Source organism: Methylobacterium radiodurans, assembly GCF_003173735.1.
Lineage (GTDB): Bacteria > Pseudomonadota > Alphaproteobacteria > Rhizobiales > Beijerinckiaceae > Methylobacterium > Methylobacterium radiodurans.
The window spans coordinates 2,515,057-2,571,666 of record NZ_CP029551.1 but is presented as its reverse complement, the minus strand read 5'-3'; the positions used below and the strand labels follow the sequence as shown (position 1 = coordinate 2,571,666).

46 protein-coding genes and 2 tRNA genes (2 of these 48 cut by a window edge) are annotated in these 56,610 nt (G+C 70.8%); 16 read left to right on the top strand and 32 right to left on the bottom strand.

Going from position 1 to position 56,610, the window contains the following annotated elements; genetic code table 11:
* Positions 1–631, top strand: partial view of a cation-translocating P-type ATPase gene (locus DK427_RS11870; protein WP_425452584.1) — the end only. The gene continues 2,219 nt to the left of window position 1, outside the view; the window shows 631 of its 2,850 coding nt (coding positions 2,220–2,850); its start codon lies off the left edge, out of view; it ends in the stop codon at positions 629–631.
* A 205-nt stretch (positions 632–836) separates the two neighbouring features.
* Here the strand turns inward: DK427_RS11870 and DK427_RS11865 are convergent.
* The 9 genes from DK427_RS11865 to DK427_RS11825 form a co-directional block, all read right to left on the bottom strand.
* Positions 837–910: transfer RNA gene (locus DK427_RS11865), tRNA-Gly, on the bottom strand.
* A 76-nt stretch (positions 911–986) separates the two neighbouring features.
* A tRNA-Tyr gene (locus tag DK427_RS11860) sits at positions 987–1,070 on the bottom strand.
* An 81-nt stretch (positions 1,071–1,151) separates the two neighbouring features.
* Positions 1,152–2,846, bottom strand: a complete 1,695-nt coding sequence (recJ, locus tag DK427_RS11855; protein ID WP_245931009.1) for a single-stranded-DNA-specific exonuclease RecJ — start codon at positions 2,844–2,846, stop codon at positions 1,152–1,154.
* A 353-nt stretch (positions 2,847–3,199) separates the two neighbouring features.
* On the bottom strand, positions 3,200–4,600 hold the full coding sequence (locus DK427_RS11850; RefSeq protein ID WP_109951435.1) for an NAD(P)(+) transhydrogenase (Re/Si-specific) subunit beta: 1,401 nt from the start codon (positions 4,598–4,600) through the stop codon (positions 3,200–3,202).
* 4 nt (positions 4,601–4,604) lie between these two features.
* A complete protein-coding gene (locus DK427_RS11845; protein ID WP_109951434.1) occupies positions 4,605–5,054 on the bottom strand; it encodes a proton-translocating transhydrogenase family protein in 450 nt (149 codons plus the stop codon).
* Positions 5,055–5,072: 18 nt separating this feature from the next.
* Entirely contained in the window at positions 5,073–6,215 is a 1,143-nt protein-coding gene (locus DK427_RS11840) for a Re/Si-specific NAD(P)(+) transhydrogenase subunit alpha (protein ID WP_109951433.1), read from the bottom strand.
* A 133-nt stretch (positions 6,216–6,348) separates the two neighbouring features.
* Positions 6,349–6,642 (bottom strand): aa3-type cytochrome c oxidase subunit IV, encoded by a 294-nt coding sequence (locus DK427_RS11835; protein ID WP_109951432.1) that lies wholly within the window; start codon positions 6,640–6,642, stop codon positions 6,349–6,351.
* Positions 6,643–6,781: 139 nt separating this feature from the next.
* Positions 6,782–8,143, bottom strand: a complete 1,362-nt coding sequence (locus tag DK427_RS11830) for an ABC1 kinase family protein (protein ID WP_109951431.1) — start codon at positions 8,141–8,143, stop codon at positions 6,782–6,784.
* Positions 8,144–8,267: 124 nt separating this feature from the next.
* The gene (locus DK427_RS11825; RefSeq protein WP_109951430.1) at positions 8,268–10,142 is read right to left on the bottom strand and encodes a M3 family oligoendopeptidase; all 1,875 of its coding nucleotides are present in this window, start codon (positions 10,140–10,142) and stop codon (positions 8,268–8,270) included.
* Positions 10,143–10,431: 289 nt separating this feature from the next.
* Here DK427_RS11825 and DK427_RS11820 point away from each other — a divergent pair, with 289 nt between their 5' ends.
* The 3 genes from DK427_RS11820 (at position 10,432) to DK427_RS11810 (ending at position 15,718) form a co-directional block, all read left to right on the top strand.
* On the top strand, positions 10,432–11,919 hold the full coding sequence (locus DK427_RS11820; protein WP_109951429.1) for a sigma-54-dependent transcriptional regulator: 1,488 nt from the start codon (positions 10,432–10,434) through the stop codon (positions 11,917–11,919).
* Positions 11,920–12,046: 127 nt separating this feature from the next.
* A complete protein-coding gene (locus DK427_RS11815; RefSeq protein ID WP_109954123.1) occupies positions 12,047–14,029 on the top strand; it encodes a L,D-transpeptidase family protein in 1,983 nt (660 codons plus the stop codon).
* 168 nt (positions 14,030–14,197) lie between these two features.
* Positions 14,198–15,718, top strand: coding sequence for a peptidoglycan L,D-endopeptidase MepK (locus DK427_RS11810; RefSeq protein ID WP_109951428.1), 1,521 nt, complete (start codon positions 14,198–14,200; stop codon positions 15,716–15,718).
* 101 nt (positions 15,719–15,819) lie between these two features.
* On the opposite strand, the gene DK427_RS11805 is transcribed toward DK427_RS11810, so the two are convergent.
* Together DK427_RS11805 and ppdK are read right to left on the bottom strand one after the other, a co-directional pair.
* A complete protein-coding gene (locus DK427_RS11805) occupies positions 15,820–16,068 on the bottom strand; it encodes a hypothetical protein (protein ID WP_162559774.1) in 249 nt (82 codons plus the stop codon).
* Positions 16,069–16,247: 179 nt separating this feature from the next.
* Positions 16,248–18,941: a pyruvate, phosphate dikinase gene (ppdK, locus tag DK427_RS11800; protein ID WP_109951426.1), complete on the bottom strand. Its 2,694-nt coding sequence runs from the start codon at positions 18,939–18,941 to the stop codon at positions 16,248–16,250.
* Between the two features lie 407 nt (positions 18,942–19,348).
* Between ppdK and DK427_RS11795 the strand changes: the two genes are divergently transcribed.
* The gene (locus DK427_RS11795) at positions 19,349–19,558 is read left to right on the top strand and encodes a hypothetical protein (protein ID WP_109951425.1); all 210 of its coding nucleotides are present in this window, start codon (positions 19,349–19,351) and stop codon (positions 19,556–19,558) included.
* 14 nt (positions 19,559–19,572) lie between these two features.
* On the opposite strand, the gene DK427_RS11790 is transcribed toward DK427_RS11795, so the two are convergent.
* A complete protein-coding gene (locus DK427_RS11790) occupies positions 19,573–20,340 on the bottom strand; it encodes an MOSC domain-containing protein (RefSeq protein ID WP_109951424.1) in 768 nt (255 codons plus the stop codon).
* A gap of 198 nt (positions 20,341–20,538) precedes the next feature.
* Here DK427_RS11790 and clpB point away from each other — a divergent pair, with 198 nt between their 5' ends.
* From clpB to DK427_RS11775, 3 genes are all read left to right on the top strand, one after another.
* Positions 20,539–23,169: an ATP-dependent chaperone ClpB gene (clpB, locus tag DK427_RS11785; RefSeq protein ID WP_109951423.1), complete on the top strand. Its 2,631-nt coding sequence runs from the start codon at positions 20,539–20,541 to the stop codon at positions 23,167–23,169.
* A gap of 112 nt (positions 23,170–23,281) precedes the next feature.
* Positions 23,282–24,292, top strand: a complete 1,011-nt coding sequence (locus DK427_RS11780) for an NAD(P)H-quinone oxidoreductase (protein WP_109951422.1) — start codon at positions 23,282–23,284, stop codon at positions 24,290–24,292.
* Positions 24,293–24,401: 109 nt separating this feature from the next.
* Complete coding sequence (locus DK427_RS11775) at positions 24,402–24,707, top strand: hypothetical protein (RefSeq protein WP_109951421.1); 306 nt, start codon at positions 24,402–24,404, stop codon at positions 24,705–24,707.
* A gap of 105 nt (positions 24,708–24,812) precedes the next feature.
* Here DK427_RS11775 and DK427_RS11770 read toward each other — a convergent pair whose 3' ends face one another.
* The 8 genes from DK427_RS11770 to DK427_RS11735 form a co-directional block, all read right to left on the bottom strand.
* Positions 24,813–25,694, bottom strand: a complete 882-nt coding sequence (locus tag DK427_RS11770; RefSeq protein WP_109951420.1) for a 3-hydroxybutyryl-CoA dehydrogenase — start codon at positions 25,692–25,694, stop codon at positions 24,813–24,815.
* A gap of 229 nt (positions 25,695–25,923) precedes the next feature.
* Entirely contained in the window at positions 25,924–26,874 is a 951-nt protein-coding gene (locus DK427_RS11765; protein WP_109951419.1) for an electron transfer flavoprotein subunit alpha/FixB family protein, read from the bottom strand.
* A gap of 116 nt (positions 26,875–26,990) precedes the next feature.
* Entirely contained in the window at positions 26,991–27,740 is a 750-nt protein-coding gene (locus tag DK427_RS11760) for an electron transfer flavoprotein subunit beta/FixA family protein (RefSeq protein WP_109951418.1), read from the bottom strand.
* A gap of 223 nt (positions 27,741–27,963) precedes the next feature.
* Positions 27,964–28,536 (bottom strand): cob(I)yrinic acid a,c-diamide adenosyltransferase, encoded by a 573-nt coding sequence (locus DK427_RS11755; RefSeq protein WP_109951417.1) that lies wholly within the window; start codon positions 28,534–28,536, stop codon positions 27,964–27,966.
* A 31-nt stretch (positions 28,537–28,567) separates the two neighbouring features.
* Positions 28,568–29,200, bottom strand: a complete 633-nt coding sequence (locus DK427_RS11750; RefSeq protein WP_109951416.1) for an acyloxyacyl hydrolase — start codon at positions 29,198–29,200, stop codon at positions 28,568–28,570.
* A 144-nt stretch (positions 29,201–29,344) separates the two neighbouring features.
* Complete coding sequence (locus tag DK427_RS11745) at positions 29,345–29,530, bottom strand: twin transmembrane helix small protein (protein WP_109951415.1); 186 nt, start codon at positions 29,528–29,530, stop codon at positions 29,345–29,347.
* Positions 29,531–29,586: 56 nt separating this feature from the next.
* Positions 29,587–32,184 (bottom strand): TIGR02302 family protein, encoded by a 2,598-nt coding sequence (locus DK427_RS11740; RefSeq protein WP_109951414.1) that lies wholly within the window; start codon positions 32,182–32,184, stop codon positions 29,587–29,589.
* 159 nt (positions 32,185–32,343) lie between these two features.
* Positions 32,344–33,552 (bottom strand): polyhydroxyalkanoate depolymerase, encoded by a 1,209-nt coding sequence (locus tag DK427_RS11735; protein WP_109954122.1) that lies wholly within the window; start codon positions 33,550–33,552, stop codon positions 32,344–32,346.
* A 396-nt stretch (positions 33,553–33,948) separates the two neighbouring features.
* Between DK427_RS11735 and DK427_RS11730 the strand changes: the two genes are divergently transcribed.
* Positions 33,949–35,169, top strand: a complete 1,221-nt coding sequence (locus DK427_RS11730; protein WP_109951413.1) for a TetR/AcrR family transcriptional regulator — start codon at positions 33,949–33,951, stop codon at positions 35,167–35,169.
* 13 nt (positions 35,170–35,182) lie between these two features.
* On the opposite strand, the gene DK427_RS11725 is transcribed toward DK427_RS11730, so the two are convergent.
* Positions 35,183–36,067: an HpcH/HpaI aldolase/citrate lyase family protein gene (locus tag DK427_RS11725; RefSeq protein ID WP_109951412.1), complete on the bottom strand. Its 885-nt coding sequence runs from the start codon at positions 36,065–36,067 to the stop codon at positions 35,183–35,185.
* A gap of 207 nt (positions 36,068–36,274) precedes the next feature.
* Between DK427_RS11725 and DK427_RS27085 the strand changes: the two genes are divergently transcribed.
* Entirely contained in the window at positions 36,275–36,646 is a 372-nt protein-coding gene (locus tag DK427_RS27085; protein WP_245930899.1) for a hypothetical protein, read from the top strand.
* A 4-nt stretch (positions 36,647–36,650) separates the two neighbouring features.
* Here DK427_RS27085 and DK427_RS11715 read toward each other — a convergent pair whose 3' ends face one another.
* Positions 36,651–37,961: an MATE family efflux transporter gene (locus DK427_RS11715; protein ID WP_109951411.1), complete on the bottom strand. Its 1,311-nt coding sequence runs from the start codon at positions 37,959–37,961 to the stop codon at positions 36,651–36,653.
* A 233-nt stretch (positions 37,962–38,194) separates the two neighbouring features.
* Here DK427_RS11715 and pyrE point away from each other — a divergent pair, with 233 nt between their 5' ends.
* Positions 38,195–38,785 carry an orotate phosphoribosyltransferase gene (pyrE, locus tag DK427_RS11710; protein ID WP_109951410.1) on the top strand — a complete coding sequence of 197 codons (591 nt, stop codon included), beginning with the start codon at positions 38,195–38,197 and terminating at the stop codon, positions 38,783–38,785.
* A gap of 239 nt (positions 38,786–39,024) precedes the next feature.
* On the top strand, positions 39,025–39,654 hold the full coding sequence (locus tag DK427_RS11705; protein ID WP_109951409.1) for a LabA-like NYN domain-containing protein: 630 nt from the start codon (positions 39,025–39,027) through the stop codon (positions 39,652–39,654).
* An 80-nt stretch (positions 39,655–39,734) separates the two neighbouring features.
* Here the strand turns inward: DK427_RS11705 and smpB are convergent, their stop codons facing one another.
* On the bottom strand, positions 39,735–40,208 hold the full coding sequence (gene smpB, locus DK427_RS11700; protein ID WP_109951408.1) for an SsrA-binding protein SmpB: 474 nt from the start codon (positions 40,206–40,208) through the stop codon (positions 39,735–39,737).
* A 13-nt stretch (positions 40,209–40,221) separates the two neighbouring features.
* Positions 40,222–41,118 (bottom strand): 4-hydroxy-tetrahydrodipicolinate synthase, encoded by an 897-nt coding sequence (gene dapA / locus DK427_RS11695; protein ID WP_109951407.1) that lies wholly within the window; start codon positions 41,116–41,118, stop codon positions 40,222–40,224.
* 196 nt (positions 41,119–41,314) lie between these two features.
* Here dapA and DK427_RS11690 point away from each other — a divergent pair, with 196 nt between their 5' ends.
* Entirely contained in the window at positions 41,315–43,627 is a 2,313-nt protein-coding gene (locus DK427_RS11690; RefSeq protein WP_425452583.1) for a lytic transglycosylase domain-containing protein, read from the top strand.
* A 32-nt stretch (positions 43,628–43,659) separates the two neighbouring features.
* Here the strand turns inward: DK427_RS11690 and DK427_RS11685 are convergent, their stop codons facing one another.
* From DK427_RS11685 to ileS, 7 genes are all read right to left on the bottom strand, one after another.
* Positions 43,660–44,433, bottom strand: a complete 774-nt coding sequence (locus DK427_RS11685) for a ferredoxin--NADP reductase (protein ID WP_109951405.1) — start codon at positions 44,431–44,433, stop codon at positions 43,660–43,662.
* Between the two features lie 149 nt (positions 44,434–44,582).
* The gene (locus DK427_RS11680; protein WP_109951404.1) at positions 44,583–45,509 is read right to left on the bottom strand and encodes a ring-cleaving dioxygenase; all 927 of its coding nucleotides are present in this window, start codon (positions 45,507–45,509) and stop codon (positions 44,583–44,585) included.
* A gap of 176 nt (positions 45,510–45,685) precedes the next feature.
* Positions 45,686–46,969, bottom strand: coding sequence for a M16 family metallopeptidase (locus DK427_RS11675; RefSeq protein WP_109951403.1), 1,284 nt, complete (start codon positions 46,967–46,969; stop codon positions 45,686–45,688).
* A gap of 71 nt (positions 46,970–47,040) precedes the next feature.
* The gene (locus DK427_RS11670; RefSeq protein ID WP_109951402.1) at positions 47,041–48,438 is read right to left on the bottom strand and encodes a M16 family metallopeptidase; all 1,398 of its coding nucleotides are present in this window, start codon (positions 48,436–48,438) and stop codon (positions 47,041–47,043) included.
* A gap of 160 nt (positions 48,439–48,598) precedes the next feature.
* Positions 48,599–49,258: a hypothetical protein gene (locus DK427_RS11665; RefSeq protein ID WP_109951401.1), complete on the bottom strand. Its 660-nt coding sequence runs from the start codon at positions 49,256–49,258 to the stop codon at positions 48,599–48,601.
* A 193-nt stretch (positions 49,259–49,451) separates the two neighbouring features.
* Positions 49,452–49,955, bottom strand: a complete 504-nt coding sequence (gene lspA / locus DK427_RS11660; protein WP_109951400.1) for a signal peptidase II — start codon at positions 49,953–49,955, stop codon at positions 49,452–49,454.
* A gap of 304 nt (positions 49,956–50,259) precedes the next feature.
* The gene (gene ileS, locus DK427_RS11655) at positions 50,260–53,235 is read right to left on the bottom strand and encodes an isoleucine--tRNA ligase (RefSeq protein ID WP_109951399.1); all 2,976 of its coding nucleotides are present in this window, start codon (positions 53,233–53,235) and stop codon (positions 50,260–50,262) included.
* Between the two features lie 385 nt (positions 53,236–53,620).
* Between ileS and DK427_RS11650 the strand changes: the two genes are divergently transcribed.
* Positions 53,621–53,893, top strand: coding sequence for a hypothetical protein (locus DK427_RS11650; protein ID WP_109951398.1), 273 nt, complete (start codon positions 53,621–53,623; stop codon positions 53,891–53,893).
* A 167-nt stretch (positions 53,894–54,060) separates the two neighbouring features.
* Positions 54,061–54,333, top strand: a complete 273-nt coding sequence (locus tag DK427_RS11645) for a GCG_CRPN prefix-to-repeats domain-containing protein (protein WP_109951397.1) — start codon at positions 54,061–54,063, stop codon at positions 54,331–54,333.
* Between the two features lie 4 nt (positions 54,334–54,337).
* On the opposite strand, the gene DK427_RS11640 is transcribed toward DK427_RS11645, so the two are convergent.
* Positions 54,338–55,372: an LLM class flavin-dependent oxidoreductase gene (locus DK427_RS11640; RefSeq protein WP_109951396.1), complete on the bottom strand. Its 1,035-nt coding sequence runs from the start codon at positions 55,370–55,372 to the stop codon at positions 54,338–54,340.
* A 202-nt stretch (positions 55,373–55,574) separates the two neighbouring features.
* Here DK427_RS11640 and DK427_RS11635 point away from each other — a divergent pair, with 202 nt between their 5' ends.
* Positions 55,575–56,610 carry the 5' portion of a pyridoxal phosphate-dependent aminotransferase gene (locus tag DK427_RS11635; protein WP_109951395.1) on the top strand. The gene runs 167 nt beyond the window's last position, so only the first 1,036 of its 1,203 coding nucleotides appear in the window; it begins with the start codon at positions 55,575–55,577; the stop codon falls past the right edge of the window.

Genomic DNA, 56,610 nt, shown 5'->3' with positions numbered 1-56,610 from the left:
CGTCCTCGGCCTGTCCTTCACGGCCGGCGAGTTGGTGCTGCCGCTGCTGGCGACGCAGATCCTATGGGTCAATCTCGTGTCCGACGGCGCGCCGGCGCTCGCCCTCGCTGTCGACCCGGCGGATCCGGCCGCGATGACGCGACCGCCGCGCCCCCGGGCCGAGGGCGTGCTGACCGGCGCGATGGCGTGGAATATCGGCTTCATCGGGCTCGTAACCGCGGGCTGCTGCCTGTTCGTGCTCGATGCCTGCCTGCCCGGCGGGCTGGTCGAGGGCCGAGATCTCCCGGCTCAAGGCACCCTCGCCTACGCGCAGACCATGACCTTCACGACGCTCGTGCTGAGCCAGCTCTTCAACGCCCTCAACGCCCGCTCCGGACGGGCGAGCGCGTTTGTGGGCTTGTTCCGGAACCGTTGGCTCTGGGGCGCGATCATCGTCACGCTCCTGCTCCAGGCTGCCGTCGTCTACACGCCCCTGCTGCAGCAGGGCTTCTCCACGGTGGCCTTGAGTGCCGGGGACTGGCTGTTCTGCACCGCCGTCGCCAGCCTCGTGCTGATCCTAGAGGAGGTGAGGAAGGTGGTGGCCCGAGCGATGCGGCCTGAGGTTCCGCACGCTGAGCGCGACGTCCATTGACGTCGATGCTGGCGCGTCGTGGACGATGCGGCACAAACACGGAGCGGCGGCGGAGCCTGTCGGCAGAACGGTGGCCTGTGCCGCGCCTGGCGACATCACCCCATGAGAGCTGACACGGCTATCAGGCGGGTGCGGTTATGAGGGCCGGGCGAAAGACCTGAGGGCTAAAACCCCCGCGCGGGCTGATCTTTTCGCCCCGGAATTTTGGAGCGGGTGAAGGGAATCGAACCCTCGTATTCAGCTTGGAAGGCTGCTGCTCTACCATTGAGCTACACCCGCACGCCCTGCCGGATAGCATGAAGCGGGACGCTTGAGAAGCGAACCGCTAGGCTGTCCGACAATTCGTAGGATCGTTTGGTGGGGGAAGAAGGACTCGAACCTTCGAAGCTTACGCAGCGGATTTACAGTCCGCCCCCTTTGCCGCTCGGGACATTCCCCCAAACGAGCGGCCCGTCCGGGCCGCGCCGGGGTCTTATGGTTGGGGGCCGCCGCGGAGTCAACAGCCTCGTTGCGCCCGCACTCAATCGGCAGGCGCGAGGTCGCAGATGCGCAGCTGCGCCCGTTCCGCCCCGCGCCAGCGGTCGCAAGAGAGCGTGCCGGCGACGTGGCATTCCCGGCCGATCGCGCCGAGGAGCGCGCGGCCGAGCGGGCCCTGGGCTGTGCGGAAGCTGATCGCGCCGATGAGCTGACCGTCGCGGCTGCGGAGCCGCGCCCGGACATGGCTCGTGCCCACCACCCCCGCATCGACGATGCGGTGGTTGGCCAACGCGAAGACGGGCTCCGGCGCGCCCTGGCCGAAGGGACCGGCCCGCTGGATCAGCCGCACGGTCTCGGCGGTCGCCCCGCCCGCGCTGAGCGTCCCGTCGATCAGGAGCACGTCCGCCGCACGCGCCTCGGCGACGGCCGCCGCAAGGCACTCGGTCAAGTGGGCCTCGAAGCGGGTGAGGTCCTGCCCCTGGAGCGTCACGCCCGCCGCCATGGCGTGGCCGCCGCCCTTGGCGGCGAGCCCGGCATCGACGCAGGCCCGCACCGCCGCGCCCAGATCGGCGCCCGCGACCGAGCGGCCGGAGCCCGTGCTCGTCCCGTCCGGACGCAGGGCGAAGGCGAAGGCCGGGCGGCCGAAGCGCTCCTTCAGGCGGGCGGCGATCAGCCCGACTACGCCGGGATGCCAGTCGGCGCTGCCCGCGACGAGCACCGGGCGGTCCGGGTCGAGGCTGAGGACCCGGTCCATCGCGGCCTCGGCGTCGGCCACCGCCTGCGCCTCGATGAGCTGGCGCTCGCGGTTGAGCCGGTCCAGCTCGGCGGCGATCCGCACCGCCTCCAGACTGTCGGCGCTGAGGAGAAGCCGCGCGCCGAGGCTCGCGTCGCCGATGCGGCCGCCCGCGTTGATGCGGGGACCGAGCAGGTAGCCGAGATGCCAGGCCTCCGGCGGCCCGTCGAGGGAGGCGGCATCGAACAGGGCGGCGAGGCCGGTGCGCCCGCGGCCGCGCATCACGGTGAGGCCCTGGACCACGAAGGCGCGGTTGAGCCCCGTCAGCGGGACCACGTCGGCGACGGTCGCCAGAGCCACGAGGTCGAGGGCGTCGGTGAGCTTCGGCTCGGTCAGGCTGCCGCCGAAGAATCCCTCGCGCCGCAGCACGCGGTTCACCGCCACCAGCGTCAGGAAGACCACACCGGCCGCGCAGAGATGGCCGAGGCCGGAGAGGTCGTCGAGGCGGTTCGGGTTCACCACCGCGCGCACGGGCGGCAGCATCTCGGAGGCGGCGTGGTGGTCGAGCACGACGACGTCGAGGCCGAGCTTCTCCGCCTCCTCCAGGGGGCCGTGGCCGCTGGTGCCGCAATCGACGCAGACAAGGAGGCTCGCGCCCTCCGCGGCGAGCGCCCGCACGGCGCCGACATTCGGCCCGTAGCCCTCGGTGATCCGGTCCGGGATGTGGATGCGGGCGGTGACGCCGAGGCCTTGCAGGTAGCCGGCGAGCAGGGCCGCGCTCGCGGCGCCGTCCACGTCGTAGTCGCCGAATACCGCCACGACCTCGCCGCGACGGACCGCGCGGGCGATGCGCTTGGCGGCGATCTCCATGTCGAGCAGGCTGTCCGGGTCCGGCATCAGCTCCCGCAGGCGCGGATGCAGATACGCCTCGGCGCGGTCGGGGCGGATGCCGCGGCCGGCGAGCACGCGGGCCAGCAGCTCGGGCAGCCCGTAGGCCTGGACCATCAGGGCCGCATCGGCCTGCGCGGACGGGTCGGCGCAGCGCTCGCGCCAGGCCCGCCCCTGGATCGAGGCGGCGACGCCGAGGAAGGGACGGGGCGGAGGCGTTTGGGCGAGCACGGCGGGATCATAGCGCGGAGCCGGCCGCCATGCTGCCGCCCGGAAACGACAGCGGGGCGGCCATCGTTGGCCGCCCCGCCGGGAAGGTCATGGATTCCAAAGGTCGAGACCTTCGGCGGGTGCAGGGTGGAACCCTGCATTTGGAACCACCGACCCGGCGGAGCCGGGACGGCAGTTCCAACCTGAGGCTCCGCCCCGGGACCCCGCCCAAGGGCCCGAGGCCCTTGGGATCCTCCGGATCAGAGGTTCTTGAGGATCGAATCGACGACCTTCTTGGCGTCGCCGAACAGCATCATGGTGTTGTCGCGGAAGAAGACCTCGTTCTCGACGCCGGCGTAGCCGGAGCCCATGCCGCGCTTGATGAAGAGCACGGTCTTGGCCTTCTCCACGTCGAGGATCGGCATGCCGTAGATCGGCGAGGCCTTGTCGGTCTTGGCGGCCGGGTTGGTGACGTCGTTGGCGCCGATCACGAAGGCGACGTCCGCCTGCGGGAACTCGCCGTTGATGTCCTCCAGCTCGAACACCTCGTCGTAGGGCACGTTGGCTTCCGCCAGCAGCACGTTCATGTGGCCCGGCATGCGGCCCGCGACGGGGTGGATCGCGTACTTCACGTCCACGCCCTCCTTCTTGAGAAGGTCGGCCATCTCGCGAAGCGAGTGTTGGGCCTGCGCCACCGCCATGCCGTAGCCCGGCACGATGATCACGCGCTCGGCGTTCTTCATGATGTAGGCCGCGTCGTCCGCCGAGCCCTGCTTCACGGGCCGGGTCTCGACCTGTCCGCCGCCGGCCGCTGCGGCGGCATCGCCGCCGAAGCCGCCGAGGATGACCGAGATGAACGAGCGGTTCATCGCGTGGCACATGATGTAGGACAGGATCGCGCCCGAGGAGCCGACCAGCGCGCCCGTGATGATGAGCGCGAGGTTGCCCAGGGTGAAGCCGATGCCGGCCGCCGCCCAGCCCGAGTACGAGTTCAGCATCGAGACGACGACGGGCATGTCGGCGCCGCCGATCGGGATGATGATCAGGCCGCCGAGCACCAGCGACAGGATCACGATCAGCCAGAACAGGAACTTCGACTCGGTGCCGATGAACAGCGCGAGCAGGACCACCAGCGCGCCGGCGAGCAGCGCGTTGATGAGGTGGCGCTGCGGCAGCATGATCGGCTTGCCGGACATGCGGCCGTCGAGCTTGGCGAAGGCGATGACCGAACCCGTGAAGGTGATCGCGCCGATTGCCACGCCAAGGCCCATCTCAAACAGCGACTGCTTGTGGAAGTGCCCGTTCTCGATGATGCCGAAGGCTTGCGGCGCGTAGAGCGCGCCGGCCGCCACGGCGACGGCCGCGAGGCCGACGAGCGAGTGGAAGGCGGCGACGAGCTGCGGCATCGCCGTCATCGGCACGCGCTTGGCGATCACCGCGCCCGCGCCGCCGCCGATGGCGAGGCCGAGCAGCACGATGAACCACGCGGCGGCGCCGGCCGGCGGATGGCCGATCAGCGTGGTGAGCACGGCGAGCCCCATGCCCACCATGCCGTAGAGGTTGCCCTGGCGGGAGGTCGTGGGGTGCGAGAGCCCCCGCAGCGCCATGATGAACAGGACGCCGGCGACGATGTAGAGAAGGGAGGAGATGTTCTCGGACATCGGCTCAGGCTTTCTTCTTGTACATGGCGAGCATGCGCTGCGTGACGAGGAAGCCGCCGAAGATGTTCACGGAGGCCAGCACGATGCCGATGAAGCCGAAGAAGCGGGCCCAGCCGCTGCCTTTCTCGATGTAGGGCACGCCCACGGCGAGCAGCGCGCCGACGATGATCACCGACGAAATCGCGTTGGTGACGGACATGAGCGGGGTGTGGAGGGCCGGGGTCACCGACCAGACCACATAGTAGCCGACGAAGATCGCCAGCACGAAGATCGCAAGGCGGAACACGGTGGGGTCGACGGCGCCGTGCGTGGCGGCGCTGAGGCCGTGGCCGAGCCCATCGGCGATCGCCTGGGCTTGGTCGGCGGCGTTGCGGGCGGCCGCGGCGGCGGCCCGGGCGGTGTCGGCCAGGATGCGCGTCTGGTCCGCCGCCTGATCGGGGGGGATGGTAGCCATTCGGGGATCTCCGCGGAATCAGGCCGCTTTGGGCTGGAAGGACGGGTGGACGACCTGACCGTCGCGGGTGAGGTTCGTGGCCTTGACCAGCTCGTCGTCCCACTTGATCGCGAGCGCCTTCGATTCCTTGTCGATCAGCGTCTCGAGGAAGGCGTAGAGGTTGCGCGCGTAGAGGGCGGAGGCGGTCGCCGCGAGGCGGCCCGGCACGTTGAGGTGCCCGACGATCTTCGCGCCGTTCGCCGTGGTGACGATCTCACCCGCCTTGGCGCCCGCAACGTTGCCGCCGCGCTCGACCGCGAGATCGACCAGCACCGACCCCGGCTTCATCGAGGCGACCATCTCCTCGGAGACGAGCTTCGGCGCGGGGCGGCCCGGGATCAGCGCCGTGGTGATGACGATGTCCTGCTTGGCGATGTGGCCCTTCACGAGGTCGGCCTGCTTGCGCTGGTACTCGGCCGACATCTCCTTGGCGTAGCCGCCCGCGGTCTCGGCCTGCTTGAACTCGTCGTCCTCCACGGCGACGAACTTCGCGCCGAGCGATTCGACCTGCTCCTTCGTCGCCGGACGCACGTCGGTGGCGGTGACGACCGCGCCCAGGCGGCGGGCGGTGGCGATGGCCTGGAGGCCGGCGACGCCGACGCCCATGATGAAGACGCGGGCGGCCGGCACGGTGCCGGCGGCGGTCATCATCATCGGCATGGAGCGGCCGTACTCGGCGGCGCCGTCGATCACGGCGCGGTAGCCGGCGAGGTTCGCCTGGCTGGAGAGCACGTCCATCACCTGTGCGCGGGTGATGCGCGGCATGAACTCCATCGCGAAGGTGTCGAGGCCGGCATCGGCCAGGACCTTCAGCTCGTCCTCACGACCGTAGGGGTCCATGATGGCGACGACGGTGGCGCCGCGCTTCAGGAGCTTGGCCTCCTCGGCGCTCGGCCGGCGCACCTTCAGCACGAGGTCGGCGTCGCGCGCCGCGTCCTCGGCGGAGGCCGCCACGGTGGCCCCGACGGCCTCGTACTCAGCGTCGGGCACGCCGGCCGAGAGGCCCGCACCCGACTGCACGACGACGTCGGCTCCCAGGGCTTTGTATTTCTTGACCGTTTCCGGCACCGCCGCGACCCGCGGTTCCGCGGCGTCGGTTTCCGAAAGCACAGCGATGCGCATTCAGCTTACCCCTCAAATGGACCGCCACCGCATGCGCGAACCATGACGGTTTTACGAGGTGAGCGGGCAGAGTCTGGTTGATGGAAACGGTGCGGATGTAACCAGGAGTACCTTGCGGTGGCCTTGGCCGCCGCTAGGCAAAAGCGAGGTACAGTGCAAGAAGCAAGCCAACCACGAGCGGGGCCTTCCAGCCGACTGCCGGAGCGAGCGCGCCGACGGCGCCGGCCACGGACGCCGCGACCACGCCGGCGATCGCGGTGAGCCAAGCCTCGCGGATACCGCCCACGGCCAGCGCCAGGACCCAGCAGATCACAACGCCCGTCGCGATCTCGACGAAGCGGATGAAGCCCCGGTAGGTCTGCTCGTGGGTCTTGGCGTCCATCGCCGGGCTGTAGGCTGCTCCGGACACGGTCTTGGTATCAGCCATCGTGCGCTCGTCCCCTGTGACGCCTGTTTGTTCTGTCGCAGGGGATTTAGCCCAAGCCTAAACGGGCGGCAATCACGTTGCCGCCCCCTTTATGGCCAAGTTCGCGCCGAAAGGGCTCCGTTTGCGCCGGTCCGGGCCCTCAGCGGGGCAGGTCGAGGCCGGCCGCCGCCAGCGCCTCGCCCTGGCGCCGGGTCAGCGCGTCGAGGGAGAAGCTCTCGATCTCGACCTCGAACAGGCGGTGATAGTTCAGCTCCGAGCGCAGGTGCAGGAACACCGCGCCGAGTCCGACCGCAGCCCGGTCCATGAACACGAATTCCTGGGGAACGGTCACGGGCCCGCGCTCCTTCAGGGCCTGGTGGACCTGGAAGGCCTGTCGGCGGCCGTACTCGCCGGGCTTCACGCCGTCCGCGACGGTCCGGGTGCGGTCCTCCAGCAAGGGGCCATAGATGAAGCGCGCCCAGATGTTGAGGATGTCGATGATCTCGCGGCTAAGGTTCTTGAAGCCCCAGACCTCGTAGGCGTGGACGATCCGGGCCTCGTCGTTCTCCAGGAGGCCCCGGTAGAGGTCGACCACGCCGCCGACGAAGCGCGGGTGGAAGATGCGGACGCAGCCGTAATCGAGCAGGTTGATCCCCTGCGCCGCGCCGTCCTCTGAGAACACCGTGTAGTTGCCCAGGTGAGGGTCGCCGTGGATCACCGCGGCGCGGCTGAACGGGTGCCACCAAGCCTTGAACATCGCCTGGGCGAGCCGGTTGCGGATCTCGACCGGGCTCTCGGCGAAGTTCAGGATGCGCTCGCCGTCGAGCCAGCTTAGGGTCAGGAGCCGCTTCGTCGAGAGGTCGGCATGGACCGCCGGCACCCGGACCGCGTCCACATCCTTCAGCACCGCGCCGTAGAGGCGGGCGTGCTTGGCCTCGCGGGTGTAGTCCAGCTCCTCGCGCACGCGGGCACCGATCTCCTTGGCGATCTCGCGCGTGTCGAGCCAGGAATTCATGCGCCGGTGCAGGGCGAAGGCGACTTCGAGCTGCTTCAGGTCGGCCTCCACGGCCGATTGCATGTCGGGATATTGCAGCTTGCAGGCGAGCGGCGCGCCCTCCCGCGTCGTGGCGCGGTGCACCTGGCCCAGCGAGGCGGCCGCGGCGGGCTTCAGGTCGAAGCTGCCGAAGCGGCCCTGCCAGTCGGCCCCGAGTTCGGCCATCATCCGGCGCTTGACGAAGGCGGCCCCCATCGGCGGGGCGTCGGCCTGGAGCTTCTGCAGCTCGGCGGCGTATTCGGGCGGCAGCAGGTCGGGGATGGTGGCGAGCAGCTGCGCCACCTTCATGATCGGCCCCTTGAGGCCGCCGAGCGCCTGGGCGAGCGCCGCCGCGTTGGTGGTGCCCTCGCCCCCGAACAGGCGGGAGCCCGCCATCCGGGCCGCGACGCCGCCGACGTTCACGCCGACGCGGGCGTAGCGGCTGGCGCGGGCGGAAAAACGGTTGGCTTCGCGGTCGGTCTCGGCCATCGGGCGGGTGCTCACCTCAGCTGTCTCAGGCGAGATAAGCAGCCCGCGCGCCGTCGCCAGGGCCGTGGGGCCCTCCGCCGCGGGTCAGGCCGAAGGTTCCGGTGTGCGAACCGTAAGCGGCTCGTCAGGCCTGCCCCTCCATCGCCTCCAGCTCGGCGATCATGCCCTCGATCATCCCGAGCCCGATCTGCCAGAAGCCCGGATCGCTGGCATCCAGCCCGAAGGGCTTGAGCAGCTCGCCATAGGGCTTCGAGCCGCCGGCCGATAGCAGCGCGAAGTAGCGCTCCACGAAGCCGGCCTCCGCCTTGGCGTAGACGCCGTAGAGCGAGTTCACGAGGCAGTCGCCGAAAGCGTAGGCGTAGACGTAGAAGGGCGAGTGGATGAAGTGCGGGATGTAGGCCCAGTAGGGCTCGTAGCCCGCATCGAGCTGGATCGCCGGCCCAAGCGACTCGGCCTGGACCGATAGCCAGAGCGCGTTGATCTGCTCGGTGGTCAGCTCGCCCTCGGCGCGGGCGAGATGGACCTTCCGCTCGAAGGCGTAGAACGCGATCTGGCGCACCACCGTGTTGATCATGTCCTCGACCTTCGCGGCCAGCATGGCGCGGCGCTGGGTCGTGTCGGTGGTCCCGGCCAGCAGCTTGCGGAAGGTCAGCATCTCGCCGAACACGCTCGCGGTCTCGGCCAGCGTGAGCGGCGTCTGGGCCATCAGGGCGCCGTTGCGGGCGGCCAGCACCTGGTGCACGCCGTGGCCGAGCTCGTGGGCGAGCGTCATCACGTCTCGGGGCTTACCCTGGTAGTTCACCAGCACGTAGGGGTGCACCGAGGGCACGGTGGGGTGCGCGAAGGCGCCGGGCGCCTTGCCGGGCCGGGTCGGCGCGTCGATCCAGCGCTTGTCGAAGAAGCGGCGGGCGATGTCGGCGAGGTCGGGCGAGAAGGCGCCGTAGGCCGAGAGCACCGTGTCGCGGGCCTCGGTCCAGGGAATCGTGCGCTGCTCGACCCGGGGCAGCGGCGCATTGCGGTCCCAGTAGGGCAGGGCCTCGACGCCGAACCACTTCGCCTTCAGGCGATAGTAGCGGTGCGAGAGCCGCGGATAGGCCGCCTGCACGGCATCGACCAGGGCGGCGACCACTTCGGGCTCGACCCGGTTCGAGAGGTGGCGTGCATCCGCCACGTCCTTGAAGCCGCGCCAGCGGTCTGAAATCTCCTTGTCCTTGGCGAGCGTGTTGGTGATCAGCGTGAAGATGCGCAGGTTGCCCCGCAGCACCTCGCTCACCGCCCCGGCGGCCTCGCGGCGCACCGCGCCGTCCGGGTCCTGCAGCTTGTTGAGCGTCGGCTCCAGGGGCAGCATCTCGCCCTGGACGGGGAAGCGAAGCGCCGCGATCGTCTCGTTGAACAGCCGGTCCCAGGCGGCGTTCGAGGTCACCGACTTCTCGAGGAACAGCTTCTCGACGCGATCTTCCAGCTGGTAGGGCTTTTCCCGGCGCAGGTCGGCGATCCAGGGCGCGTAGTGCGCGAGCGGCCCCGATTCCATCGCGGCGTCCAGCACGGAATCCTCGACGCGGTTCAGCTCGAGGGCGAAGAACAGCAACTCGCCCGAGGCGTCGGTGAGGCGCTCGCGGGTATCGCCGTAGAACTTGGCCCGCGCCTCGTCGGTTGTGTCGCCCGAATAGACGAGACCCGCGTAGGACATCAGCTTGCCGAGCAGATCCTCGATGGCCTCGTAGGCGCGCAGAGCCTCGGCCAGCCGCTCGGAGGCGTCCGGCCCGGCCGCCAGCTCGGCGATGCGCCCCGCATAGGCCTGCGCGAAGGCCTTGCAGTCGCGCTCACCCCGCGCGAGGTCGTCGCGGAAGGCCGGGTCGTCGAGGCCGGCATAGAGATCCGAGAGGTCCCATTCGGGCAGTGCGCCGAGATCGACCGCGTGGGCGGTCGCGCGGGCCGCCTGCGCGCTTTCGGCGTTCCGGCAGGGCTGTGCCCCCAGGGCAGCAACACGGTTCGGCATCGGCTGTCACAATCCTTGAGGAGGCCGCCCCAACGGGACGGGCCCCGAACCCGTGGGGCAGGCCGCTGATATCGAGCGGGCCGGCCCCGGCTTCAACCGATGGGCCCGCATCCGCTGTGACAAGCGCACGGATGCCGCGATGCCCGAGATCCCGGCATCGTCGTTAAGCGCGGCTTTACGCATCTGAGCGAGGCTGCTTCTCGAAACGGAACACGTCGCCGACCGTCCGCCGGGCCGGACCCGCTCCCCGGCGCGGCCGGATCGGCGCGCCAGCACGAGGAAAGCCCGCATGACGACCACGGTGCTGATCGTCGACGACGACCCGGTACAGCGCCGCCTCGCCGAGGCCAGCGTGCGCCGGTTCGGCTTCGAGGCGCGCACCGCGGAGAACGGCGCCGAGGCCCTGGCCCTGCTGCGCCGCGAGCCCGATATCGACGTGGTCCTGCTCGACCTCGTCATGCCCGGCGGCCTCGACGGGCTCGGCGTTCTCGCCGAGATGCGCAAGGCCGACATCGACACGCCCGTGATCGTCCAAACCGCCAACGGCTCGATCGACGCCGTGGTGAGCGCCATGCGGGCCGGTGCGGTCGATTTCGTGGTGAAGCCCGCGGGCGCGGAGCGGCTCCAGGTCTCGATCAAGAACGCCCTGCGGGTGGACCAGCTGGAGGAGGAGGTCCGGCGCATGCGCCGCCGCGCCTCCGGCGCGCTGGGCTTCCGCGATCTCGCCTCGAAGAGCCCGGACATGGACCGGGTGATGCGGCTGGCGGAGCGCGCGGCGAAATCCACGATCCCGGTGCTGATCGAGGGTGAATCGGGGGTCGGCAAGGAGGTGCTGGCCCGCGCGATCCAGGGCTCCGGCGACCGGCGCGGCAAGCCCTTCGTCACGGTCAATTGCGGGGCGATCCCGGAGAACCTCGTCGAATCCACCCTGTTCGGCCACGAGAAGGGTGCGTTCACCGGCGCCACGGAGCGGCATACCGGCAAGTTCGTGGAGGCGTCCGGCGGCACGCTCTTCCTCGACGAGATCGGCGAACTCCCCCTCGACGCCCAGGTTAAGCTGCTGCGGGCGCTGCAGGAAGGCGAGGTTGATCCGGTCGGCGCCAAGCGCAGCGTGCGCGTCGACATCCGGCTGATCTCCGCGACCAACCGCTCGCTGCTCGACCTGGTCAAGGCGGGCAAGTTCCGCGAAGACCTCTACTACCGCCTCAACGTCTTCCCGATGACCCTGCCGCCGCTGAGGGCGCGCCGCGAGGATATCCCGGACCTCGTGCGCTCCTTCTGCGCCCGCTTCTCGGCGGAGGAGAGCAAGCGCGTGCGCGGCGTGAGCGCCGAGGCGATGGCGCTGCTCACCCGCTACAGCTGGCCCGGCAACGTGCGCCAGCTCGAGAACGCGCTGTTCCGCGCGGTGGTGCTGGCCGATGGGGACGAGCTGACAGTCTCGGAATTCCCGCAGATCGCCGCCCAGGTCGAGGGCTTCGACATCCGCATCCCGCCCGCGCCCGGCCAGCCGGTCGCCGCGAGTGCGCCGCTGGAGCCGGTGCGCGAGATCGTCCGCGTCGAGGTGCGCGATCCGCACGCGATGTCGCTCGTCGTCGAGGAGACCGGCGAGATGAAGACGATGGAGGCGGTCGAGGCTGAGGTGATCCGCTACGCCCTGCAATATTACCGCGGCCGGATGTCCGAGGTCTCGCGCCGCCTCGGAATCGGCCGATCGACGCTCTACCGCAAGCTGAAGGATCTCGGCCTCGACGACAGGGCCGAGGACGCTGCCGCCTGACCTTCCGGGACCGCCCCGGGCATCGGACCGGTGGGGCTCTGCGCGGGCGCATGCATACGGCAGCGCTTGCTTCGGTTATAGACTCGTCAAGGATCGCGCTGCGCGGTCCGCTCCGAGGAGAGGCATGATGCGCGTCCCGCGCTCCGCCACCATCGCCCTGGCCGCGCTGTTCGCCGGCGCGCTCGTGCCCGCACGGGCCGAGTCCACCAGGGCGGAGCCCGGCAGTGCTCTGCGCACCGCCGCCGTCGAGCCCGACGCGGCGCCCACCGCGTCCGTGTCCGGGGGCACGGAGTCGGCCAAGCCCACCACGCCCGACGAGGCTGTCGGCGTGCCCGCCGAGAGCGTCCCAAAGGCCGGGACGCCCGCCGCCCCGGCCTCCGGCTCGGCGGAGGCGCCCACCGCGGCGCCGGCAGTCCCGAGTGATCCGCAGGCGGCCGCACTCTTCAACCGGCTCGCCGACACGGCCCCCCTCCTCGCCCGCCTCACGGCGAAGGAGCGCGAGGCGATCCGGGCCTTCTACGCGCTCGGTGCGTTCAAGCCGGTCTGGATCGCGGACGGCGCCTACAACCCGGCCGCGAAAGCCGCCGCGGCGCGCCTCGCCGCCGCGGGCGAGGACGGTCTCGACGCGCGCGCCTACCCGGTGCCGAGATCGCCCGATTCGAGCACTGAGGCCGCGGCGATCGCCGACGCGGACCTGAAGCTCTCCGCCGCGATCGCCCTCTACGCCCGCGACGCGCGGGGCGGGCGCGTCAATCTCGCGTCGATCTCCCGCCTGATCACCCCGAGCCTCGATCTGCCTGCGGCCGATACGGTGCTCGCCGCCGTCGCTGGCGCCGGCGCCGAGGCCGGCGCCGTGCTCCAGCGCTACAATCCGCGTCAGCCCGGCTACCTCGCGCTGAAGGCCCGGCTCGCCGCCCTGCGCGGACCGGCCCAGCCGAGCAAATCCGGCCCGGACAAGCCCCTGAAGCTGCCGCCCGGCCCAATGCTCAAGCTCGGGATGCGCGACCCGCGCGTGCCTCTGCTGCGCCAGCATCTCGGCATCGAGGCGCGCGCACCCGGCACCCTCGATCACGGGCCGGGGGAGCCCGACGCCTACGACGCCGGCGTCGCCAAGGCGGTCTCGGCCTTCCAGCGGGCTCGGGGCCTGGCCGCGACCGGCAACCTCAACGCCCAGACCGTGCTGGCGCTGGCCGGCGCCCAGTCGCCGCGGCAGGCGAGCGGCGACGAGGCGGCGCTCATCGTCAACATGGAGCGCTGGCGCTGGCTGCCCGCGGAGCTCGGATCCGACTACGTGCTGGTCAACGTGCCGGAATATCGGCTGCGCGTCTTCCGGCAGGGGCGGCTCCGGGACGAGACGCGGGTGATCGTCGGCAAGACGGAATCGCCCACCCCCCTGTTCTCCGGGATGATGGAGTACGCGGTCGTCAACCCGTCCTGGTACGTGCCGCCCTCGATCCTGAAGACGATGCTGCCGAAGATCGCCGCCTACGGGGGCAAGACCTGGGGCGGCTACGAGGTGGTGCGCCGCGGCGGCCACGTCTCGCTGCGCCAGCCGCCGGGCGAGAAGAATGCGCTCGGCTTCATCAAGTTCATGTTCCCGAACAACCACGCGGTCTACCTGCACGACACGCCCAACCGCTCGCTCTTCGCCCGCTCCGACCGGGCGCTGAGCCACGGCTGCGTGCGGGTCGACGACCCCTTCCGCTTCGCCGATGCGGTCCTGTCCGAGGCCTGGACCAGCGAGCGGCTGAAGAAGCTCATCGGCAAGGGCGAGCGCACGATCCGGCTGGACGAGAAGCTGCCGGTGCACCTCGCCTACTTCACCGCCGAAGTGGACGACCTCGGCAGCTACCGCACGCTGCCCGACATCTACGGCTACGACGCGCCCATGCGCGCCGCGCTTGGCCTGCCGGGCGGGGGCGGGCCGGCCATCGCCCGCGGGCCGAAGGCCCCGGCCGAGTCCCCGCGGCGCGCCGCCGAGATGCCGCGGCCGAAGCCGAAGGTGAGGCAGGCGGCCCGGCCCTCCGTCCGGGTCGAGGCTGCGCCCGTCTACGCCGATCCCGATCCCTGGGCGCCGCGCCCCGCCCCGGTCACGCGCGGCTGGTGGTGAGGATCGCGCGCCTTCAGCGGGGACAAGATTCCGCGAGCGTGCGCCGGAACACTTGCGGGCACGATTTCGCCACGGTCACGCCTTAGCCGTTCGCACACTGAACGGCGTCCGAGGCGAGGACCCGATAACCGCGGATTCACGGTTTTCGGCAACCTTGCCTTCACCACGATGCCCCGAACGGGGCGCGGTAAGAAGGCAACGGCCATCGTGCGCAGGTTTTCCCGCATCCCCCCGGCCGTTTTCCGCCGCCTCGCCCTCGTCTCGGCCGGCTTCGCGCTGGCCTTCGTCGGCACGACGAGCGGGACGCAGGACGCGGTCGCCAACGGCGACACGCGCACGCTCTCGATCTACCACACTCACACCAAGGAGAGCGCCACTGTCACGTTCAAGCGCGACGGGCGCTACGACCGGGCGGGGCTGGACCAGCTGAATTGGCTGCTGCGCGACTGGCGCGTGGACGAGCCGACCAAGATGGATCCACGCCTGTTCGACACGGTGTGGGAGGCCTACCGGCAGGTCGGCTCGTCGGAGCCTATCAACGTGGTCTCGGCCTACCGCTCGCCCGGCACCAACGCGATGCTGCGCCGCCGCTCGAAGATGGTCGCCGAGTACAGCCAGCACACGCTCGGCAAGGCGATGGACTTCTACCTGCCCGACGTCTCGATCGACCAGATCCGGGCCATCGGCATGCAGATGCAGCGCGGCGGGGTCGGCTGGTATCCGCGCTCAGGGTCGCCCTTCGTGCATCTCGATGTCGGCTCGGTCCGCTCCTGGCCGCGCATGACCTACGACCAGCTCGCCCGGCTCTTCCCGGACGGCCGCACTGTGCACTTGCCGAGCGACGGCCACCCGCTGGCCCGCTACGAGGAGGCGCGCGCCTCCATCCTGGCCCGCGGCGGCACGGTGGCGGGCGTGCAGACCCAGATGGCAAGCGCCGAGGAGGACGATGGTCCGAGCGTCAGCCGCTTCCTGGCGAGCCTGTTCGGCGGAGGGTCCGCGAGCGCGCCGACGGCCGCTCAGGCCCCGGCCGCGCGCGGCCGGCGGGCTCCCGTGGTGGTGGCGAGCGCCGATCCCGAGGCGCCGGTCGGCGCCAACGCCGCCCTCGCCTACGCCGCACCGAATGCCAGCGCGGCACTTCGCAACTCGGCGCTCGCACGCGACGGGAGGGCGGATGCCCGGGCCCTGCTCACGGCGGAGCCGACTGCCGCCCCGGCCAGCGCCGAGGCGGCGATCCAGGCGGCCCTCACGCCGCTGCCGCCCAGGCGCCCGAGCGAGTTCGAGGCGGTCGCCGCCACCGCAATCGCCATGCCGCTGCCGCCGCCGCGCCCGGTGCAGTTCGCCGCCGTCGGGGCCGTGGCGCTCCCGGCCGCCGAGCCGCTGCAGAAGGCCGCCTTCCTGCCCCCGCCCGCCCGGCGCACAGCTTTGGTCGCCGCGGACGCCGATCCGAAGCAGCAGCTGCGTGCGCTGTTCGAGGCCGTCGCGGCGGAGGACGCCGCCGTTCCGGTCTCGTCCGCCGCGCCGGTCCGCGTCGCGGCCGCCCGGCCCCGATCCGACGCGCCGCCGGGGACCGTCGTCTCCGACTCGCCGGAGCGGATCACCACCCGCTTCAGCCAGGGCAGCCCGGGCGACGCTCTTGCCAGTCAGCGCTTCAGCGGGTCGGCAACGCGGGGCGTGACGGGCACGCGCTGAGCGCCGCGCCCACGAAAAAGGCAGGCGCCGCCGCGGAATCGCGCACGACCCGCGAGGCCGGCGCCAAATAACAGACATTCAGGCGCGAGGTCGGGACAGGCTCAGCGGCCGCCGCGGGCCTGCGCGGTCGCCAGCGCCGAGACCAGGCCGGCGGCGTAGTCGCCCGTGCCGGCGATGCGCTCCGCATCGGCGCTGCTCTGCGTCGCCACCGCGAAGACCAGCAGTCCCAAGGTCGCGAGACCGCTCAGGCCGCCCAGCGTCCAGAGTCCGGCGCGCTCCAGCGCGCGTGGAAGCCTGACAGACGCAGAATGCTCGGGGATGAAGAGTGGGGAGGGGCTCGGATCGTTCATGGCCGGCATTCCCGCGCGTGGCCTGACGGGCTGGCGCTCGCCGGATCCACTAGCAGTCAACGTGCCGCCACGGCTGAGGTTCGTCGCCGCTGCCGAATTTTTCCACAGGTGTTGCGCCGCTTCGCTAAGGGCGCATGAACGGCCCGGACGCAGGGTCCGGGCCGCCTCCGTTCGGGCGATCAGCCCTCGCCGCCGAGCACCTTGCCGAGCGCTGCCTGGGCTGCGGCGAGGCGCGCGATCGGCACGCGGTAGGGCGAGCAGGACACGTAATCCAGCCCGACCTCCTGGCAGAAGCCGACCGAGGCCGGATCGCCGCCGTGCTCGCCGCAGATGCCGAGCTTGATGTCGCCGCGCGTCTTGCGCCCGCGCTCGACGCCGATGCGCACCAGCTCGCCCACGCCCTCCTGGTCGATCGTCACGAAGGGATCGGCCGGCAGGATGCCCTTCTGGGTGTAGGGGCCCAGGAAGGTCGCGGCGTCGTCGCGCGAGATGCCCAGCGCGGTCTGCGTCAGGTCGTTGGTGCCGAACGAGAAGAACTCCGCCGTCTCGGCGATCTCGGCCGCCTTCAGCGCCGCGCGCGGCAGCTCGATCATGGTGCCGACTTGGTAGTCCAGCGTCGCGCCCGACTCCTCCGAGACCGCCTTCGCCATGGCGTCGATGCGTGCCTTGACGATGTCGAACTCCGCGCGCGTGAAGACGAGCGGCACCATCACCTCCGGCACCACCGGGGAGCCGGTATCCTCGGCGGCCTGCACGGCGGCCTCGAAGATCGCCCGCGCCTGCATCTCGGCGATCTCCGGGAAAGCGATGGCGAGGCGGCAGCCGCGGAAGCCGAGCATCGGGTTGAACTCGGACAGCTCCCGCATCCGGTGCCGGATCTTGTCCTCGGCGACGCCCGTGGCCTTCACGACCTCGGCCACCTCGGCGTCCGAGTGCGGCAAGAACTCGTGCAGCGGCGGGTCGAGCAGGCGGATCGTGACGGGCAGGCCCGACATGATCTTGAACAGCTCCACGAAGTCCTGGCGTTGGTAGGGAAGGATCTTGGCGAGCGCCGCGCGGCGGCCCTCCGCGTCGTCGGCCAGGATCATCTCGCGCACGGCGATGATGCGGTCGCCCTCGAAGAACATGTGCTCGGTGCGGCAGAGGCCGATGCCCTCGGCGCCGAAGTTGCGCGCGGTGCGGGCGTCGTTCGGGGTGTCGGCGTTGGTACGGACCTTCATCGTCCGGTGCGCGTCGGCCCAGCCCATCAGCTGCGCGAAGTCGCCGGAGAGCTCGGGCTCCAGCATCTTCACCTCGCCCTGGAGCACCTGGCCCGTCGAGCCGTCGATGGTCAGCCGGTCGCCGGCCTTCAGGGTCACGCCGCCGACCGTCAGGGTCTTGGCCTTGTAGTCGATGCGGATCGAGCCGACGCCCGAGACGCAGGGCTTGCCCATGCCGCGGGCGACCACCGCCGCGTGGCTGGTCATGCCGCCGCGGGTGGTGAGAATGCCCTCGGAGGCATGCATGCCGTGGATGTCCTCCGGCGAGGTCTCGATGCGCACGAGAATGCACTTGCGCTCGGCCTTCTTGCAGGCCTCGGCGTCCTCGGAGTTGAACACGATCTCGCCGGTCGCCGCGCCCGGCGAGGCGGGCAGGCCCGAGGCGATGATCTTGCGCTCGGCCTTCGGGTCGATCGTCGGGTGCAGGAGCTGGTCGAGCGCGCCCGGCTCGACGCGCAGGACGGCCTCCTTCTCCGAGATCAGACCCTCGCTGGCGAGGTCGACCGCGATCTTCAGCGCCGCCTTGGCGGTGCGCTTGCCGTTTCGGGTCTGGAGCATCCAGAGCTTCCCGCTCTCGATGGTGAACTCCATGTCCTGCATGTCGCGGTAGTGCTTCTCGAGGATCCCGTAGATGCGGGTCAGCTCGGCGAAGCTCTCCGGCATCGCCTTCTCCATCGAGGGCTTATCGGACTTCGCCTCGATGCGCGCCTTCTCGGTGATGTCCTGGGGCGTGCGGATGCCCGCCACCACGTCCTCGCCCTGAGCATTGATCAGGAACTCGCCGTAGAGCGCGCGCTCGCCGGTGGAGGGGTTGCGGGTGAAGGCGACGCCCGTGGCCGAGGTGTCGCCCATGTTGCCGAAGACCATGGCCTGGACGTTGACGGCCGTGCCCCAGCTCTCCGGGATCTGGTTCAGCTCACGGTACTTCTTGGCGCGTGGGATCATCCAGGAGTCGAACACCGCGCCGATCGCGCCCCAGAGCTGGTCCTGGGCGTCCTGCGGGAAGTCCGAGCCGTGCTCCTCACGCACGATCTTCTTGTAGGTCTGGATCAGCGTCTTCCAGTCCTCGGCCCCGAGCTCGGTGTCGAGCTCGACGCCCTTGCCCTCCTTGTAGTGTTCCAGCGCCTCCTCGAAGGCGTGGTGCTCCACGCCCAGCACCACGTTCGAGTACATGGTGATGAAGCGGCGGTAGGAATCGTAGGCGAAGCGCTCGTCGCCGGCGTTCTTGGCGAGCGCCAGGACGGTGGTGTCGTTGAGGCCGAGGTTGAGCACCGTGTCCATCATGCCCGGCATCGAGGCCCGGGCGCCCGAGCGGACCGAGACGAGCAGCGGGCTCTCCGCATCGCCGAAGGTCCGGCCGGTCAGCCCGCCGACCTTGGCGAGCGCCTCATCGACCTGCCCCTTCAACTCAGGCGGGTATTGCCGCTCGTGCGCGTAGTAGTAGGTGCAGACTTCCGTGGTGATGGTGAAGCCGGGGGGCACGGGAAGGCCGAGATTGGACATCTCGGCGAGGTTCGCGCCCTTGCCGCCGAGCAACTCGCGCATCTGCGACTTGCCCTCGGCCTTGCCGTCGCCGAAGGCGTAGACCCACTTCGCGCTGCCCTGGCTCGCCATGTCGTTGTCCGTCCATTCAGAGGGTGACGTGACCGTGACCGGTCATTGATCGCGGGTTGGACCATCTTGCCCTGCAACGCAAGGTGAACGCCAACTGCGTGGTGGATCCCGACCCCCGGCTGTCTCGTCCGCAGGAAGAGCCGCGCGGCTCGGACGACCCCGCGGGGCGGGCAAAGGCCGATCAGCGCTGCGACGATCGGGTCGCAGATCGCCGGGCGAAGCTTGGCCGCAAGGGGGCGCGCGGTGGCCGCTCCGCCTCCCGTCGGTGCATTTCGCGCGTCGCTTGCCGCTCGCTCCGGGGCGCGGCGAGCATCGTGAATACTTTGCCGATTGCTCAAGGCCGGCTCTTAAGCCTGAATTAACCAGCGTGAAGAATATTCGTGTGGTCAGAAGGGACCGCGATAACGATGCTTCACGCCGACCCGCTCCACCAGCGACCCGCCCTCGTGCATCCGAGCATTCTCGCCCACGCCCTCGATCATCTGATCCCGACGGCGCGGTCCCGTGCCGAGGTCTGGCAGATGCTGACCGACCGCTACACGGTCGATCTCGACGCCGTCGCCGCCCTGCTCCCGGCCGAGGATCCGGAGCCGCGCTGGCTGCTCGCCCGCGACTGACGCGGCGGCACCCCTCAGCGCACCACGCTCAGGCGGTCCCCTTCGGCCAGCGCACCGCCCGCGATCACCTCGGCGTAGATGCCGCAATCCCGATGGCCGAGGCGGGCGTCGAGCGTCCAGGGAATGTCTAGGTCGCGGATCCCGCTCGCCGGATCGACGTTGGTGGCGGCGCAGCGCTGGGTGCGCTGCGTGAGCTTGAGGCGCAGTCCGCTCGGCGCCTCGATGACCGCGCCGGACATCGCCAACTCCGCCCATGGCTCCAGCCCCGCGACCAGGAGATTGCCGCGGAAGCGCCGCGGATCGACCGGCGCGCCGACGAAATCCTCGATCGCCCGCACGCTCGCAAGGTTGATGAGCGAGACGAAGCCGATCTTCGAATCGGTGAAGCGGTACTGCGGCGGCGCCTCCAGGACCCGGGGCTCCCCGCGCAGCGAGGCCGGCAGCAGGCGCCGCACGAGGTCCTCCAGCACGCGCCGCCCCTCGGGCGTGTCGAGCTTCGCTGCGTAGGTCTCGCCCTCCGCCTCGACATGGAGCGTCGCGGTCGCGTCCTCGTAGCGGGTGCGCAGGCGCGCCAGGGCCTCTTCGCGCATCAGCATCAGGTACTTGGTCTTCGGCTGGTGCCGGGGCGCTGCCGGGTTGAAGCCCGAATCCCCGTTCTCGACGGCGTAGAGCCGGTCGCCCGGAAAGTAGCCGCTGGTCTCCAGCGCGGCACGCTCCACCCGCTCGGGACTGAAGCCCTTCACGGGGTAGCGGTAGAGGGCTTGGATCGCGAGCGTGGCCATGTCCGCAGCCTGCCCCTGAATAGCCCGCGCGCGCAAGAGGATTACGGACCCTTGTGGTGCGCAAATGCAACACCACATGCCCTGTACCGGCGGCCCCAACGGCGCCGGGGCCCTCGCGCGGTGGATAGCCGGAGGGCGACGTTTCGGTGGCGCCGCGCCTCATCGCGGGCGGCGGATGCCGGTACGGGAGGGTTGTGCATGAATTTCGAGAAGTACACCGAGCGCGCCCGCGGCTTCGTGCAGGCGGCCCAGAACCTCGCGATGCGCGAGGGCCATCCCCAACTGCAGCCGGGCCATCTCCTGAAGGTGCTGCTCGACGATCCCGAAGGCCTCTGCGCCGGGCTGATCGACCGGGCCGGCGGGCAGTCGCGCGTGGCGCTCGCACAGGTCGAGCAGTGGCTCGCCAAGCAGCCCAAGGTATCCGGCAATTCCGCGCCGCCCCAGGCGACGCGCGATCTCGTGCGCCTGTTCGACACCGCCGAGAAGGCCGCCGAGAAGGCGGGCGATTCCTACGTCACCGTCGAGCGGCTGCTGCTCGCGCTGACCGTCGAGGGCAACAGCGAGGCCGGCCGCGCGCTTCAGGCCGCGGGCGTCACCCCCGCCTCGATCAACGCCGCGATCAACGCGCTCCGCAAGGGCCGCACCGCCGACAACGCGAGCGCCGAGAACGCCTACGACGCGCTGAAGAAGTACGCCCGCGACCTCACGGAGGCCGCACGCGAGGGCAAGCTCGACCCGGTGATCGGCCGCGACGAGGAGATCCGCCGCACGATCCAGGTGCTCTCCCGGCGCACCAAGAACAACCCCGTGCTGATCGGCGAGCCCGGCGTCGGCAAGACCGCCATCGTCGAGGGGCTGGCGCTGCGCATCGTCAACGGCGACGTGCCGGAATCCCTGCGCGAGAAGAGCCTGCTGGCGCTCGACATGGGTGCCCTGATCGCGGGCGCCAAGTATCGCGGCGAGTTCGAGGAGCGGCTGAAGGGCGTGCTCTCCGAGGTGACCGCGGCCGAGGGCGGCATCATCCTGTTCATCGACGAGATGCACACGCTGGTCGGCGCCGGCAAGGCGGACGGGGCGATGGACGCCTCGAACCTGCTCAAGCCCGCCCTCGCCCGCGGCGAGCTGCACTGCGTCGGCGCCACCACCCTCGACGAGTACCGCAAGCACGTCGAGAAGGACGCGGCGCTCGCCCGCCGCTTCCAGCCGGTCTTCGTCTCGGAGCCCACCGTCGAGGACACGGTGTCGATCCTGCGCGGCATCAAGGAGAAGTACGAGCAGCACCACGGGGTGCGGATCCAGGATTCCGCGCTCGTCGCGGCGGCCATGCTGTCGAACCGCTACATCACGGACCGCTTCCTGCCCGACAAGGCGATCGATCTCGTGGACGAGGCGGGCTCGCGCCTGCGCATGCAGGTCGATTCGAAGCCGGAGGAACTTGACAACGTCGACCGCGAGATCGTGCGGCTGAAGATCGAGGGCGAGGCGCTGAAGAAGGAGACGGACTCCGCCTCCCGCGACCGGTTGCAGCGCCTGGAGAAGGAGCTTGCCGACCTCGAGGAGCAGTCCGCCACCATCACCGCGCGCTGGAAGGCCGAGAAGGACAAGCTCGGCGCCGCCGCCGAGCTGAAGAAGCGGCTCGACGAGGCCAGGACCGAGCTGGCCGCCGCCCAGCGCCAGGGCCAGTACCAGCGCGCGGGCGAGCTCGCCTACGGCGTGATCCCCGGGCTGGAGAAGCAGCTCGCCGAGATCGAGGCCAAGGCCGAGAGCGCCGTCGCGCGCGACGGCATGGTCGAGGAGGCGGTGACGCCGGCCCATATCGCGGGCGTCGTCTCGCGCTGGACCGGCGTGCCCGTCGACAAGATGCTGGAGGGCGAGCGCGAGAAGTTGCTGGCGATGGAGGAGGCGCTGGCCAAACGCGTCGTCGGGCAGCGCGAGGCTGTGGAGGCGGTCTCGACCGCGGTCCGCCGGGCGCGCGCGGGCTTGCAGGATCCGAACCGGCCGATCGGCTCGTTCATGTTCCTGGGCCCGACCGGCGTCGGCAAGACCGAGCTGACCAAGGCACTCGCCGGCTTCCTGTTCGACGATGACACCGCCTTGGTGCGCATCGACATGTCCGAGTACATGGAGAAGCACGCGGTGGCCCGCCTCATCGGCGCGCCTCCGGGCTATGTCGGCTACGAGGAGGGCGGCGCGCTCACCGAGGCCGTGCGCCGCCGGCCCTATCAGGTCGTGCTGTTCGACGAGGTCGAGAAGGCGCATCCGGACGTGTTCAACGTCCTCCTGCAGGTGCTCGACGACGGGCGCCTGACGGACGGTCAGGGCCGGACGGTCGACTTCCGTAACACGCTCCTGATCATGACATCCAATCTCGGGGCCGAGTATCTGGTGAACCAGCCCGCGGGCCAGGACACCGATGCCGTCCGCGACGAGGTGATGGGCGTGGTGCGCGGCCATTTCCGGCCGGAATTCCTGAACCGGATCGACGAGATCATCCTGTTCCACCGCCTCCAGCGCGGCGAGATGGGAGCCATCGTCGATATCCAGCTCGGGCGGCTGCAGAAGCTCCTCGACGAGCGCAAGATCGCGCTCGACGTGGATCAGGAGGCCCGCACCTGGCTCGCCGACAAGGGCTACGACCCGGCCTACGGGGCGCGGCCGCTGAAGCGGGTGATCCAGAAGAACGTGCAGGACCCGCTGGCGGAACTGCTGCTCTCGGGCCGCATCCACGACGGCGAGGAGGTCCCGGTCACCGCGGGCCCGATGGGCCTGATGATCGGCGACGTCACGGTCGGCGCCGAGCGCCGGCCGCCGAGCGTGGCCCTGAACTGACCCGCATCGCAGGAGCCTCGGCGCCGGGGCTCCTCGCTTGTGGGCGGACCCGGACGCCTTGTCGCCCGGCCGGCCCGCGGCAGGTATCTCTGGCCTGAACGAGGAGATTCCGATGCCCGCGACGCCACCCGAGACCATGCGCCAGCTCCGCTACGACGGCGCGGGCGGGCCCGAGGTGATCAAGCTCGAGACCGCGCCCGTGCCGCGTCCCGGGCCCGGCCAGGTTCTGATCGAGGTGGTGGCCGCCGGCATAAACCGGCCGGATCTGATGCAACGGCAGGGCAAGTACCCGCCGCCGAAGGGCGCGACCGACGTGCCGGGCCTGGAGGTCAGCGGCCGTGTCGTGGCTTTGGGCGAGGGCGTGAGCGCGCCCGCGCTCGGCGACGAGGTCTGCGCCCTGGTGATCAGCGGCGGCTACGCGGAGTTCGCGGTGGCCGAGGCCGCCCAGTGCCTGCCCCGGCCGAAGGCCCTGTCGCTGTCGGATGCGGGCGGCATCCCCGAGACCTTCTTCACTGTGTACTCCAACGTGATCCAGCGCGGGCGGCTCGCCGCGGGCGAGAGCTTTCTCGTCCACGGCGGTTCGAGCGGCATCGGCTCCACGGCGATCCAGATCGCCAAGGCGCAGGGCGCCAAGGTCTTCGCGACGGCCGGCTCGGCGGAGAAGTGCCGCTTCTGCGAGGAACTGGGGGCCGACCACGCGATCAACTATCGCGAGGCCGACTTTGCCGAGGAGATTGCCCGCCTCACCGACGGACGCGGCGTCGACGTCATCCTCGACATGATCGGGGCGAGCTACCTGCAGCGAAACCTCACCTCCCTCGCTGTCGAGGGGCGCCTCGTGCTGATCGCCCTGATGGGCGGCTACAAGGTGGATGGGCTCAACATCACGCCCGTGATGCTGAAGCGCCTGACCTTCACGGGCGCGACGCTCCGCCCCCGACCAAAGGCCGACAAGGCCGAGATCGCGCAGGGTCTCGCCCGCGATGTCTGGCCGAAGCTCGACGCGGGCGAGATCCGGCCGGTGATCCACGCGACGTTTCCGTTCGAGGAGGCGCGCAAGGCCCACGAACTGATGGAGTCGAGCGCGCATCTCGGCAAGATCCTGCTGTTGACCGGCCGCTGAAACGGGCTCGGACAGGAACCCCGCCAAGCACAGCCGCGTTGGCCGCCCAGATCATCCATTGGGCAGCCGCCGCCCGAAGTATCGGCGCGGCACGCGAGCGAGGAAAAGCATGACCGAGAACCTGAACAAGACTGAAGCCCGCCAGGGCGAGCGCGGCAAGCCGGTGCTCGGCGTGCTCCTCGGGAGCCTTGCGCTGCTCGCCGTGGCGCTCGTCGGCCTGATGATGTGGAACGGTGCCAACGCGCCGAAGGACTATGCCAGCCAGAGCCAGGACGCCTCGCGGCAGGAGGTGACCGGCTCGGTCAACGGCAAGTCCAACGCGCCGTCCTCGGCCAATTCCGGCAACGTGCCGGCCGAGAACCCGGCCTATCCGCAGCCTTCGCAGCCGAGCGCCAACCCGGCCCAGCCGAAGTAAGGCGGGCGGGGGCGCCCAGGCCGCCCTCCCCTCCGACCGACACGAGAGAGGCCGGGACGCGCCAGCGTCCCGGCCTCTCTCGTGTCGGTGGATGGTCGATGCGGCTCAGCGCGTCGGCACGGGCGTCGGCCCGCGGTAATCGTAGAAGCCGCGCTTGGTCTTGCGGCCGAGCCAGCCGGCCTCGACGTATTTCACCAGGAGCGGGCACGGGCGGTACTTCGAGTCGGCCAGCCCGTCGTAGAGGACCTGCATCACCGACAGGCAGGTGTCGAGGCCGATGAAGTCGGCGAGCTGGAGCGGGCCCATCGGGTGGTTCGCGCCGAGCCGCATGGCGGTGTCGATCGACTCGACAGAGCCCACGCCCTCGTAGAGCGTGTAGATCGCCTCGTTGATCATCGGCAGCAGGATGCGGTTGACGATGAAGGCCGGGAAGTCCTCGGACATGGTCGAGGTCTTGCCGAGCTTGGCGATGAAGGCCTTGGCGGACTCGTAGGTCTGGTCCTCGGTCGCGATGCCGCGGATCAGCTCCACGAGCTGCATCACCGGCACCGGGTTCATGAAATGGATGCCGATGAAGCGCTCGGGGCGGTCGGTCGCGGCGGCGAGCCGCGTGATCGAGATCGACGAGGTGTTGGTCGCCACCACCGCGTCGGGCTTCAGCGAGGCACAGAGCGTCGAGAAGATCTCGCGCTTGACCGCCTCGTTCTCGGTGGCCGCCTCGATCACGAGGTCGCAGTCGCCGAGATCCGCGAAGCTGCGCGCCGGCTTGATCCGCTCGCGCGCGCTCCGGCTGGTCGCCTCGTCGATCGCGCCCTTCGAGACGAGCTTGGCGAGGCTGGCGTCGATGGTGCCCAGCCCCGCCTCAATCCGGTCCGCCTCGCGGTCGTTCAGGCGCACGTCGAGGCCCGCGGCCGCGCAGACCTGCGCGATCCCGCTGCCCATCTGTCCCGCGCCGATGATGCCGACCCGATTGATGTCGATAGTCATGTCCCGATCCGAGTCCTTCCCCGCAGCCGGACCGATGGCCGACCCGTTTGGAACACGAGAGCCGCGACGCGCCGGCCGCCCCGTGATCCAGAAGTCTTCTAGCCCGCGTTCGCGGACCGGCGAAACCCTCGGCGTGCGCCCGACCGATCACGCGCGCTGGCCGCCGGAGGGTTCCTCCGGCGGCGCCGCGTTCCGTCCGGACCGTCCGAGGGTGCCGGCCGCTCCGCGATCAGTCCTTCGCCTTGGCGATCTCGGCCTGCAAGTCCGGCACCACCTGGAACAGGTCGCCCACGAGGCCGTAATCGGCCACCTGGAAGATCGGCGCGTCCTCGTCCTTGTTGATCGCCACGATCACCTTCGAGTCCTTCATGCCGGCCAGGTGCTGGATCGCGCCCGAGATGCCGACGGCCACGTAGAGGTCGGGGGCCACGACCTTGCCGGTCTGGCCGACCTGCCAGTCGTTCGGGGCGTAGCCGGCATCGACCGCCGCGCGCGAGGCGCCGACCGCGGCGCCGAGCGCGTCGGCCAGCGGCTCGATCAGCTCCCTGAACTTCTCGGCCGATCCCAGCGAGCGGCCGCCCGACACGATGAACTTGGCCGAGGCCAGTTCCGGACGGTCGGACTTGGCGATCTCCTCGCCCTTGAACGACGAGCCGCCGGCCTCCGGCGCGGCGGCCGAGACGGCCTCGACGGCGGCGGACGCGCCGCCCTCGCCTGCCGGCTTGAAGGCCGCGGTCCGCACCGTGATCACCCGCTTCGGGCCCGGCGCCTGCACGGTCTGGATCGCGTTGCCGGCGTAGATCGGCCGCTCGAACGTGTCGGGCGAGACCACCTTGATGATGTCGGAGACCTGCGCGACGTCGAGGAGCGCGGCGGCGCGCGGCAGAACGTTCTTGCCCGTGGTGGTGGCCGCCGCCACGATCGCCTCGTAGGGCTCGGCGATCGCCGCGATCAGCGCGCCCACGGGCTCGGCGAGGTCGTGGTCGTAGAGGCTCTCCTCGGAGTTGAGCACCTTCTCGACGCCGTCGAGCTTGGCCGCGGCCTCGGCCGCCGCCTTCGAGCCCGAGCCCAGCACCAGGGCGTGGACGGGCTGGCCCAGTTCCTTGGCGGCGGTCAGCGCCTTCAGAGAGCCGTCCTTGATCTGGCCGTTGGCGTGCTCGACGTACAGAAGCGTTGTCATGCGGGCGATCCTGAGCTTCTAGGCGGCGCCGTACGGCGGCCTGCCGGCGATGGGATCCGGGCCGCGACGTGAAGCCGGGCCCGGTGGCGGTCGCGGCCCTGTGCGGGCCGGCGGCGTCAGAAGACGCCGGCCTCGACCTTGAGCTTCTGCACCAGCTCGGAGGCCGAGCCGACCTTGACGCCGGCCGAGCGGCCCGGGGGCTCGGCGGTCTTCAGGACCGTCAGGCGCGGGGTGACGTCCACACCGAGGGCGTCGGGCGCGAGCTCCTCCAGCGGCTTCTTCTTCGCCTTCATGATGTTGGGGAGCGAGGCGTAGCGCGGCTCGTTGAGGCGCAGGTCCGTCGTGACGATGGCCGGCAGCTGGAGCGCCACCGTCTGGAGGCCGCCATCGACCTCGCGGGTCACGTCGATCGAGCCGTCGCCGACCTCCAGCTTGAACGCGAAGGTGCCCTGCGGCCAGCCGAGGAGCGCGCCGAGCATCTGGCCGGTCTGGTTGGAATCGTCGTCGATCGCCTGCTTGCCGAGGATGACGAGTTCGGGACTTTCCTTCTCGACCACGGCCTTGAGGAGCTTGGCCACCGCCAGCGGCTCGCAGCTCACGTCGGTCTTGATCAGGATGGCGCGGTCGGCGCCCATGGCGAGGGCCGTGCGCAGGGTCTCCTGCGCCTGCTGCGGGCCGATCGAGACGGCGACGATCTCGGTGACCTTGCCCTTCTCCTTCAGACGGATCGCCTCCTCGACCGCGATCTCGTCGAAGGGGTTCATCGACATCTTCACGTTGGCGAGCTCAACGCCCGATCCGTCGGCCTTCACGCGGATCTTCACGTTGTAGTCGACGACCCGCTTGACGGGCACCAGAACCTTCATGGGGGCCAACTTCCTCCGCGGGACTTCTTCGCTGCTGACGCGCGGGCGCGACGCATCCTCCAGGGACGCCTCGCGGCCGGCACAGGGCGCGGACCGTAGCGGCCACATTTCCGCCTTGTCAACGCGGCGCGAAAGACCCGCTTTCGAAAAGCCGGGCGGTCCCCGGTCCAGGGAATTTGGGGGGAGCGGTACGGCGTCGCGGCGCCGGATCAGCGGCTCTGGTTCAGCGGTTCTTGCCCGGAACCCAGAGCACGTCGTCGGCACCGTCGCCGTTTGCCGCGCGGCTCGCTACGAACAGGAAATCCGAGAGCCGGTTGAGGTATTGCAGTGCTTCCGCCGAGACCGTCTCGCCCTCGCTCGCGGCGAGCTGCACGGCGAGGCGCTCGGCCCGGCGGCAGACCGTGCGGGCCAAATGGAGCGCGGCCGCGGCCGGCGATCCGCCCGGCAGCACGAAGGATTTCAGCGGCGGGATCACCGCGTTCAGGGCGTCGATGTCGTCCTCGAGCCGCTTCACCTGTGCGGCCACCACGCGCAGCGGCTCGTAGGGCAGCGGCTCGGGCGTCGGCGGCGTCGCGAGGTCGGCGCCGAGATCGAACAGGTCATTCTGGATAGCGGCGAGCATCGCGTCGAGCCGAGGCTCGGCGTGCAACCGCGCCAATCCAATGCAGGCATTGGTCTCGTCGACCGTACCGTAGGTCTCGACCCTGAGATCGGCTTTGGAGCGGCGCTGCCCGTCGGCCAGCGCCGTGGTGCCCTTGTCCCCTGTGCGCGTGTAGATCCGGTTCAGCTTGACCACGGGCGCACCTCGGGCAGGGATCGGACGACGATCAGAATGTGTAGCCGATCTTGCCGCCGTAATTCGTCAGGCCGCGATTGTTGTCGCATAGGCCGGCGTTCGACATGTGCTCGATCGTCGCCATGATGCTCAGGCGCTCGGTGATGCGGAAGCCCAGCGCTGCGGCCTCGCGGAAGAGCGGGTTGCAACCCAGCGTGTTGAAGCCGTAGGGCGTCCCCGCCTTCGGGCCCGTGTAGCCGTTGTGGGCCGCGGCACCGAAGAAGCCCTCGATGAAGACGCGGCGGTTCAGCAGCTCGGGGAAGATGTCGACCGTCCAGGTGGCGCCGAGATAGGCGTAGCTGGTGCGGCCGCCCGTGTTGTAGCTGCCGCCGACCGTGGGGCGCGGCACGAAGGCCTGCCAGAACGGATCGAGACTCAGCACCGGCTTGGCGAACAGGATCTCGCCGTTGACGTTCGTGGTGGAGAAACCGCGGGCTTTGCCCTCCGCGCTGCCCGGATCCTGAACCGCGCCGCCGATGCGGATCTCGGAGACGATGCTGAGCGGCTGCACCGGCGCGGCGTAGACCGGAGCGGGCGCGCGCGCCGGGAGCAGATCCGCAGCCGTGACGGGAAGGGCCGCGAGGGCGAGGCCGCCGGCGAGACAGGTGCGGAGCGTGGGCAGCATGGGGAACCGGTCCAGTTGAGCCGTACCTGCCTACCACGACGCTTGGTCCCCTCGACGCGCGGCAATCCATGAAACAACCGCCGCGTGCGTGATTGTCGGGTGGTGCGGCGTGGGGGTCACACCGTCACAGGGGCCGCCCCCGGCTCACGCTGCGCGCCACCAGACCACGCCCATGATGATCACGATGGCGATGAACTGCAGCAGCACGCGCAGACGCATCAGCTTCTGCGAGAGGTTGGCGCTGCCGCCGCGCAGCATGTTGACGAGGCCGAGCAGCAAAACGACGGCGACGGCGCCGCAGGCGATCAGGACCAGGGTGTTGGCGGACATGTGAGGTGATCCGGTTCGTGCGCAAGCGCCTCCCATAGACGCTCGCGGCGGTCCCGTCAGTTGCGGCGCAGCAGCCGCTCGAAATAGTCCAGCTCTTCCCGGGATCGGGTCGGGTCACCGAGCTTGCGCCGCAGCTCTTCCATGATCCGCCGCGCCCGCTGGACCGCCGACTCGTCGGCGCCCGGCACGCGCACGCGTCCATCGGACATGTCGCGGCCCTTGGTCGGGCGGCCGAGCGGGTCGTCCTCGCGGGAGCCCGCCTTACCCTGCTGGCCCGGCTGCTGGCCCTCGGGCTGCTCGCCCTGGCCCTGGCCCTCCGCCTCGGCCATCTCCTGCATCTGCTGCTGCATGCCCTCGGCGCCGCGCTTCAGCCCGTCGAGAGCGCGCCCCTGCGCGTCCACGGCGTCGCCCTCGCGGCCTTGGCGCAGGGCGTTCTCGGCCTCGCGCATGGCCTCCTCGGCATCGGCGAGCCCGTCCTCGCCCTTCATGCCGTTCTCCTTCATGCGGCGCTGCACGTCCTCCAGGCGCTGGCGCAGCGCCTGCTGGCGGTCGCCCGCGCTGCCACCCTGCTGGCCCTGGCCGCGCTCGCCCTGCTGTCCCTGCTGGCCGGGGCTGCGCTGGCCTTGCTGCCCCTGTTGCCCGCCCGGTTGACCCTGTTGCTGCCCCTGCTGGCCGCGGTCGCGCGGGCGCTGGCCCTGCTGCTTGTCCTGGCCGTCGCGAAACGTCTCGTCGCGCAGCTGCTGCTGGTCGCGCGACATCTGGTCGAGCTCCTGCATCTGCTTGCGCATCTCGCGGCCGGCTTGATCGGACTTGCCCCCCTGCTCCGCCGTCTGGAGGTTTTCCAGGATGTTGCGCAGCTGCTCCATCAGGCGTTGGGCCTCGGCGGTGTCGCCGCGCTTCATCGCCTCGGCCATGTCCTTCAGCATCTTGTCGAGGTCGTCGGGCGTCACGCTCTTCTGCTGGCCGTTGCGCTCGCCCTGCTGCTGCTGGCGCGGTTCCTTGCTCTGGCGCTGGGCCATCTCCTTCAGGAACTTGTCTAACGCCTGCTTCAGGTCCTGGGTCAGGCGCTGGATCTCCTCGTCCGGCGCGCTGCGCTCCACCGCCTCCTTCAGGCGGTCCTGGGCCTGGCGCAGCTGCTTCTCGGCGTCCGAGAGGTCGCCGTCCTCGATCTTCAGGGCCATCTCCCAGAGAAGGTCGGCGACCTCCGTGAGACCGGGCTCGTCCCGCGCGGCGCGCAGGCGCCCGGCGGCGGTCTTCAGCCCGAGGAAGATCGCGGGCCGGACCCCGAAAGTGTCCGGCGCGATCAGCAGGGCGTCCAGCGCCGTCTGCACCCGGGGCCGGCCCTCGTCCGGACCGGTGACGAGGCGGCGGCGCTCCTCGGCGAACGAGCGGGCGAGCGGGTCGCGGAAGGGGCGGGCCGGCAGCACCATCTCGACCGGGACGGAGCGCGCCTCCTGGCCGGCCTCGTCCCTGACCACGAGGGTGAAGCGCACCCGCGCCCCGGACCAGGGATTGTCGGTGAGATCGACCAGCGTCTTCGCCTCGCTCTCGCCGCTGGCGTCCGGCGGCAGGGCCAGCGCGATCCGCGGCGGCGGCACGAGCGCGCGGCCGGGCTTCAGCGGCTCGACGATCCCGTCCGCGGAGGCGAGGCCGTAATCGTCGCGCGCCCGGTAGCCGAGGTTGAACGTGCCGCGCCCGTTCACCTCCGGCGTGCCGACGTCGCGGATCTCCGGCGGGTTGTCGGGAATGGTCTCGATCACGAGGCGGCGCTCGCCCGCGGGCGTGGCGAGGGTGAGGGCGGCGCGCGGCCCGACGAGCTGGAAGCGGTCCTCGCGCAGGTCCGGGCGCGCCTCCTTGCCGGGCACGGGTTTCAGGCCGGCATCGGGCGTCAGGACGGTCTCGGCGGCGGCGCGGTTCTCGCCCGCGATGCGCACCACGAGCTGGGAATTGAACGGCGCGCGCAGGCGCTGCTCGGCCTCGGACAGGGCGACGAGGAGCGGCGGGGTGCGGGTGTAGAGCGGCGGGTCGATCCAGCCGTCGATGCGGTAGTTCGGCGCCGCGGCCGGCGGCCGGCGCCAGTCGAAGGCGGAGCCCAGCCGTTCGCGCCACTCGGGCCCCGCGACGAACAGGCTCGCAACCGCCGCGACCGCGAGGGCGGCCCGGAGCGCGTAAGGATCTTGGCGCGGCATCATCGGCCGCGGCAGGCCGACGCGCAGGCGCGCGACCGCCTCCGCCGCGCGGCGCTGGTGCAACTCCCAGAGGGCGCGGGTGGCGGGATCCGCGGCGCCGACCGCCAGCCTGTCCTCGGCCGCCGAGGCCGGACCGTGGCGCAAAGCCGGATCGCGCCGGGCCGCCTCGCGGTCGAGCCGGGCCAGGGCCTCGGCGCGGCTCAGGCGCGCGAGGCGCAGAAGAGGGAGGAGCGCGGCGATCAGGGCGAGCGCGAAGAGCGCGACGCCCGCCATCCGGCCGACCGGCCCGAGATCGAGCCAGAACCCGAGCCACGACACAACCGCGAAGGCGAGAAGGACGCCGAGGCCGCGCCAGAGCACGGGCCAGGCCCGTTCCCAGAGGCCCGCCGCGCGCGCTCGGGCAACGAGCCGGTCGAGACGCGCCGCGATGGTCAGGCCGGCATCGTGCTGGGATCTTGGTTCCACGCCGTCGTCGTCCCGCCGCTCCGATGGGTCAGCACCCGCACGCCCGGATCCGGGCGGACCGGAAGGCTAGCATGGTGGCGGGGCGCGGCCAGCGGGTCAAATCCGCCCAGGGCCGGTGCCCCACATGGCGCCAGCCCTTCGCCGGGGACGGCGGCGCCCTCAGGCGTGCGCGGCGATGAAGTTGCGCACCTGCGGGTAGATCTGCTGCTCCCACTTCTTGCCCGAGAACACGCCGTAATGGCCGACGCCCGCCTGGAGGTGGTGGGCCTTCATGTGGGGCGGCAGGCCCGTGCACAGGTCGTGCGCCGCCATGGTCTGGCCGACCGAGCAGATGTCGTCGCGCTCGCCCTCGACGGTCATCAGGGCGGTGCGCCGCACGGAGCGCATGTCGATGGGCTCGCCGCGGAAGGTGAGCTGGTTCTTCGCCAGCGTGTAGTCCTGGAACACGGTCTCGACCGTCTGGAGGTAGAACTCCGCCGGCAGGTCGAGCACGGCGAAGTACTCGTCGTAGAAATTCTCGATCACGGCGGCCTTCTCGGCATCGCCGTTGACCTTGTGCCAGAACAGGTCCGTGTGCCCGTCGACGTGGCGCTTCATGTTCATCGACATGAAGGCCGAGAGCTGGATGAAGCCCGGATAGACGCGCCGGCCCGCGCCCTTGTGCCGCCGCGGCACCGTCGCGATCAGGTTCTGCTCGAACCACCCAATCGGCTTCGAGGTGGCGAGCTCGTTGACGACGGTCGGGTTGATCCGGCAGTCCACCGGGCCGGCCATCACGGTGAGCGAGCGGGGAGCGGCCGGGTCGCGGGTCTGCGCCATCACGGCGGCGGCGGCCAGCGCCTGCACGGCGGGCTGGCAGACGGCGAGCATGTGCGCCCCCTCGCCCAGTACGCCCATGAAGCGCACGAGATGCTCGACGTAGTCGTCGAAGGCGAAGGGACCGGCCGAGAGCGGCACGTCGCGGGCGTTGTGCCAGTCCGTGATGTAGACGTCGTGATCGGGCAGGAGGGCGCGGACCGTGCCGCGCAGCAGCGTCGCGAAATGGCCCGAGAGCGGCGCGACGACGAGGAGCTTCGGTTGCGGGGTGTCCACGTCCTTGCGGAAGTGCAGGAGCGTGCCGAAGGGCGTGGCGAAGGTCGCCTCCTCGATCACCGGGACGTCGCGGTTGCCGACGCGCACGCTGTCGAGGCCGAAGCTCGGGCGTGCGAAGCGCATGCCCGTCCGCATCATCATCTGAGCGCCGGCCGACCACCAACTCATCGGGCCGCCGAAGGCTGCCCAGGGCGACACCGCGTCGTGCAGGATTTGGCCCCAGGCGCGCGTCTGCTGGGCGAGATCCGCCTGAACCTGGAACGCGTCGTACAGCATGGGACGAGCACCCGTCGGCGGGCCGCCGGCCGCGAGGGCCGGAACGGTTTGAGGATTCGGCGCGAACGCCGTGGTCGGCAGCATCAGCATGGGAGAGTCAGGTTAAGGCCGTGCTGACGGACCGCAACCACAAAAAACTGGAATGCCCATTCAATGTGGTTTTGCTGCATCAGCCATGAGTCCAATGTCGGATTCCACGAAAGCCCCCCACTGCCCTCGAAAACTTCTGCGAGAGAGTGGGGATCCGGCGCGAAATTGCGCGTTCGTCCCGCGGGCAAGCCACGTAGGACCCACTCCAGACAATACCGCACTTTCGAAAACGCGCATCCTGCCGGCTCAGTTTCACGCGATCGTGCCCGCCTTGCCGGCCGGGTCGCGCCGTGCTCAACCCGGGCGATGACGGACAGGGCCGCCCCGGTGCCGCGCGTGACCAAGCGCTACGCCGCCAAACGACAGATGATTCTCGACGCGGCGGTGGGGCATTTCAACGCCCGCGGCGTGCGCGGGACCGCCCTGACTGACGTGGCGGCGAGCGTCGGCCTCGTCACCAACAGCATCACCTACTATTACCGGCGCAAGGAGGATCTGGCGGCCGCCTGCTACCTGCGCAGCCTGGACTGGCACGGCGCCCTGCTCGACGAGGCGGCGCGTGCGGAGGATCCGGCCGCGCGTCTGCGCGTCTTCTTGGCCTCCTATTTCCGCGGCCTCGCGGCGATCGAGACGGGGGCGGAGCGGCCACAGGTCCGCCTCGCCGAGCTGATGGCGCTGCCGAGCCCGCAGAGCGAGGCGGTGTTCGCGGCCTACAACGGGTTGTTCCGGCGCGCCCGCGGGCTGTTCGTCCCCGAGAGCGTCGATCTCGGCCGGCCGGAGCGCAACGCGCGGACCCACCTCGTGCTCTCGGTCGTGCACACGGTCCGCCTCTGGATCGACCGCTACGAGCCCCAGGATTACGGGCGCGTGGCCGAGCGCGTGGCCGACATCCTGCTCGGTGGCCTCGCCGGGCCGGGCAGCCGCTGGCCCGAGACCGAGCCACCGCTGGCGGCCGCCGGCGAGGGCCCGACCGAGCCCTTCCTGCGCGCGGCGACCGCCCTCATCAACGAGGAGGGCTATCGTGGTGCCTCGGTCGAGAAGATCTCGGCCCGGCTCAGCGTGACCAAGGGCTCATTCTACCACCACAACGACAACAAGGACGACCTCGTCGCCAGCTGCTTCGAGCGCACCTTCGATGTGCTGCGCGCCGAGCAGGCGGCGGCCGAGGCACGTGGGGGCCCCGGCTGGGACCGGCTCACCGCCTGCGCCAGGGCGCTGATCCGGCACCAGTTCGAGGCGGGTGGTCCGCTGCTCCGCTGCGCGGCCGTGGGCGCGCTGCCGGAGGGCCTGCGGGCGGAGGTTCCGGCGCGGCTGCGGCGCCTGTGGGAGCGGCTCGCCTTCCCGATCTGCGACGGCGTGGCGGACGGCTCCATCCGGCCCGTCGACCCGACGATCGCCGCCCAGGTGGTGAGCAGCGTGATCGACGCAGCCTCCGACCTGCGGCGCTGGTGCCCCGCGGCCGAGGCGGAGAACGCGGCCGACCTGTTCGCGCGTCCGCTTTTCCTCGGCCTCCTGACCGAGGGGTGAGAGCCGCCCGTCTTCAGTACCCCTTCGCGGCGATCGCCTCCGACCACGTCACCGCGCGCTTGGCCATGCTGATGTGCTGGCGCTCGTACATGCGGCCCTCGACCTTGATCGCGCCGCGCCGGGCGTTCTCCGGCTTGTCGAAGGCCTCGATCACGAGGCGGGCGCGGCGGACCTCCTCGTCCGTTGGGGCGAACGAGGTGTTGGCGGGCTCCAGCTGGTTCGGGTGGATCAGCGTCTTGCCGTCGAAGCCGAGGTCGCGCGACTGGCGGCACTCGACGCGGCAGCCCTCGATGTCGGCGATATCGTTCCAGACGCCGTCGAGGATGGTCAGGCCTTCGGCGCGCGCGGCGGCCAGGGCGAACATGATCCAGGGCAGCATCGGCACGCGGCCCGCAACCAGCTGTGCCCAGGTGTCCTTCGCCAGATCGTTCGTGCCCAGCACGAAGCAGGTGAGCCGGGTGCGCCGGTCGCGCCGAGCCTGCGCGATGTCCTTGATGTTGAGGATCGCGGCCGGCGTCTCGATCATCGCCCAGACGGCGATGTCCTCGGGCGCGTCGAGGGCCTCCAAGTGGTTGGCGATGCTCTCAAGCACCGCCGGCGAGGACACCTTCGGCATCAGGATCGCGTCCGGTCGCGCCTCGATCGCGGCGCGCAGATCCGCCTCGCCCCAGGGGGTCTGGGGCGCGTTGACGCGGATCACAAGCTCCCGGTCGCCGTAACCGCCGTTCTTCACCGCGGCGCAGACCTGCTCGCGGGCGAGCTCCTTCTCCTCTGGCCCGACCGCGTCCTCGAGGTCGAGGATCAGGCTGTCGGCGGGCAGCGTCTTCGCCTTCTCCAGGGCGCGGGCGTTCGAGCCCGGCATGTAGAGGACGCTGCGGCGGAGGCGAAGGTCGGTCATGGCTCGTGCCTGGATGGGCCCGGAAGGGCGCGCTGTTCTGTGCGCTGCACCATAGTGCAATGCTCCGCCGACGCCACCGGTCGAAGGTCCAGGGCGCAAGAATCGCGCGCCGTTGATACCGACGGGTCGGATACGGGTCCCGGTTGCGGCCACGTTCCGGCCACCTTCGACCCGCAAGGGCGCTCCCATCCACAGGGGGATCTTTCCATGAGGACGCTTCTGGGCAGCTTCGCGCGCGCCGCGTTTGTTGCCGCCCTCCTTGCCGCGCCGCTGGCCCGGCCCGCGGCGGCTGCGAGCAATACCACGGTCGGCGTTGGCTCAGGCGCCGTCGCGGGTGCTCTCGTCGGCGGCCCGATCGGTGCCGTGGCCGGCGCGATCGTCGGCGGCGTGGTCGGCGCCTCGACGGAGCGCCCGCGCCGCTATCGCCGGGCCCGCGCCCGCCGCAGCGCCCTCCCCGTCCGTCCGGTGGCGCGGCGAATGGCGCCGGCGCCCCGTGGCGCGCTGACCCCGACGGTGTCGGCCGAGCCCGTGCCGGCCAGCACCGGTTCGACCGGGCGGCGCTGGACCGACCCGCGCTGAAGGATCAGGCCGGGAAGGTCCGGCGGGCGAGGCCCGGATAGGCGAGCGCCTGCCCGATCCCGCGTGCGGCGAGAAAGCTCAGGAAGGCGAGCCAGAGGCCGGTATTGCCCAGGCCGAGCCCCTGCACGAGGGCGAGCGTCGCGCAGTAGGCCGCCAGCGCGCCGAGCATCAGGTTGCGCATCGCCCGCGTCCAGGTCGCGCCGATATAGATGCCGTCATAGGCGAAGGGTAGCGCCGCCACGAAGGGGGCGAGCGCGGCCAGCGGCAGGTAGCGGTAGGCGACCGCGCGCACCTCGGGGCTCGTCGACACGAAGTCGATGAAGGCGTGCCCGAGCCCCAGCGCGATCAGGCTGACGCCGATCCCGAAGCCGAGGCACCAGCGCAGGCTCAGCGCGGACGCTTTCCGGAAATCCGCCTCGTCCCGGGAGCCGATCGCCTGCCCGCACAGGGCCTCGGCGGCGGTGGCGAAGCCGTCGAGGAAGAAGCCCCCGATCAGGAAGAGATTCCACAGGACGGCGTTGGCGGCGAGCACCGAGTCGCCCTGCCGGGCGCCCAGCGCCGAGAACAGCACGATGCCGGCCACCAGCGCGAGCGTGCGGATCACCACGTCGAGATTCACCGCGAGCGTGCGGCGGAGCGCGGTGGGATCGCGGATCTCGGCGAACGGCACCCGCAACGGACGTGCGCCGAGCCTCCGCAGCACCAGAAGGCCCAGTGCCAGCCCGCAGGCCTCCGCGGCAAGCGTCGCCAGCGCGGCGCCCGCGATGCCGAGCCCGAAGCCGAGCACGAGGACCAGGGTCAGCACGATGTTGGCGGCGTTGATCGCCAGCTGCAGCAGCAGTCCGAGATCGGTGCGTCCTCGCCCGAGCACCGAGCCCAGCACGGCGAAGTTTGCCAGCACGAAGGGCGCCGAGAAGATCCGGATGTGGAAATAGGTCGCGAGGCCCGACCGCACCGCGTCGCTCGCCCCGCTGATGGCGAAGGCGAGAGCCCCCAGCGGCAGCTGAAGCAGCACCAGGGCGAGACCGGCGAGGAGCCCGGCCACGAGCGACCGGGCGAGCGCGCGGTCGACCTCGGCGGCATCCCGCGCGCCCACCGCCTGCGCGGTCAGCCCGGCGGTTGCCATGCGCAGCGCGCCGAACGACCAGAAGATCGCGTCGAAGATCACTGCGCCCAGTGCGATGGCGCCGAGCGCAGCCGCGTCGCCGAGCCTCCCGATCACGGTCGCGCCGACGAGGCCGAGCATCGGGGTCGTGATGTTGGCGAGCGTCATCGGCAGCGCGAGCGCGAGAACGCGCCGGCCGCTGACGGGCATGGGTTTGGTCACTGGTGCGGACACGGGTCTGGTCCCGGTGAATGGGCGTCGAGGTTAGCGGAACGGTGCCGATTCGGGCGTGCGCGGCGAGGACGGCAGCCTTGCGCCGCCGATGACCCGCTGCCACAAGCCGGCCTTGCACGACCGGCCTTGCACGACTGGCCTTGCACGATTGGCCGATCGGACGACCAGCGGAGCGCCGCGCGATGACCTCTGCAATTACCTCCGCACCCATGAGCTCCGAGGACGTCCTCGCCGAGTTCCGCGACGCGGGTGCCCTCCTCGAGGGCCACTTTATCCTCAGCTCCGGGCTGCGCTCGCCCGTCTTCCTGCAGAAGATGGCGATCTTCTCCGAGCCGCCGCGCACCGAGCGCCTGTGCCGGGCGCTGGCCGAGGCGATCCGGGCACGCTTCGGGCAGATCGACATCGTCGTCTCGCCCGCCATCGGCGGCATCGTGCCGGGCTACGAGACCGCCCGCCATCTCGGCGCTCGGGCGATCTTCGTCGAGCGCGAGCCCGGCGGCCCCTTCACGCTGCGGCGCGGCTTCCAGATCCCGGCCGGCCAGCGCGCGGTGATCGTGGAGGACATCGTCACCACAGGCCTCTCGGCCCGCGAGTGCCTCGCGGCGATCCAGGGCGAACCGGGCGAGATCGTCGGCGCCGCCTGCCTGATCGACCGCTCGGGCGGGCGCGGTGAGATCGGCGTCCCGCTCCTCTCGCTCGTCGCCCTCGACATCCCGGCCTATCCGGCCGACGCCCTGCCACCGGAACTCGCCGCGATCCCGCCGGTCAAGCCCGGCAGCCGGGCGATGCCCAAGCCCTGAACCGGACCGCACCGACGCCTCCGGAAATCGACCGCGCTTGACTTCGCATCGGAGCGGTCGTCATGCTCAGCACACGTTTTCGTCGTGCATCTCGACGTCTGCGAAGTGACGACATCGTCCGTGCGACTCGTCGGGCACGTTGCTCAATCCTCCCTTCACGGAGGATCATCTATGATTGCGAAGAAAATCCTCAAGTTTATTTCGATCACCTGACATCTTTTCAGCGGAAAGCGATTCCCATGACCGCGACGCAGCGCAGCGCGCTCTTCATCGATGGCGCCAACCTCTACGCCACCACCAAGGCCCTCGGCTTCGATATCGACTACAAGCGACTGCTGAAGGAATTCCAGGGCCGCGACAACCTCCTGCGGGCCTTCTACTACACGGCCATGGTCGAGGATCAGGAATACTCCTCGATCCGTCCGCTGATCGACTGGCTCGACTACAACGGTTACCGCGTCGTCACGAAGCCCGCGCGCGAATTCACGGACTCAATGGGCCGGCGCCGGTTCAAGGGCAACATGGATATCGAGCTGGCGATCGATGCGCTCGAACTCAGCCCGCACATCGACCACATGGTGCTGTTCTCGGGCGATGGCGACTTCCGCTCTCTGGTCGAGGCGATGCAGCGCCGCGGCGTGCGGGTGACGGTCGTCTCTACCATCCAGACCCAGCCAGCGATGATCGCCGACGAGCTGCGCCGTCAGGCCGACGAGTTCCTCGACCTCGCCTCGCTGATGCCGAAGATCGGCCGCGACCCGGGCGAGCGCCCGGCCCGCGCACCGGTGGACCGCGGCCCGCGCGCCAATCCGGGCCTGGAGAGCCGCTACGGCATCCGTCAGGCCGGCGACCCGGCGGACGGGGAGTAGGCGGTACGCACTTCGCGTTCTCCCTCCCCCTCTGTGAGGGAGGGAGAGCGTCGCAGGTGTGGATTCGGCCTGGACGCGCCTCAGCCCTTGTCGCGCATCAGCCGCGCCTTGTCGCGCTGCCAGTCGCGCTCCTTCACGGCCTCGCGCTTGTCGTGGGCCTGCTTGCCCTTGCCGAGGCCCAGCTCGACCTTCGCCCGGCCGCTCTCGTTGAAGTAGATCTTCAGCGGAACCACCGTGTAGCCCTGGCGCTGGGTCGCGCCGAGGAGCTTGTCGATCTGGCGGCGGTGCAGCAGGAGCCGGCGCGGGCGCTTGGTGTCGTGGTTGAAGCGGTTCGCCTCGAGATATTCGGGGATGTAGGCGTTGAACAGCATCAGGTCGGTACCGGAGGGGCCCGCATAGGCCTCCCCGATCGTCGCCTTGCCGTTGCGCAGGGATTTCACCTCGGTGCCGGTCAGCGAGATGCCGGCCTCGAGCGTATCCTCGATCGCGTAATGGTAGCGCGCGGAGCGGTTGTCCGCGACCACGCGCCGTTTCGGTTCGGGCTTCGGGGCCATCGGCGTCCTTGTCTCAGCCCTCGATCAGCCCGGCATGGCGGAGCGCCGCGTCGACGATCCGGCGCGTGCCCTCGGAGACGGGCACGAGCGGCAGGCGCACATCCTCGCCCATCAGGCCGAGCCGCGCGAGCGCGTACTTCACGGGCGAGGGGTTCGACTCGACGAAGAGCCCGGTCTGGAGCGGGAAGAGCCGGTCCTGGAGCTGGAGCGCGCGGGCGTAGTCGCCCGACAGCGTCGCCTCCTGCAGGTCGGCGCAGAGGCGCGGCGCCACGTTGGCCACCACCGAGATGCAGCCGTGGCCGCCCTGCGCGTTGTAGCCGAGCGCCGTCGCATCTTCGCCCGAAAGCTGGATGAAGCTCTCGCCCATCGCCTGGCGCTGGGCGCTGACGCGGTCGATCTTGGCCGTGGCGTCCTTCACGCCGGCGATGTTCTTGAGCTCGTAGAGGCGCGCCATGGTCTCGACGCTCATGTCGATCACCGAGCGCGGCGGGATGTTGTAGATGATGATCGGGATGCCGACCGCGTCGTTGACCGCCTTGAAGTGGGCGTAGAGGCCGTCTTGGGTCGGCTTGTTGTAGTAGGGCGTGACGACGAGCACCGCGTCGGCGCCGGCCCGCTCCGCGTGCCGGGCCCGCGCGACCGCCTCGGCCGTGGAGTTCGAGCCCGCGCCCGCGATCACCGGCACCCGGCCCCGCGCCTCGTCGATGCAGGCCTCGACCACCCGGTCGTGCTCGGCATGGGTCAGGGTCGGGCTCTCGCCGGTGGTCCCGGTCGGCACCAGGGCGTGGGTGCCCTGCTCGACCTGCCAGTTCACGAACTTTCGGAAGGCCGCCTCGTCGAAGGCCCCCTCGCGGAAGGGGGTGACCAGGGCGGTCATCGAGCCCCGGAGGCGGCGCGCTGTCTCGGTCATCGTGTCGTGTCCCGGACGGTCCCGCCGTCCCTCCCGTGCGGCACCGCGACCGCGGCGCCGGCCGGCAGACATAGGGCTTCCGCAATCGCCGCGCAAACATCCACCGGGCCACGGTTAAGCACGTGTTAACGAGCTTGGCCGGAACCTGTGGCATGACAACTCCCGCAAGCTTGAGTGGAAGGGAGTGATCCGATCCATGAGCCGCTTCTTGGCGTCCCCGATGTCCCTCGCGCGCACGACCGCCGCGCTCCTCGGCCTCGCTCTGACGGGCGGCACCACCCTCGGGGCCCCGCCGGACCTGCGCGGCACCGACACGCCGGCCGCCTCGCAGCCGACGCCGCCCGCAACGGACGCGGCGGCCCCCTCGGCCCTGCTCCCGGACACCAAGGTCATCGATCCCGCCGCGGCCGATGCCCTGAAGATCGAGCCGAAGACCGCCGAGGACGAATCCGTCAGGCCCGCGCAGAAGCTGCCGGCCGGCACGACGGCTTACGCCTCGGCGGACCCCGACGCGCCGGTTGTCTTCCCGCTGCCCGATGCCGGCGTCTCGCCGCCCGCGCCCCTCCCCGAGGTGCCGGACCCGGCCGCCGCCGCGAAGGCCGGCGGCACCGACGTGACCCTGCTCAGGCAGGCGATCGAGTTCTACCGCAAGGGCAAGGTCGCGGACGGCGACCGCCTGCGCGACCAGTTCGAGAACCCGGCCGCGAAGGCGCTCCTCGAATGGATCGCGATCCGCGCGGGCGCCGGGATCGGCTTCGAGCGCACCGTCGCCTTCACGCGGCAGAACCCCGACTGGCCGGCGGGCCCGCTACTGCGCCGCCGGGCCGAGGAGGCCCTGCTCTCCGAGCGCAAGAGCCCGGCCACCGTGCGGGCTTATTTCGGCGCGGCGCGTCCGGCGAGCGCGCCCGGCAAGTTCGCCCTGGCGCTGGCCTTCCGTGCGGACGGCCTGGAGGCGGACGCCGCCGACCTCGTGCGCGACCTCTGGCGCTCCGAGACCTTCGGCAAGAGCCTGGAAGCGCGGGTGCTCGACGCCTTTCCCGGCGCGCTCACGCGGGTCGATCACCGCTACCGCATGGAGCGGGCGCTCCTGAAGGAGGATTGGGAGAGCGCAGGCCGCGCCGCCGCCTACGCGGGCGGCTCCTACGCCAGCCTCGTGCGGGCGCGCCGCGCGGTCGAGGACAAGAGTTCGGGCGCGGCCGCGGCGCTCGCCGCCGTGCCACACTCCCTGCGCAACGACGCCTCCTACATCCTCTCCAAGGCCCAGTACCACCGGCGCGCCGACAAGCCGGCCGAGGCCGCCGCGGTGCTCGCCACGGCGCCGGCCAACCCCGAGGTGCTGGTGGACGGCGACGAGTGGTGGGTGGAGCGCCGCATCGTCGCCCGCAAGCTCCTCGATCTTGGGGACGCGAAAACCGCCTACGCGGTGGCCGGCGGCCACGCGGCACGCACGCCCGAGAAGCGCATCGAGGCCGAGTTCCACGCGGGCTGGATCGCGCTGCGCTTCGCGGGCGACCCGGCCTCCGCCGCGCAGCACTTCGCCGAGGCCGCCCGGGCCGCCGAGACGCCGATCTCGCTCGCCCGCTCCGCCTACTGGCAGGGCCGGGCCGCCGAGGCACTCGGGCAGGCGGAGACCGCCAAGGACTTCTTCGCCAAGGCCGCGCAGCAGCCGATCGCCTATTACGGGCAGCTCGCCCGGGCCAAGCTCGGCCAGACACGGCTGGCGCTGCGCGCGCCCGCCGACCTCGACGGCGCCGCCCGCGCGGCCTTCGACGACCGGCTCTGCGTGCGGGCGCTGAAGCTGCTGGGCGCCGCCTCGCTGAAGGAGCTGGCGCTGCCGCTCTACATCGACACGGCCCAGCGCCTGACAGACCCGGCCGAGTTGCAGGCGCTCGGTGACCTCGCGGTCGAGATGAAGGATCCGCGCGCGCTGGTCGCCATCGGCAAGCTCGCGGTGCAGCGCGGCCTGCCGCTCGACGCCCACGCCTACCCGGTGATCGGTATCCCGACCTACGAGACCTACACGGCGGTGCCGCAGGTGGAGCGCGCCATGGTCTTCGCCATCGCCCGGCAGGAGAGCCAGTTCGATCCGCGCGCCCAGTCGGGGGTCGGCGCGCGCGGCCTGATGCAGATGATGCCGGCGACCGCGCAGCGCACGGCGCGCCGCGTCTCGGCCGCCTACGACCAGGATCGCCTGACCAGCGACCCGACCTACAACGCGCGCCTGGGCCAGGCCCATCTCGGCGAGCTGATGGAGGATTGGCGCGGCTCCTACGTGCTCGCCTTCGCGGCCTACAATGCGGGAGGCGGCAACGTGAAGAAGTGGATCGACGCCTACGGCGACCCACGCCGAGGCGAGGTGGACGTGGTCGATTGGGTGGAGCGCATCCCCTTCACCGAGACGCGCAACTACGTGCAGCGCGTAATGGAGAACCTGCAGGTCTACCGCACGCGCCTCGACGGCAAGAGCGCGCTCCTGATCGACGGGGACCTGAAGCGCGGGGCGCGATAGGGCCGGCGCTCGCACCGGCCCGCGAGAAGCGTCTACTTCTCGACGAAGGCCTTCTCGATGACGTAGTGGCCGGCCTCGCCGTGGTTGCCCTCTTCCTGCCCGCGGCCGGAGAGCAGCTCGCGGGTGTCGCGGATCATCTCGGGGCTCCCGCACAGCATGAACCGGTCGTCCTCGTTGGACAGCGGCGGCAGGCCGATATCCTCGAACAGCTTGCCCGAGGTGATCAGGTCGGTGATCCGGCCGCGGTTGCGGAAGGGCTCGCGCGTCACGGTGGGATAGTAGATCAGCTGGTTGGCGATCATCTCGCCCAGGAACTCGTGCTTGGGCAGCGTCTCGGTGATGGTCTCACCGTAGGCCAGTTCCTGCACCTGCCGGCAGCCGTGGACGAGCACGACCTTCTCGAAGCGGTCGTAGGTCTCCGGATCCTTGATGATCGACAGGAAGGGCGCGAGCCCGGTGCCGGTACCGAGCAGGTAGAGGTGACGGCCCGGCAGCAGGTTGTCGAGAACCAGCGTGCCAGTGGGCTTCTTGCCGACGATGATCGGGTCGCCGACCTTGAGGTGCTGGAGCTTGCTGGTCAGCGGGCCGTTCGGGACCTTGATCGAGAAGAACTCCAGCTCCTCCTCGTAGTTGGCCGAGACCACCGAGTAGGCGCGCAGCAGCGGCTTGCCCTCGACCTCGATGCCGATCATCGTGAACTCGCCGTTGCGGAAGCGGAAGCCCGGATCGCGCGTGGTGCGGAACGAGAACAGCGTGTCGGTCCAGTGGTGCACCGACACCACCCGCTCCTCGAAGAACTTGCTCATGGACGGATCTGTCCCCGAATCTCTCTCATACCCTTTGTGGCGGGCTATCTCGCACCTGCGGCAGCCGCGTCAAGGCATAGCTGGCACGCTGGCCCGTCCGGGCTCAGCCAGTTGGAATCACTCTTAAAACCTGGCCGGCGCGGCGCGCTTCAGAGCGGCGTCAGACCCGCCTCGATCTCGGCACGCCGCGGCTCCAAGAAGGGCGGCAGCGCGAGCCTCTCGCCCAGGCGCTCCAGCGGCTCGTCCGCCGTGAAGCCGGGCCCGTCGGTGGCGATCTCGAACAGGATGCCGTTCGGCTCGCGGAAATAGAGGCTGCGGAAGTAGTAGCGGTCCACGGGCCCGCTCGAAGGCATCCGGCGCTGGCGCAGCCGGTCGGCCCAGGCCCCGTAGTCCGCATCGGGGATGCGGAAGGCGACGTGATGGACGGCGCCCGCGCCCTGCCGGGCGGGTGCTGCGGGATCGTGCAGGAGCTGGATCTCGGCGGCGGGGCCGCCCGCCCCCATCCGGAACACCCGCACCGGCCCCTCGGGCAGCTCGAAGCTGCGGTCGTGCGTCATGCCGAGGATCTCGGTGAGCACCGCCTCGGTGCGTTCCGGCGCCGGAACGGAGAGGCGGATCGGCCCGAGCCCGCGGACCTGGTGCTCGGCCGGCACGGGGCTCTCCGCCCAAGGATGGCCGGGATCGGCATCGTCCGACACCAGCGCAAGGCGCTGGCCCTCCGGGTCCTGGAAGTCGAGGGTGAGGCGGCCGTCCCGCTCGAGCGGGGCCGCATGGTCGACGCCCTGGCGCCCGAGATGCGCGCGCCACCAGTCGATGGAGGCGGCGGGCACCCGCAGATGCGTGCGGCTGATGCTGTTGCTGCCGCGGCGCTCAGGGGCCGCCGGCCAGTCGAAGAATGTGATGTCGGTGCCGGGCGAGGCCAGTCCGTCCGCGTAGAACAGATGGTAGGCCGAGACGTCGTCCTGGTTGACCGTCTTCTTCACGAGACGCAGGCCGAGCACCCGCGTGTAGAAGGCGAAGTTGTCGGCCGCCCGCGCGGTGATCGCGGTGAGGTGGTGGATGCCGGTGAGCTGCATGGGATCGGCTCCAGGAGAGTTCGGTCGCGGTGCCTATCCCTTGTGCGCCCGTTGGGATCCCGAAGGGTGGAAACCCTTCGGCGGAGCCTCGGGGCAGAGCCCCGAGATCGGCTTCGCCGAACCACGAGGGCTCAGCCCCCGACCCGCCAAAGGTCGTGGACCTTTGGGATCCGCTCTCAGAAGCCGGTGGGACGGCCGGCCGCGACGACCAGCATCTTGCCGTCCGCGAAGGTGCGGGCGGCGGCGCGGCGGATGTCGGCCTGGGTCACGCCCGACACCATGTCGTTGCGGCGCGCGAAGTAGTCCATGCCGAGATCCTCGAAGGCGATCTGCACGAGCTGGTGCGCGATCTTGGTCGAGGTGTCGAAGCCGAGCGCGTAGGAGCCGGTGAGGTAGTCCTTCGCCTTCTGCAGCTCCTCGTCCGAGGGGCCGTTGGTGACGAGGCGGTCGATCTCCTCGGAGATCACCGCCAGCGCTTCGCCGACGCGCTCGTTCTTGGTGGCGGTGTAGCCCCAGATCATCGCGGTGGCGCGGTGGCTGACGAGCGAGGTGCCCACCGAGTAGGCGAGGCCGCGCTTCTCGCGCACCTCTTGGAACAGGCGCGAGGTGAAGGCGCCGCCGCCCAGGATGTGGTTGAGCACGTAGGCCGGGATGAAGTCCGGGTCGCGCCAGGGCACGCCGGCGAGCCCGAAGCGGATCACCGACTGGGGCACGTCGAGATCGACCACCTCGCGCCGGCCGAGGCCCTGCACCACGGTCTTCGGCACGGCGCGGAGCGTGCCGGCCTCCGGTAGGGCGCCGAAGGCCCGGTTCAGCCCCTCGGCGAGCTGGGCGCTCGTGATCGCGCCGACCGCCGCGACCTTCACGGCGCCGCGCCCGATGATCAGCGCGTGCATCGCCAGGAGGTCGTCGCGGGTGATCGCCGCGACGCTCTCCAGGGTGCCGGAAGAGGGCCGGCCGTAGGGATGGCCGTCAAAGCCCTCTCGGAAGAAGCGGCGGGAGGCCAGAACACCCGGATCGTTCTGCTGGTAGCGCAGGCCGGCGATCATCTGGGCGCGCACGCGCTCGATCGCGTCGGGGTCGAGCCGCGGCTTGGCGAGCGCCAGGGCCAGGAGGTCGATCGCCTCATCGGCGTGCTTCGTCAGCATCTTCAGCGAGCCGCCGATCGCGTCGGGGCCGGCATGGAAGGACAGCTCGATCGCGCGCGCGGCGAGGCGCTCTTGGAAGGCGTCGGAGGAGAGGTCGCCGGCGCCCTCGTCGAGCAGGCGCGCCAGCATCTGCGCGCAGCCGGCCTTGCCGTCCGGATCCTGCGCCGCGCCGCCCTCGAAGGTGAAGGCGAGCGCGATCATCGGCACGACCGGAGACTCGACGTGCCACGCCTCCACGCCGGCACCGCCGGGGACGGGCAGCGCCTTGGTCGGCGCGTTGGCAGTGCGGGCGTCGGTCTCGGCCAAGTTCATGGGAACCTCGTTGTTCTTGTTCGGCCGCGGGAGCGCCCGCGGCCGTCTCGGATGCGCTACGGGCCGCGCCGCTACTCGGCGGCGATCGCGACCGGCGCCTCGGCGTCCTTCGTCTTGGTGAGGTAGCCGGTGACCGAGCGGGCCGGAGTCAGCCAGCGCTCGGCGGCGGCCGCGAGGCGGTCCTTGGTGACGGCCTCGATGTCGGTGGGCCAGCGGCGCACCTCCTCGACGGTCTCGCCGATGGCGAGCGCCGAGCCGTAGATGCGGGCGAGCGAGGACTGGCTGTCGGAGGAGTAGACCGTCTCGGCCACGAGCCGCGTCTTGGCCCGCTCGATCGCTTCGGCGCCGAGCGCCTCGGCCGGGGCGCGGCGCAGCACACGGTCGACGGCGTCCTCCAGCTGCTCCAGGCCGACGCCCTCGGCGGGCACGGCGTAGACGGAGAAGCGGGTGTCGTCGATCGCCGAGCCCATGTACCAGGCGCCCGCATTTACCGCGAGGCCCTGCTCCAGCACGAGCTTGCGGTAGAGGTAGGAGGTCGAGCCCCCGCCCAGCACCTCGGCCAGCAGTTCGAGGTCGTGGCAGCCGCCGTCGCGGGCGGTGATGCAGGAGGGCGTGAGGTAGAGGCGCTGCAGCGTCGGCTGCTCGACCTTCGGGTCGGCCACCGCGAGGCGGCGCATCGCCCGGGGCTCGGGCTCGCGCGGGCGCCGGCGCTCGGGGCGCGCGCCCTGCGGCACGACCTGCCCATAGGTCGCCTCGGCCTGCCGGCGCACCTCGTCGGGCGTCACGTCGCCGGCCACCACCAGGATGGCGTTCTCGGGCGTGTAGAAGCGCTTGTAGTAGGCCAGCGCGTGCTCGCGGTTCAGCCCCTCGATCTCGTGCATCCAGCCGATGATCGGGATGCCGTAGGGGTGGTGCACGAAGAGCGAGGCCGCCATCGCCTCGGAGAGCTGGGCGGAGGGGTCGGTCTCGACCCGCATCCGGCGCTCCTCCAGGACAACGTCGCGCTCGGGCGCCACCACGGCGTCGTCGAGGACGAGGCCCGACATCCGGTCGGCCTCGAAAGCCATCATCGTGCCGAGATGGTCGCGGGCGACGCGCTGGAAATAGGCGGTGTAGTCGTAGCTGGTGAAGGCGTTCTCCTGGCCGCCGAGGCCCGAGACCGCCTTGGAGAAGGCACCCACGGGGTGCTTCTCGGTGCCCTTGAACATCAGGTGTTCGAGGAAGTGGGCAATGCCCGATTGGCCGATCGGGTCGTCGGCCGAGCCGTTGCGGTACCAGATCATGTGGGTGACCACCGGCGCGCGGTGGTCCGGCACCACGATCACGTCGAGGCCGTTGTCCAGGGTGAAGCCGGTGACGGCCGGGCCGCCCGCCTCGGAGCGCCCGTGCGGCGCGGCATCCGCGCGGCCTGCGCTGACACGCAGGTCCTGCGGGAAGAGGGTGGGCGTCCGGTGCCTGAACAGATGCATGCCAGTGTCCCTGTGGCGGTCGGCCCTCCCCGCGCCTCCCATGAGGCGCGGAACCTGCCCGACCGTATCCGGCCCAACCGACCCGCAAGTTCCGGACCGGTAGCCGTCTCTCATGTTGCGTCTCCGGGCCCGCGTCGCAACCGGGCCACGGCGCGGCGAATTACTGCCGGCGCTGCTGCTCGCGCTGGTAGAAGCCCGGATCGGACTCCTCGCGCTCGCGGCTGGCGTTGTTGATCGGCTCGCTGTTCGCGCGGGTGTTCGGCCGCGGCGACTTGCGGTAGCCGGTCGGCGGCTCGGTGAGGGTGTAGCGCGAGGGCTCCGTGGCGGAGGGCTCCGCCCGGTCCTCGGTCTTGTCCTTCATCAGGTCGAACGGATTGACCCAGAAGGAGTCGCGGTTGTTGTCGCCCGGCTTGTACTCGTTCGTGCGCGGGATCTGCGCATCGGCGCGGCGGCCGCCCCGGATCTCGTCGGGCGAGAGCGTGGCGTTGTTGTCGTCGTAGCGCCCCTGCACCTGGTTGCCGCGGGGCACGCGCCGCTCCTCCGCTTCACGCTGGCGGGCGACGATCTCGGGATCCTTGGGCCATTGCGGGTTGGCCGCACGCTGGCGCGGCGCGGGCAGCGCCTTGCCGTCGATCTTGGGCGGCATCACCAGCGGTGCGCGCTCGCGGTAGTCGATCGGCGCCTGGTCCTTCTCGACGAGCCCGAGCGTGCTCAGCGTGTCGCGCATCAGCGAGCCGCTCTCCTGCGCGCCTGCGGCCGTGGCGCCGAGGGAGGCCGCCAGCGCGGCCACGGTGACGAGAGTCCTGCGATACCCGGTCATGCTGCCCCACAGATTGGCCGGGCGCCCCGAACCACGCCTCGACGGCGGGCCTCACGCGGCCGCGCTCCCGGCGGCCTGATCCGACCTCCTCGGCCTGATCCCGGTTTCCGGCGATCGTATGGCGCCTTGACCGGGCTGTGCCAGAGCGGTGGTACACACAACCTGCAATGTGCTGTGGGTCGTGTTGCGCCGATCACACGGGCGGGGCGGAATCAGACGACTTGGCCGGTCCGCGCTCCGGCATCAGGCTGTCGAGGATCAGCCCGACGACGCCCGCCACGATCGCCGCGTCGGCAACGTTGAAGACGTACCAGGACCACTGGCCCGCGTGCAGGTGCACGAAATCGAACACCGCGCCGTAGGCGGCCCGGTCCACGGCGTTGCCCAGCGCGCCCCCCGCGATCAACCCCAGCGCGAGCCCGAGGAGCCGCGAGCCGGCCCGGTGCATCCAGACGACGAGGCCGGCCGCGGCCACGAGCGAGAGCACTACGAGGAGCCAGCGGCCGAGCCCGCCCTCCTGCTGGAACATCCCGTAGGAGACGCCGCGATTCCACACGACGACGAAGTCGAGATAGGGCCCGAAGCGCCACGGCTGCGTCAGCACGAGGTCGGTGCCGAAGTAGAGCCAGAGCTTGGAGGCCTGATCGAGCGCGAAGGTGAGGAGGAGCGCGAGGAGGCCGAGGCGGAAGGGGATCATGGGCGCGCCCGACCCGCGATGCCGAAGGGATGCTTCCGGCGGCCCAGCGCTTCAACGGCTGGGGCACACCCCTCTCCCCGCTTGCGGGGAGAGGTCCGCAGGCACCCTGTCGTGCCTGCGGATAGCGCAGGTGAAGACGGAGCGGCGGTGAGGGGGCGGCTCCGGAAGAGCCTCTTCCAGCGAAGCCCCCTCACCGTCGGCTGCCGCCTCGCCACGCTCCCCGACAAGGGGGAGACGCGGCCCTCTCCCCGCGCGCGGGGAGAGGGGATGCGCGTGAGGTCGTCGTGCCGGCCTGGAGACCGTATCACGCCGCGCTCGCTTCCGGGTGGGCGGCGTCCCACTCGCGCAGGGCCTGCGCGTCGCGGGGCGTGACGTCGGGATATTCCGCGTCCTGGCCGACCTCCGGCGTCACGCGCCAGGAGCGGGCGCATTTGCGGCCCTCGGCCGGGCGCGGCTCGACGGCGACGCCCCGGACCTCGTCGAGGCGGAAGGCCTCGGCCGGCCCCTCCCCCGCCACCACGGTGATGTCGGAGGTGATGCAGATGTCGGCGAAATCGACGCCCTCGACCGCCGCCAGCAGATCCGGGTCGGCGACGTGGACCACGGGGGCCGCCTCCAGGCTCGCGCCGATGCGCTTGGCCGCGCGCTCGATCTCCAGGGCGCCGGTCACGACGCGGCGCACGCGGCGGATCTTCTGCCAGCGCTCGGCCAGCGCGTCGTCGCGCCACTCGACCGGGGTGTGCGGCAGCGTCTGGAGGTGGACCGAGCCGGTCTCGGAGCGGTAGCGGTCGAGCCAAGCCTCCTCGGCCGTGAAGGCCAGCACCGGGGCGAGCCAGATCGCGGCCCGCCGGAAGGCCTCGTCGATCACCTGCAGCGAAGCCCGGCGACGCACCGAGGAGACCGGGTCGCAGTAGAGCGCGTCCTTGCGCACGTCGAAGTAGAAGGACGACAGGTCGCCCGTCATGAAGCCGTTGAGCAGCGCCACCACCCGCTTGGTGTCGAAGGCCGCGTAGGCCTCACGGATCTCGGCGTCGAGCTCGGCCAGCCGGTGCAGGATCAGCCGCTCCAGCTCGGGCATCTCGGAGAGCGGCACGTCGTCCCCCTCGACGCGGTGGGCGAGCGAGCCCAGCATCCAGCGGAGCGAGTTGCGCAGCTTCCGGTAGGTCTCCGCGAAGGTCTTGATGATCTCCGGGCCGATGCGCAGGTCGTCGGTGTAGTCGGAGGCCGCGACCCAGAGGCGCAGGATGTCGGCGCCCGAATCCTTGATCACGCTCTGGGGGGCTACGACGTTGCCCTTCGACTTCGACATCTTCAGCCCCTTGCCGTCGAGCACGAAGCCGTGGGTCAGGACGATGTCATAGGGGGCGCGGCCCCGCGTGCCGGCGGATTCGAGCAGCGAGGACTGGAACCAGCCGCGGTGCTGGTCGGAGCCCTCCAGGTACATCACCCGGTCCTCGCCGCCGTCGCGGCGGCGCGTGACGCCCGATAGTCCCGGGAAGGCCTCCGGATCGTCGAGCACGAAGGCGTGGGTCGAGCCTGAATCGAACCAGACGTCGAGCACGTCCGTCACCCGCTCGTAGGCGGCCGGATCGTGCTCGGGCGCGAGGAAGCGGGCGCCGTCCGCGTCCGTGAACCACGCGTCGGCCCCCTCCTGCCGGAAGGCCTCGACGATGCGGGCGTTGACGCGCTCGTCGCGCAGGATCTCGCCGGTCTCGCGATTGACGAAGACCGTGATGGGCACGCCCCAGGCGCGCTGGCGCGAGACCACCCAGTCGGGGCGGTTGGCCACCATGCCGTTGATGCGGTTCTTGCCCTGCGGCGGCACCCACTGGGTGTCGTCGATCGCCTGCAGCGCGACCTCGCGCAGCGTGCGGTTGCCGAGGCTGTCCACCGGCCGGTCCATGGCGATGAACCATTGCGGCGTGTTGCGGAAGATCACCGGCTTCTTCGAGCGCCAGGAATGCGGGTACTGGTGGCGCAGCACGCCCCGGGCGATCAGCGCGCCGGCCTCGGTGAGTGCGGCCATCACGGCCTTGTTGGCGTCGCCCTTCTCGCCCTTCTGGGTGAGCACGCGAGTGCCGGTGAAGCCGGGTGCGGCCTCGGTGAGTACGCTGTCGGCATCGACCGTGTAGGGAATCGTCGTGTCGATGCCGCGCTCGCGAAGCAGGCGGCCGCTCGCCATCCAGAGTTCGAAATCCTCGCGGCCGTGGCTCGGCGCGGTGTGGACGAAGCCGGTGCCCGACTCGTCGGTGACGTGGTCGCCGTCGAGGACGGGCACGTCGAAGCCGTAGCCGAGCCCGTGCAGCGGGTGCGCGAGGGTCAGGGCGGCAAGATCGGCGGCCGAGACGTCGGCCACGCGCTCGAAGCTCTCGACCCGCGCCGCCTTGAACACGCCAGCGGCCAGCGCGTCGGCCAGGATGTAGCTCTCGCCGGTCTTGGCCCAGTTGTCCTCGGGCGCGGCCGTGACGCGATAGAGCCCGTAGGCGATCTTCTTCGAGTAGGCGACGGCGCGGTTGCCGGGAATCGTCCAGGGGGTCGTGGTCCAGATCACCACGCGCGCGCCGGCCAGAGCGCCCTCCCCGCCCTTGCGGATCGGGAAGGCGACGAAGATCGTGTCGCTGATGTGCTCCTCGTACTCGACCTCGGCCTCGGCGAGGGCGGTCTTCTCGACGACCGACCACATCACCGGCTTCGAGCCGCGGTAGAGTTGGCCGGACATCGCGAACTTCATCAGCTCGTCGGCGATGGCGGCTTCCGCCGGGAACGCCATGGTGGCGTAGGGATGGGCCCAGTCGCCGGTGACGCCGAGGCGCTGGAACTCCGCCCGCTGCACGTCGAGCCACTGGGCCGCGAAGGCGCGGCATTCCTGGCGGAACTCGATCACCGGCACCGCGTCCTTGTTGCGGCCCTTGGCGCGGTACTGCTCCTCGATCTTCCACTCGATCGGCAGGCCGTGGCAGTCCCAGCCCGGCACGTAGTTCGCCTCGTAGCCGAGCGCGCCCATCGAGCGGACGATCACGTCCTTCAGGATCTTGTTGAGCGCCGTGCCGATGTGGATGTTGCCGTTGGCGTAAGGAGGGCCGTCGTGCAGCACGAATTTCGGCCGGCCCTGCCCGCGCGCGCGCAGCTGCCCGTAGAGGTCCGTCTTCTCCCAGCGCTCGAGGAGCAGCGGCTCGCGGGTCGGCAGGCCGGCGCGCATCGGGAAGTCGGTGCGGGGCAGGAACAGGGTCTTGGAATAGTCGCGGGTGGCCGCGGTGTCGGCGGGGGTCGCGTCGCTCATCGGTTCGGGCGTCCTGGGGAAGGCGTCGGGCCCGGTCGGGGCCGTGCGGCTGAGGTCTCGGCGGGTCCGGCGCCGCTAGCGCCGGCGGGGGTGCGGAGGATCCCGCGTCCCGGCATCCGCGATGCCGCGTCTCCCGCGGCACTCAGGCGGAGGCCGGGCCCGTAATTCGCGTCGCCGGACGGCCGCGGAAGAGAACTGCGCCTACTCGCATGGGGCGGCTTCTATCAGCGGGCGCCCGCCCGCGCCAGAGCGGGCAACTCGGTCGTGCTCCACAGAAATCGAGCTCCGGCCGATGCCACAAACCGCGGGCGCGACCGTTGACCAAGACCTGCTCCCGCACGCGCCGGACCGGCACGGGGCACGCCATCAACGAGAGGACACCGCCATGAAGCACCTCCTCGTCGCCGCGACGCTCGCGGTCTCCACCCTGACACTCGGCGGAATCGCCGAGGCGCAGGGCCTCGTCGGCGGCGTGAACCGCGGCGCGGCCGAGGGCAACCGGGTCGGCGGCCCGATCGGCGGCGTGGTGGGCGGCGCCGTCGGCGGTGCGGTCGGCACGGTGAACGGCGCGCTCGGGATCGATCCGGGCCGGCGCGCCTACCGCACCGACCTGCCCGGCCGGCGCCACCATCGCCGTCACCATCGCCGCCACCGCTGAGCGGCTGCCGGCGCGAAGCCTCCTCGGGTGGAGGGGCCGCCGGAACCTGTCCAAATCGTCATGTTCGGCCGGCTTCCAACAGGGCGCGAGCCGCCTAGATCGGCACACGGTCAAGGTGTCGCCTCCCGCGACACCGCTCCGACCCGGGAACAGGAGGACAACCGCTCATGGCCAAACGGACGATTCTCGGCCTCGCCGCCGCCCTGACGCTCGGCGGCCTCGGCGCCGCCTCCACCGCACAGGCCGCGCCCCTCGGCGTCGGCACGCCGCTCGCGGGTCAGTCTCCGATCGAGACGGTGGCCCAGGGCTGCGGCCCGGGCTGGGCGCGCGGGCCCTACGGCCGCTGCCGTCCCTTCGCCGGCCCGCCACGCGGCTTCTACGGCCGCCGCTGCTTCCTGCGCCCGACGCCCTACGGGCCGCGCCGCGTCTGCCGCTGGTAAGGGGTCAGATCGAACGATCGCCGGGGCCGGGCTTGGCCGCCAAGCCCCACGCCTCGGCGATCAGCGCGTAGGATCGCCGTCGCGCCGCCTGATCGTGGATGCTCGACACGATCATGATCTCGTCGGCCTCCGCCTCCGCGGCGAGCGCCGCGAGCCTCGCCCGCAGGGTCTCGGGCGAGCCCACATGCAGGCGCTCGCGGCCGCGCTCCATCCGAATTTTCTCAGAGCCCGAGTAGGCGTAGCCCTCGGCCTCCGCGAGGCTCGGGATCGGGCCGTACACGCCGCGCTCGCGCCGCAGCGTCGCGAGACGCGGGCTCATGGCGAGCCGCTCGGCCTCCTCGTCGGTCTCCGCGCAGACCGCCGCCAGCGCCAGGATGGCGTGGGGCCGCTCGCCGAGCCGCGAGGACTGGAACTGCCGCCGATAGGCCCGCAGCACCTCCGCCGCGTCGGAGCTTCCGAAATGCTGCGCGAAGGCGAAGCCGCAGCCGATCCGGGCCGCGAGCGCCCCGCTATAGTCGGAGGAGCCGAGCAGGAAGAGCGGGGGCAGCGGTACGCCCGCGGGCATGACCTCGATCTCCGCGAACGGGTGCCCGGCCGGAAATCCTCCCGCGCCGAAGAACAGCAGTTCCTGCAGCCGTTCGAGGAAGGGATCGCCCTCGCGTGGATCCTCCCGGCGGCGGAGCGCTCGTGCCGTGATGCCGTCCGTGCCCGGCGCGCGGCCGAGCCCGAGATCGATCCGTCCGGGAAAGAGGGCTTCAAGCAGCTTGAACCGCTCGGCCACCATCAGGGGCGCGTGGTTCGGCAGCATGATGCCGCCCGATCCGACCCTGAGATGGTGCGTCGCCGCCGCGACCTGACCGATCATGATCTCGGGCGCGGGGCTGGCGACCGAGGCCAGGGCGTGGTGCTCGGCGAGCCAGTAGCGATGGTAGCCGAGCGTGTCGACGTGCCGGGCCAGCGCGAGGCTGTCCTGCAACGCGTCGGCGGGCGTCGCGCCGGCATTCACGAAGGAGAGGTCGAGGACGGAGAGCGGCAGCATGCCGGAAAGATGAGGCCGCGCCGGCCCGTTCGCGAGGGCGGGCGGGGCACGGGAGCCCTGCCCGGCACGCGTGGCATGTGGTGTCCCGCAGGCTCGGCAGCATCTTGCCGGCTCAGGCCCCCGCCCCTAGGGTCCCGCCGCCGCAGCCCCGCGGGGCCGCGCAGATTCCCGATCCCCGATCCAAGACCCCGGAGCACTCCCCATGGGCTTTCTGGCCGACGCCCTCTCCCGCGTGAAGCCGTCCGCGACGATCGCGATGACGCAGAAGGCGCGCGAGCTGAAAGCCTCCGGCATGGACGTGATCAGCCTCTCGGTCGGCGAGCCCGACTTCGACACGCCCGACCACATCAAGGATGCGGCGATTGAGGCGATCCGCCGCGGCGAGACCAAGTACCCGCCGGTCTCCGGCATCGTGCCGCTGCGCGAGGCCATCGCCCGCAAGTTCAAGCGCGAGAACGGGCTCGACTACAAGCCCAGCCAAACCATCGTCGGCACCGGCGGCAAGCACGTGATCTACAACGCGCTCCTCGCCACGCTGAACCCTGGCGACGAGGTGGTGATCCCCCGCCCCTACTGGGTCTCGTACCCGGAGATCGTGGTTCTTTGCGGCGGCACACCGGTCTTCGCCGAGACCGACATGGCACACGACTTCAAGCTTCAGCCGGAGGAGCTTGAGCGGGTCATCACTCCGAAGACCAAGTGGATCATCCTCAACTCGCCCTCGAACCCCTCGGGCGCGGCCTACGCGCACGACGAGCTGAAGGCGATCACCGACGTGCTGATGCGCCACCCCCACGTCTGGGTGCTCACCGACGACATGTACGAGCACCTGACCTACGGCGACTTCGCGTACGTGACGCCCGCGCAGGTCGAGCCCGGCCTCTACGAGCGCACGCTGACCATGAACGGCGTCTCGAAGGCCTATGCCATGACCGGCTGGCGCATCGGCTACGCGGCGGGCCCCGAGCACCTGATCAAGGCCATGGACTTCATCCAGGGCCAGCAGACCTCGGGGGCCACAACGATCTCGCAATGGGCGGCGGTGGCCGCGCTCGACGGCACGCAGGAGCATCTCGCCCGCTTCCGCGCGGCCTTCCAGGAGCGGCGCGACCTCGTGGTCTCGATGCTGAATCAGGCCTCGGGCCTCAAGTGCCCGCTGCCGGAGGGCGCCTTCTACGTCTACCCGTCCTGCGCCGAGCTGATCGGCAAGCGCACGGAAGGCGGCAAGGTGATCGAGA

What these genes read in the sequence shown, in the direction of transcription:
- recJ (WP_245931009.1), bottom strand. Translation starts at nt 2,846, where the DNA reads ATGGTCCAGGCCTACGGGCTGCCCGAGCTGCTGGCCCGCGTGCTCGCC.
- DK427_RS11850 (WP_109951435.1), bottom strand. Translation starts at nt 4,600, where the DNA reads ATGTCCGAGAACATCTCCTCCCTTCTCTACATCGTCGCCGGCGTCCTG.
- DK427_RS11845 (WP_109951434.1), bottom strand. Translation starts at nt 5,054, where the DNA reads ATGGCTACCATCCCCCCCGATCAGGCGGCGGACCAGACGCGCATCCTG.
- DK427_RS11840 (WP_109951433.1), bottom strand. Translation starts at nt 6,215, where the DNA reads ATGCGCATCGCTGTGCTTTCGGAAACCGACGCCGCGGAACCGCGGGTC.
- DK427_RS11835 (WP_109951432.1), bottom strand. Translation starts at nt 6,642, where the DNA reads ATGGCTGATACCAAGACCGTGTCCGGAGCAGCCTACAGCCCGGCGATG.
- DK427_RS11830 (WP_109951431.1), bottom strand. Translation starts at nt 8,143, where the DNA reads ATGGCCGAGACCGACCGCGAAGCCAACCGTTTTTCCGCCCGCGCCAGC.
- DK427_RS11825 (WP_109951430.1), bottom strand. Translation starts at nt 10,142, where the DNA reads ATGCCGAACCGTGTTGCTGCCCTGGGGGCACAGCCCTGCCGGAACGCC.
- DK427_RS11820 (WP_109951429.1), top strand. Translation starts at nt 10,432, where the DNA reads ATGACGACCACGGTGCTGATCGTCGACGACGACCCGGTACAGCGCCGC.
- DK427_RS11815 (WP_109954123.1), top strand. Translation starts at nt 12,047, where the DNA reads ATGCGCGTCCCGCGCTCCGCCACCATCGCCCTGGCCGCGCTGTTCGCC.
- DK427_RS11810 (WP_109951428.1), top strand. Translation starts at nt 14,198, where the DNA reads ATGCCCCGAACGGGGCGCGGTAAGAAGGCAACGGCCATCGTGCGCAGG.
- DK427_RS11805 (WP_162559774.1), bottom strand. Translation starts at nt 16,068, where the DNA reads ATGAACGATCCGAGCCCCTCCCCACTCTTCATCCCCGAGCATTCTGCG.
- ppdK (WP_109951426.1), bottom strand. Translation starts at nt 18,941, where the DNA reads ATGGCGAGCCAGGGCAGCGCGAAGTGGGTCTACGCCTTCGGCGACGGC.
- DK427_RS11795 (WP_109951425.1), top strand. Translation starts at nt 19,349, where the DNA reads ATGCTTCACGCCGACCCGCTCCACCAGCGACCCGCCCTCGTGCATCCG.
- DK427_RS11790 (WP_109951424.1), bottom strand. Translation starts at nt 20,340, where the DNA reads ATGGCCACGCTCGCGATCCAAGCCCTCTACCGCTACCCCGTGAAGGGC.
- clpB (WP_109951423.1), top strand. Translation starts at nt 20,539, where the DNA reads ATGAATTTCGAGAAGTACACCGAGCGCGCCCGCGGCTTCGTGCAGGCG.
- DK427_RS11780 (WP_109951422.1), top strand. Translation starts at nt 23,282, where the DNA reads ATGCCCGCGACGCCACCCGAGACCATGCGCCAGCTCCGCTACGACGGC.
- DK427_RS11775 (WP_109951421.1), top strand. Translation starts at nt 24,402, where the DNA reads ATGACCGAGAACCTGAACAAGACTGAAGCCCGCCAGGGCGAGCGCGGC.
- DK427_RS11770 (WP_109951420.1), bottom strand. Translation starts at nt 25,694, where the DNA reads ATGACTATCGACATCAATCGGGTCGGCATCATCGGCGCGGGACAGATG.
- DK427_RS11765 (WP_109951419.1), bottom strand. Translation starts at nt 26,874, where the DNA reads ATGACAACGCTTCTGTACGTCGAGCACGCCAACGGCCAGATCAAGGAC.
- DK427_RS11760 (WP_109951418.1), bottom strand. Translation starts at nt 27,740, where the DNA reads ATGAAGGTTCTGGTGCCCGTCAAGCGGGTCGTCGACTACAACGTGAAG.
- DK427_RS11750 (WP_109951416.1), bottom strand. Translation starts at nt 29,200, where the DNA reads ATGCTGCCCACGCTCCGCACCTGTCTCGCCGGCGGCCTCGCCCTCGCG.
- DK427_RS11745 (WP_109951415.1), bottom strand. Translation starts at nt 29,530, where the DNA reads ATGTCCGCCAACACCCTGGTCCTGATCGCCTGCGGCGCCGTCGCCGTC.
- DK427_RS11735 (WP_109954122.1), bottom strand. Translation starts at nt 33,552, where the DNA reads ATGCTGTACGACGCGTTCCAGGTTCAGGCGGATCTCGCCCAGCAGACG.
- DK427_RS11730 (WP_109951413.1), top strand. Translation starts at nt 33,949, where the DNA reads ATGACGGACAGGGCCGCCCCGGTGCCGCGCGTGACCAAGCGCTACGCC.
- DK427_RS11725 (WP_109951412.1), bottom strand. Translation starts at nt 36,067, where the DNA reads ATGACCGACCTTCGCCTCCGCCGCAGCGTCCTCTACATGCCGGGCTCG.
- DK427_RS27085 (WP_245930899.1), top strand. Translation starts at nt 36,275, where the DNA reads ATGAGGACGCTTCTGGGCAGCTTCGCGCGCGCCGCGTTTGTTGCCGCC.
- DK427_RS11715 (WP_109951411.1), bottom strand. Translation starts at nt 37,961, where the DNA reads ATGCCCGTCAGCGGCCGGCGCGTTCTCGCGCTCGCGCTGCCGATGACG.
- pyrE (WP_109951410.1), top strand. Translation starts at nt 38,195, where the DNA reads ATGAGCTCCGAGGACGTCCTCGCCGAGTTCCGCGACGCGGGTGCCCTC.
- DK427_RS11705 (WP_109951409.1), top strand. Translation starts at nt 39,025, where the DNA reads ATGACCGCGACGCAGCGCAGCGCGCTCTTCATCGATGGCGCCAACCTC.
- smpB (WP_109951408.1), bottom strand. Translation starts at nt 40,208, where the DNA reads ATGGCCCCGAAGCCCGAACCGAAACGGCGCGTGGTCGCGGACAACCGC.
- dapA (WP_109951407.1), bottom strand. Translation starts at nt 41,118, where the DNA reads ATGACCGAGACAGCGCGCCGCCTCCGGGGCTCGATGACCGCCCTGGTC.
- DK427_RS11690 (WP_425452583.1), top strand. Translation starts at nt 41,315, where the DNA reads ATGAGCCGCTTCTTGGCGTCCCCGATGTCCCTCGCGCGCACGACCGCC.
- DK427_RS11685 (WP_109951405.1), bottom strand. Translation starts at nt 44,433, where the DNA reads ATGAGCAAGTTCTTCGAGGAGCGGGTGGTGTCGGTGCACCACTGGACC.
- DK427_RS11680 (WP_109951404.1), bottom strand. Translation starts at nt 45,509, where the DNA reads ATGCAGCTCACCGGCATCCACCACCTCACCGCGATCACCGCGCGGGCG.
- DK427_RS11675 (WP_109951403.1), bottom strand. Translation starts at nt 46,969, where the DNA reads ATGAACTTGGCCGAGACCGACGCCCGCACTGCCAACGCGCCGACCAAG.
- DK427_RS11670 (WP_109951402.1), bottom strand. Translation starts at nt 48,438, where the DNA reads ATGCATCTGTTCAGGCACCGGACGCCCACCCTCTTCCCGCAGGACCTG.
- DK427_RS11665 (WP_109951401.1), bottom strand. Translation starts at nt 49,258, where the DNA reads ATGACCGGGTATCGCAGGACTCTCGTCACCGTGGCCGCGCTGGCGGCC.
- lspA (WP_109951400.1), bottom strand. Translation starts at nt 49,955, where the DNA reads ATGATCCCCTTCCGCCTCGGCCTCCTCGCGCTCCTCCTCACCTTCGCG.
- ileS (WP_109951399.1), bottom strand. Translation starts at nt 53,235, where the DNA reads ATGAGCGACGCGACCCCCGCCGACACCGCGGCCACCCGCGACTATTCC.
- DK427_RS11650 (WP_109951398.1), top strand. Translation starts at nt 53,621, where the DNA reads ATGAAGCACCTCCTCGTCGCCGCGACGCTCGCGGTCTCCACCCTGACA.
- DK427_RS11645 (WP_109951397.1), top strand. Translation starts at nt 54,061, where the DNA reads ATGGCCAAACGGACGATTCTCGGCCTCGCCGCCGCCCTGACGCTCGGC.
- DK427_RS11640 (WP_109951396.1), bottom strand. Translation starts at nt 55,372, where the DNA reads ATGCTGCCGCTCTCCGTCCTCGACCTCTCCTTCGTGAATGCCGGCGCG.